Consider the following 55,302-nt stretch of genomic DNA (forward strand, 5'->3'; position numbering starts at 1 on the left):
GCGGCGGCCGGGTGCCTGGACGGCCGCCCCGCCGCCACGCACTGGGCCTCCGCCGAGCACTTCCAGCGGCTCTTTCCGGCCGTCGCGGTGGACCCGGAGGTCCTGTTCATCGACGACGGGGACGTACTGACCTCGGCCGGGGTGGCCGCCGGGATCGACCTCTGCCTGCACATCGTGCGCCGCGACCACGGGACGGCCGTCGCCAACGACGTGGCCCGGCGCACCGTCGTGCCGCCGCACCGCCCCGGCGGCCAGGCACAGTTCATCCAACGCCCGGTACCGGAGCCCCAGCTGGCCACCACCACGGCCGCCCGCGCCTGGGCCCTCGGCCGGCTGCACGAGCCGATCCAGCTGCGCGATCTGGCCGAGCAGGAGGCGATGTCGGTCCGCACCTTCACCCGCCGCTTCCGCGAGGAGGTCGGCCTGAGCCCCGGCCAGTGGCTGACCCAGCAACGCGTCGAGCACGCACGCCAGTTGCTCGAATCGAGCGACCTCTCGGTGGACGCGATAGCCCGCGCGGCGGGCTTCGGCACGCCGACCTCACTGCGCCAGCACCTCCAGGCGGCCCTGGGCGTCCCGCCGACCGCCTACCGCCGCGCGTTCCGGGCGGGAGCGTCAGGGTGAGACCGCGGCGACGGACGACGTCCGCACGAACACCGCCACCTCCAGGAACTCGTACAAAAGTTCGGCGCGGGACGGGCGATTCTGGAAGGATCTTCGGCAGACAGTTTCCGGAACCGGTCCGCCATGGGGCCGAAGAGCAGCAGGGAACGACGCCTTGAGACCCTTACGCCACTCCGCCGGGCGGCCCGCCGTCGCGCTGTCCGCCGCCGTACTCGCCCTCGGCGCGGGCCTGTTCGCCGCCCCTCCGGCCGCCGCCGCACCCGCCGGCCGAGCGGCCGTGACGGCACCTCGCACCGGGCCCGTCCTCCACGTCGCCTCGGCCGGCTCGCCCACGGCCGTCTTCGGTGACGTCGACGGGGACGCCGAGCCCGATGTCCTGCTGCCGGACAGCGCGGGCAACCTCCGCCAGGCCGGCCCGGGCGTGGACCCGTCCGTGCCGCAGAGCGCGGGGGCCGTGTCGGCGCCGGGCGGCCGGGGCTGGTCCGAGGTCCAGTACACGCATCGGGGGAGCCTCGGCTACTCCAACGTCGACGACCTGATCGCCCACGCCCCCGGAGGCCGGGGGCTCTCCGTACTTCGCAACGACGGCGGTGTCTTTGACCGGCAAAGCGGCATCAGCGTGACCAAGCCGTCCGCCTGCGTCCGGGCGGACTGGACCGAACTCACCTGCCCGGACGTCGGGTTCGGCGCGGACTGGTCCGCCGTCACCCAGGTCGTCGCCTTCGGCTCGCCGACCGGCGACAGCGGACAGACCACGGGCACCGGCTACTACGCTCTGCCCAGGACTTCACTGTTGTTCGTCGAGAACGGGCGGCTCTGGCTCGCTCTCGCCGGGGCCACGAACCAGGTCGACGACCCCGCGATCCTGCTGTCCGACAGCACTCGGTGGGGCGACTACGACCTGATCGCTCCCGGGCGGGCGAAGGGCACCGACTTCCCCACCCTGTGGGCACGGTCCCGGCAGGACGGCAGCCTGCACGCGTACGGCATCGGGGGCACCGCGGAGGCTCCCGACTTCAGCGCCTTCGCCGACCCCTCCCAGGGCCTGATCTCCGGCACCGTCGCCCCGGCGACGTACGCGCGCGTCGGCTCCGACGGGGACCTCACCGGTGACGGCATCCCCGATCTGTGGGCGGTCGACGCACAGCGGCAGCTCGTCGTGTGGAAGGGCACCGGCACGGCACCCGACCCGGCATCCGGCGTCCCGTACCCGACGGTCACCGGTGTGACCCCCACCGCCTGACACCGTCCGGCCCGCCACCTCGCGCAGGCGGCCGGCCGAGCGCCCTCGCCCCGCACGCACCTAGAAGGTCAACACCCCCCGGGCCACCCGCCCGTGGTGCAGGTCGTCCGCCGCCTTGGCGAAGTCCTCCACCGGGTAGGTCCGGGTGACCAGTTCGTCGAGGAGCAGGGTGCCCTTGCGGTACAGCTCGGCGTAGCGCGGAATGTCGTGCTGGGGGCGTGAACTGCCGTACCGGCAGCCCAGGATGGACTTGTCGAGGAACAGCGCGGCGGGCAGGAAGGACGCCTCCACGGTGGGCGCGGTCATGCCGAGGAGGATCGCCTGGCCGTGCCGGTCCAGGAGGTCGATGGCCGCGCGCACCAGGCCGGGGTGGCCCACGCACTCGAAGGCGTGGTCCGCGCCGGACGGCAGGATCTCGCGGACGCCGTCGGCCGAGGCCAGGAAGTGGGTCGCGCCGAACTGGCGGGCCAGCGGCTCCTTGGCCGGGTTGTTGTCGACGGCGACGATCACCGAGGCGCCCGCGATGCGCGCGCCCTGGATGACGTTGAGGCCGATGCCGCCGGTGCCGATGACCACGACCGTTTCGCCGATGTCCACCCTCGCCCGGTTGAGCACCGCGCCCACGCCGGTCAGGACCCCGCAGCCGATCAGCGCCGCCGAGGCCAACGGCACGTCCTGGGGGATCTTCACCGCTTGGACGGCCTTGACCAGGGTGCGTTCGGCGAACGCCGAGTTCGAGGCGAACTGGTACAGCGGGGACCCGTCCCGTGAGAACGGGCGGCCCGGCATCCCGATCGCCTTGCGGCACATCGTGGGCCGGCCCCGGTCGCACTCCGCGCAGGCCCCGCAGTTGGCGAGCGTGGACAGCGCGACGTGGTCACCCGGCACCACATGACCGACGCCCGCGCCCACCGCCTCCACCACGCCCGCGCCCTCGTGCCCGAGGACCACCGGCACGGGGAAGGGGATCGTGCCGTCGATGACGGACAGGTCGGAGTGGCACAGGCCCGCCGCCGCGACGGCCACGAGCACCTCCCCGGGGCCCGGGTCCCGTATCTCCAGATCGTCCACGACCTGGCTCTGCTTCCCGTCGAAAAGGACACCTCTCACGGAACACGGACCTCCCTCGGCAGGCCGAGCACGCGCTCGGCGATGATGGTGCGCTGGATCTCGTCCGAGCCGCCGTAGATCGTGTCGGCCCTGGCGAACAGGAACAGGTGCTGGAGCGGGTCGAGTTCGTACGGTCTCGACTCGTCCCAGTCGTACGGTCCGACGGCGGCGGCCGTGCCACGCACGGCCATCGCGAGCTCTCCGAGGCGCCGGTGCCACCCGCCCCACAGCAGCTTGGCCACGCTGGGCGCGCCCGCGTCCCCCGAACCGCCCAGCGTGCGCAGGGCGTTCCAGCGCATGACCTTCAGCTCGGCCCACTGCGCGACGAGGCGGGCGCGGAGGACCGGGTCGAGGGGATCGGCCCCGGCCCCGGGTGCCTGCCCGGACACTGCCTGGGCGACGACGTGCTCCAACTCAGCTGCGAATCCGACCTGTTGGGCCAGTGTGGATACCCCGCGCTCCAGGGCCAGCAGGCTCATCGCCACCTGCCATCCGTTGCCCTCTCCGCCGACGAGGTGCTCGGCACGGGCCTCGGCGCCGTCGAAGAACACCTCGTTGAACTCGCTGGTCCCCGTCATCTGCCGGATCGGGCGGACCTCGATCCTGCCGGGCTGGTCCATCGGCACGAGGAGGAACGAGAGCCCGTGGTGGCGCCGGGAGCCCTCCTCGGTGCGGGCGAGCACGAAGCACCACTGGGCCTCGTGGGCCAGCGAGGTCCAGATCTTCTGGCCCGTGATGCGGTACGTGTCGCCGTCGCGGCGGGCAACGGTACGGATGCCGGCCAGGTCGGAGCCGGCGCCGGGCTCGCTGTAGCCCTGGCACCACAGCTCCTCGCCACGGGCTATCGGGGGGAGGAAGCGGGCCTTCTGGGCGGGGGTGCCGTGGGCCAGGAGGGTCGGGGCGAGGAGGTTTTCGCCGATGTGGCCGGTGCGGGGCGGGGCCTTCGCGCGGGCGTATTCCTCGGCCCAGACGACCTGCTGGGTGAGGCCGGCGGACCGGTTCCCGTACGCCGTCTCCCCCCACCCGATGCCGATCCAGCCTCCTCGTCCCAACTCCCGCTCCCAGGTGCCCGGTTGCCCACCCCACGGAGTGTGCTGGGCGAGCCAGGCGCGGGCGTCCTCGCGGAACGCGGAGTCGGCGGGGCCGAAGCTGAAGTCCACGGTGACCCTCCGGGGGGTGAGGAATGCCGGGTGCGGTGCCGGTGCGGTGCGGTGCGGTGCGGTGCGGTGCGGTGCGGTGCGGTGTGCGGTGCGGTGCGGTGTGCGGTGCGGTGCGGTGCGGTGTGCGGTGTCGGGTGTGGACTGTGCGTGGCCGGTCGCGCAGTTCCCCGCGCCCCTAAAGGCTTCGGCGCTGGCCCGCATCAGGGCATTTCAGCCCGTCATGGGGGTCCCCCCTGGCCCTTGAGGCCTTGGGGGAGTTTGAGGACGAGCGCCCTCAAGGCGCGAACGGGGCCCGGGGCGGAGCCCCGGGGGGCGAGGAATGCGGTGTGCGGTGTGCGGTGTGCGGTGTGCCGTGTCGGGTGCGGACCGTGCGTGGCCGGTCGCGCAGTTCCCCGCGCCCCCAAGGGCCTTGGTGCCGGCCCGCATCGGCACTTCAGCCCGTCCGGGGGCCGGCCCTACGCGTTCGGGCGGGACGCGTCCGCGGCGGCCGCCGCCATCGCCTCCAGCTGGGCCAGGAGCGGCATGGGGTCCACCCCCACCGTCCCCGGCAGGAAGTCCGCGATCCTTTCCGGGGTCCAGGCCCCCTCCGCGTACCCCGCCCGGAGCTCCCGCGGTTGCGCCCACACCGCGATCTTCGGCCCCGCGATCGTGTACACCTGCCCGGTGATCCCCTCGTCCCGCGCCCGCGCGGACAGCAGGTACACCACGAGCGCCGCCACGTCCTCCGGCGAGCCGATCTCCTTCAGCTCCATGGGCACGTTCGCCGACATCCGGGTGCGGGCGACCGGCGCGACCGCGTTCGCCGTGACCCCGTACTTGTGCAGGCCGAGCGCCGCGCTGCGAACCAGCGAGATGATCCCCCCTTTGGCCGCGCTGTAGTTGGCCTGCGCCACGCTGCCCTGGTGGTTGCCGCTGGTGAAGCCGATCAGCGTGCCGGAGCCCTGCTTGCGCATGACCGCCGATGCCGCCCGGAACACGGTGAACGTGCCCTTCAGATGCGTGGCGACCACCGGGTCCCACTCCTCCTCGGACATGTTGAACAGCATCCGCTCGCGCAGGATGCCCGCGACGCACACCACCCCGTCGATCCGCCCGTACCGCGCGAGCGCCGTGTCGACGATGCGCTGGCCGCCCGCCATCGTCGAGATGTCGTCGGCGACGGCCACCGCCTCGCCGCCGGCCGCGACGATCTCCTTCACCACCGCGTCGGCGATCTCGCTGCTCGGCTCGCCGCCCTCGATCGAGACGCCGTAGTCGTTGACGACGACCTTGGCTCCCTCGGCGGCCGCGGCGAGCGCGACGGCCCGGCCGATGCCCCGCCCGGCCCCCGTCACGGCGATGACCTTGCCTGCCAAGAAGTTCCCCACGTCCGGCCCCTTCCCGCGGTTTCTGACGGACCGTTAGATTCTATGACCCGTCGGATGCTTCACCACAAGACCCCGGGAGGAACGGGTATGCCACTGCCGCCCGAGTTCCATGAAATCGCCAAACGCGTGAACAACTGGGGGCGTTGGGGGGCCGACGACGAGCGCGGCACGCTCAACCACATCAGCGACGAGGTCGTCCGCGAGGCGGCCGGCGAGATACGGTCCGGGCTCCGCGTCCCGCTCGCGCTGCCCCTCCAGCAGGACGGGGTGCAGACCGGGGTCATACCCGGGCGGGTCAATCCGCTGCACACCATGGTGCAGATCAACCAGGAGATCTTCGGCCCCGGCACCATCGCGTGCAGCGACGACGCGGTGACCTTCGGGCTCCAGGCCGCCACGCACTGGGACGCGCTGACCCACGTCTCGCACTCCGGGAGGATCTACAACGGCCGCCCCGCCGCCACCATCACCGCGCACGGCGGCGCCGAGTTCAGCGGCATCGACAAGCCCGGACACGTCGTCTCGCGCGGGGTCCTGCTCGACGTGGCCCGCGCCAAGGGCCTCGACCGCCTCGCGGGCGGCCACGCGGTCACCCCGGAAGACCTGGCCGAGGCCGAGGAGTTCGCCGGCGTCACCGTGCGCGCCGGGGACATCGTCCTCGTACGCACCGGCCAGATCCAGGTCTACCTGGCCGGGGACAAGCACGGCTACGGCTACCCGTCGCCGGGCCTGTCCGTACGGGCGCCCGAGTGGTTCCACACCCGGGACGTCGCGGCGGTCGCCAACGACACCCTGACCTTCGAGATCTTCCCGCCCGAGATCGAGGACCTGTGGCTGCCGGTGCACGCCCTGGACCTGGTGGAGATGGGCATGCTTCAGGGCCAGAACTGGAATCTGGAAGCCCTGTCCACCGCCTGCGCCGAGGCGTCCCGGTACACGTTCCTGCTCAGCGCCATGCCGGAGCCGTTCGTCGGCGGCACCGGCACCCCCGTCGCCCCGGTGGCCGTCCTCTAGGACGGGCCCGGGACTCAGGGGTGGCGGCCACGCATGCGCGCCCCGAGCGCGGCACCGTCGCCGCCACCCCGGCACCGGCGTACCGGCCCTGCCCCCCGGGTGCCCTGAGAGGAGCAGCGCCCTGGTGCTGCTGACGCCGTGCCGCGACCCGCACTCGCCGAGGCGTGCAGTTCCTCGGCGTCCCCTCGCGACGAATCGCTCATCCCAGAGTGATCAGGCGGCCACCAGGCGTCAACACCGCGTTAACCGTTCGCGGCTTATGCCGTATTTGTGACAGCGCGTGGGGGCTCATAGGCCCCGTTCCCGTACGCCCCGGTCGTGCGCCCGGAACACTCCTTGAGCCCCGAGTGATCCGAACGCTCCGGTGCGGACGGCCCGACGGGCGCGTCGCGGTCCACCTCGCACCAGATGGACTTGCCCGCACCCTCGGCCCGCCAGCCCCAGCGGTCGGCGAGCCCGTCGACGAGCTCCAGGCCGCGCCCGTTGGTGTCGTCGCCCTGCGCGTGCCGGGGTTTGGGGGGACAACAGCTGCGGTCGGCCACCTCGACCCGGACGGTGCCGCCCTCGGCCGGGCCGAGCAGCATCCGCAGCACCGCCGGACAGCCCGTGTGCACCACGGCGTTGGTGACGAGCTCCGAGATCAACAGGATCAAGGTCTCGGCGAGTGGCTCATCGAGCCCTATGCCGCAGCCGACCAGCCGCGAACGTGCCCACTTGCGGGCCCGGCCCACCTCGGCGGGATCCGGCCCGACCTCCAACTGAACCTGAAGCACCTGCACCGTTCACACCATCCGAACCGGCGGACACATCGCCTCGCGCCTCACAGGGACCACCATCGGGGTCACAGAACGTGATTCCCGTGGGAGACAGCATGGTTGACGTACAGTCACCGCAACAAGCGCTTCGGGCATATTCCAGCGCGAAGGAGTATGCGTGGTGCATACTGTGCGGCTCACCTTGCGAGAAACCGAACGGGAGCGCGTACGACGCCTCCGTGCGGCGCGAACGGCGTGCGTCCCGGGGCCCGGAGCCACCGCACTGGCAACACCGGGAGAACCGCTCCACACCACCACTCGCATCCCACGGAGAGTACCCGAGAGCGCCCCCGACTCCGGCTCGTGGCGAGTACGCCGGGCCGTCGATATCGACGCATAGTGACCACTGCCCGGTCGGCCCAACTCCCCCGTGCCGACCGGAAGGCCGCTCAGAGTGCCGCCGCCAGGACCTCGCACGCCTCCTTCGCCGACTGCCACTGCTCGGCCCGCACCCAGGCCCGTTTGAGGTGCAGGTGCACATCGGCCTCCCAGGTGAACCCCATCCCGCCGTGCACCTGGAGGCAGTCCCGCGCACCCCGCACGGCCGCCTCGTCGGCGAGCAGCTTGGCCCCGGCGATCTCTTCGGCGTCCCCCGTCACGGCCGCCGCGTACACGGCGGCCCGCGCCACCTCGGTCCGTACGAGCATGTCGGCGCAGAGGTGCTTGACCGCCTGGAAGGACCCCACGGGCCGCCCGAACTGCTCCCGCTCCTGGGCGTGTTGGACCGCCAGTTCGGTGCTGCGGGCCGCACTGCCGAGCTGTTCCGCCGCGGCCAGGAGAACGGCTTCGGGGTCCCCGGTCGTACGGCGTCCGCCGGTGCGGTGGAGGGGCGTCAGGGGGTCGACCGAGCGCAGCGGCGTCGCGCCCGAGGCATCGCCCTGTACGTGGTCGGCCTCCGCGAGCCAGCCGACCAGCCCGCCGTCGACGCGGGTCACGACCGTCTCGCCGCCCGCCGCGCCCTTCACCGCACCGGCCGCCAGATGGCTGGCCACCAGCGGGCCCGGCAGCAGCGCCCGGCCCGCCTCCTCGAAGAGCAGCACCGCCTCGGGGAGCCCGAGCCCGACCCCGCCCTCGCTCTCCGGCAGCCGCAGCGCGAAGAACCCGGCCTCCCCCAGGGCCCGCCACAGCGTCCGGTCGAGCTCGGGCCGGTCGACCGCCGCCCGCAGCGCGTCCCGGCCGAACCGCGCCGCGAGCAGCTCGCGCATGCCGGCCTTCAAAGCCCGCTGGTCGGAGGTGAGTTGGAAGTCCATCAGCGCCCCTTGGGCAGGCCGAGGATGCGCTCGGCGACGATGTTCCGCTGGATCTGCGAGGTGCCGGCGGCGATGGTGTACGACAGGGACGAGAGGCGGTCGAGGGTCAGGTCCCGGCCGAGGTCGAGCGCATCGGGGCCGAGGACACGGGCGGCGGTGTCGAACAGCTCCTGACGTGCGTGCGAATAGCGCAACTTGAAGACGGAGCCGCCGACGCCGGGCACCCCGCCGCCGCGCTGCGCCGCACTCACGTTCCACTGGGTGAGCCGCCACAGCGCAGTGAACTCGGCGTTCAGACGACCGAGTTGGCGCCGCAGGGCGTCGTCGTCCCAGCTTCCGTTCGCCTGGGCGGTCTTCGCGAGTTCGGCGAGGGTGCGACGGCAGGCCACCACTTCTCCCACGAAAGCGGTACCCCGTTCGAAGGACAGCGTCACCATGGTGACCCGCCAGCCGTCGTTCTCCGCGCCCACCCGGTTGGCGACGGGCACCCGGACCTCGTCCAGGAACACCTCGGCGAACTCGGCGGACCCGGCCAGGGTGCGCAGCGGCCGGACGGTGATGCCGGGCGCGTCCATCGGCAGGGCCAGCCAGGTGATGCCGCGGTGCTTGGGCGCGTCCGGGTCGGTGCGCACCAACAGTTCGCACCAGTCGGCCACTTCGGCGTGCGAGGTCCAGATCTTCGAGCCGGACACGACGTAGTCGTCGCCGTCCCGGACCGCCCGGGTACGCAGCGCCGCGAGGTCGGAGCCGGCGTCCGGTTCACTGAAGCCCTGGCACCAGATCTCGTCGCCGCGCAGCACCGGAGGCAGCCAGCGGGCCCGCTGTCCGGGGGTGCCCTCGGCGGCGATGGTCGGTCCGGCGTGCAGCAGCCCGACGAAGTTGGCGCCCACATAGGGCGCGCCCGCCTTCTCGGTCTCCTCCAGGTAGATGAGGTGCTGGGTGGGCGTGGCACCCCGGCCGCCTGCCGCCTCGGGCCAGTGCAGGCCCGCGTATCCGGCGCCGTACAGCATCCGCTGCCAGGTGGTGTCGTAGGCGCGACGCGCCGGCCAGTCCAACGGGTCCGGCCGGGGCGGCAGTTGGGGAAGTGCGGTGGCGAGCCACCCGCGCAGCCCGGCCCGGAAGGCCTCTTCCTCCTCGGTGTACGTCAGGTCCATCGGCACTCCCCGAGGTACGCGGCACCCATCAGCGGGTCCGGTCGGGGCGGGGCCGGTCGAGGTCGAGGCCGAGCATGCGGATGGCGTTGCCGCGCATCAGCTTGTGGACGGTCTCGTCGTCGAGCCCCTTCACATGGTCGAGGGCGACCTCCTTGGTGTGCGGGAAGGTCGAGTCGACGTGCGGGTAGTCCGTCTCGAAGGTGGCGTTGTCGCGCCCGACCACGTCCAGGGACGCCACTCCGTGCTTGTCGCGGAAGAAGCAGCAGAAGATCTGCCGGTAGTAGTACGTGGACGGCGGTTCGGGGATCAGGTCGCGCACCCCGCCCCAGGCCCGGTGCTCCTCCCACACGTCGTCGGCGCGCTCCAGGGCGTACGGAATCCAGCCCATCTGGCCTTCGCTGTAGGCGAGTTTGAGGGTGGGGAACTTGACGAGGACGCCGCTGAAGAGGAAGTCCATCATCGACGCCATGGCGTTGTTGAAGCTGAGCGAGGCCTGCACGGCGGGCGGCGCGTCGGGGGACGCGGCGGGCATCTGGGAGCTGCTGCCGATGTGCATGTTGACGACGGTGCCGGTCTCCTGGCAGACCGCGAAGAACGGGTCCCAGTAGCCGGAGTGGATGGACGGCAGGCCGAGGTGCGTGGGGATCTCGGAGAACGTCACCGCGCGCACCCCGCGCGCCGCGTTGCGCCGGATCTCGGCGACCGCGAGGTCGATGTCCCACAGCGGGATGATGCACAGCGGGATGAGCCGGCCGCCGCTGTCGCCGCACCACTCCTCCACCATCCAGTCGTTGTAGGCCCGCACACAGGCGAGCGCGACCTCCTTGTCGTGGGCCTCGGCGAAGGTCTGGCCGCAGAAGCGCGGGAAGGTGGGGAAGCAGAGGGAGGCCTCGACGTGGTTGAGGTCCATGTCGTCCAGGCGCGCCTTGGGGTCCCAGCAGCCGCGCCGCATCTCGGCCCGGGTGATCCCTTCGAGCGTCATGTCGTCGCGGTCGAAGCCGACCGCCGCGATGTTGCGCTTGTACGGGAACTTCAGGTCCTCGTAGATCCACCAGTCGGTGGGCGGCCCGTCCGGGTCCATCGTGATCTGGTACTTCCCCGCCACGTAAGCCAGTTCGCCGATACCGGCGGTGAGCGGCCGCGGCCCGCGCTCGCGGTACTTGGCGGGCAGCCAGACGTCGAAGAGATGGGCCGGCTCGATCACATGGTCGTCGACGCTGACGATCCGCGGCAGTTCGGTCATGAGGTCCCCTCCGCACATCTGATGCTCCGTCAGATTGCAGGCTAGCCCCGCACCTCTGGACCAGCAAGGAGCGGGGGCCTACGCTCTGCGCCATATCTGACTGCCCGTCAGTTATGGCGCTCGGCGGAACCGTTGGGGGATCGGCATGACCGACACCGCACACGCACTGGACTCCTCGGGCACGCTCTGGGAGCTGATCGAGCGCCGCGCGGAGCTCACCCCGGACCGCCCGGTCCTGCTCCAGGGCGACCGCACCCTCACCTTCGGCGCCCTGCGCGAGCGCTGCGAGCGGGTGGCGGCGGGCCTGTACGGCATGGGGGTGCGGCCCGGCACGGTGGTGGCCTGGCAGCTGCCGACCCGGATCGAGACGGCCCTCCTGTCCTTCGCCCTCGCTCGGCTCGGCGCCGTCCAGTCCCCGGTGATCCCCTTCTACCGGGACCGCGAGGTGGGCTTCGCGCTGCGCGAGTCGAAGGCGGAGTTCTTCGGGGTACCCGGGGTGTGGCGCGGCTTCGACCACACCGCGATGGCCCGGCGGCTCGGAGCCCGGGGCGTCTTCGAGGCGTACGACGAACTTCCGGACGGCGCACCGGAGTTGCTGCCGCCACCGCCGACGGACGGCACGTCCGTCCGCTGGATCTACTGGACGTCGGGCACCACCTCCGACCCCAAGGGCGTGCTGCACACCGACCGTTCACTGATCGCGGGCGGCTCGTGCCTGGCGCACGCCCTGCACCTGTCGGACGCCGACGTCGGCTCGATGGCCTTCCCGTTCGCCCACATAGCGGGGCCCGACTACACGGTGATGCTGCTGCTCTACGGCTTCCCCGCGGTGATGTTCGAGCACTTCGCGCTGCCGGACGCACTGGCGGAGTACCGGCGCCACGGCGTGACGGTGGCCGGCGGCTCGACCGCGTTCTACTCGATGTTCCTGGCCGAGCAGCGCAAGCGGCCCGGCGAGAAGGTCGTCCCCACCCTGCGGCTGCTCGCGGGCGGCGGGGCCCCGAAGCCGCCCGAGGTCTACCACGCGGTCGTCCGGGAGATGGGCGTGCAGCTCACCCACGGGTACGGCATGACCGAGGTCCCGATGATCACGATGGGCGCCCCCGACGACACCGCCGAGCATCTGGCCACCACCGAGGGGTGCCCCCCGCCCGGCATGGAGATCCGGATCACCGACGAGTCGGGCGCCCCGCTCCCGTACGGGGTGGACGGCGAGGTGCGGCTGCGCGGCGAGGCGGTGTGCCAGGGCTATCTCGACCCGGCCCAGTCGAAGACCGTCTTCGACGCGGACGGGTTCCTGATCACCGGCGACGTGGGGCACGTGCGGGAGACCGGGCACCTCGTCCTGACCGGACGCATCAAGGACATCATCATCCGCAAGGGCGAGAACATCTCCGCGAAGGAGATCGAGGACCTGCTCCACACCCATCCGGCGGTGGGCGACGCGGCCGTCGTCGGCCTGCCCGACGCCGAGCGCGGCGAACTGGTCTGCGCGGTCGTCGAACAGCCGCCCGGCGCACCCGAGTTGACGCTGGCAGAGCTCACCTCGTATCTGCGCTCCCAGGGACTCTCGGTGCACAAGCTGCCCGAGCGTCTTGAGGTGGTGGAGGCGCTGCCGAGGAACGAGGCACTGCGGAAGGTCCTGAAATACAAGTTGCGGGAGCGGTTCGGCGGGGCATGACCCCCAGCGCCCCGCCACACCCCCACGAGGACCACGAGGACGTGACCGATGGAACTCTCCCGCCGCCACCTCATACTCGGCGCCGCCGCCCTCTCCACGACGGCACTCCTGCCCACGACCGCCCGGGCCGCCGTGCGCCCACGGGCGAGCGCGGACCCCGCGAACTGGATGGCCGCACTGCCCGACAGCCGCTCCCTGCTGCGCATGACGATCCCCGGCACCCACGACTCCTGCTGTACGAACCCGAACAACGGCACCGAGTGGTCGCACACCCAGAACTGGGGCCTGACCCAGCAGTTGCAGCAGGGCGTCCGCTTCTTCGACATCCGCGCCAACGGACTCCAAGGCCATCTCGACGACGCCTTCGGCATCTACCACGCCGCCTTCTACCAGGGCATGACGTTCGGCGACGTGCTCACCCAGAGCGCCGCCTTCCTCGACAGCCATCCCGGCGAAGTCCTCCTGATGCGGCTGAAGAAGGAGAACGGCACGAACAACGACGTCGGCGCGAACTTCAAGAACGTGCTCAACGTCTACCTCGACCAGAAGGGCTGGCGCTCGCGCTTCCTGCTGACCGACCGGGTGCCCACCCTCGGCGAGGCGCGCGGCAAGATCGTGCTCATCGCCCAGTTCGACAACGACTGGCCGGTGCTCCAATGGCCCGGCGGCGACAACGACTTCCTCGCCAACCAGTACATCCGGCTCCAGGACATCTACCAGGGCCTGTCCTGGCCGTCGAAGAAGACGGCCAAGGTGACCCAGCAGTTCGACAACGCCTTCTACGACCAGAACTCGGCACAGCTCTACATCAACTTCACCAGCTACGCGGGCGGCGGCTGGCCCAAGGTCAACGCGGACGCGATCATGCCCGGCGTCCAGAGCTACCTGAACGCGCGGCTGGGCGAGCAGACCCATCTGGGCGTGGTGCCCATGGACTTCCCGGACTTCCACTCGGACACCCTGCGCACCCTGATCGACTGGAACTGGCACTGAGCGCCGGGCGGGCCCCGGCTACGGCATCGTCGTGAAGTAGGCGGCGAAGGCGGCGACCGCGTCCGGTTCCGTGATGCGGCCGTCGCCGTCCTGGTCCAGGGTCACGGCCACATCGGCCGCGGCCCGGGGCGAGACGCCGAGGGCCCGCAGCGCGCGCTCGCAGTCGGGCACCGCCACCGTGCCGACGCCTGCCGTGTCGGCGACGGCGAAGGCGGCGTGCAGGAACGGGCGGGCGATCTCGGTGAACCCGGTGGTGCGGTCCCGCAGGCGCTTGAGGGCGCCGCCCACGAACTCCTGCCGGGTCACCCGCTGGTCCCCGTCCACGTCCGCGATCCCGGCGAGGCCCTGCCACATCGCCTCAGCGCCGCCGTACAGCGCCTGCCCCCGGTCGCAGCGGGCGGTGGTGCCGAACTCGGCGAGCAACGCCTTGGCCGCCATCGAGAAGTCCTCGCGGTCGATCCAGCCGTTGCCGTCCTGGTCGAAGGAGGCGAACCGGGCGGCCACCCTGCGTTCGTATTCCGCACTCTCGGGACTGTCCATACTGTCCATGTCCGGAGCGTACGACTCGCAGCGCCGGTACGAGGGGCTTACGGCCAGGCGTGCCCCCGGGCGCGCGGTCAGGCGGAGATCGGTTCGGCCAGGTCGTCGGCGGCCGACCCCACATCTCCGTACACCTCGAAGAGGCGGCGTACGCCGAGTGCGGCGAGCACCTTGTTCACATGGCTGCCGTCCAGGGCTCCGCGGGCGGGCAGTATGAGCCGCAGCCGGCCCTGGCAGGAGCGCATCAGGCGGCGCGACGCGATCAGCACGCCCACCCCGATGGAGTCGCAGAACAGCACTCCGGACAGGTCGAGGACCAGATCGCGGCGGCCGTCGGCGACCACGGCGTGCACCTGGCGGCGCAGGCCGGGCGAGGTCACCAGGTCCAGCTCGCCGCTGACCCGCAGCACCGTCCACGTGCCCTGCTCGGACTCGTCCACTCTCAGCGTCACGCCACCGGTCCCTCTCTGTGCTGCCGTGCCCCCATCCTGCGCGGCTGCCCATGCCCACCCTCGCGAAACACCGCCTTTATCATCTGGCGGCGCTGTGAGGGCGCACTTGGTGCAAACCTCCGTGCATTGTCAGCCCGTCGCATTACATTCGTAGGTACGCAGAGACGGGCGCACAGGGGCACACGCGAGGAACGACAGGGCACGGGGAACGACAGGGTTGGGGAGCCTATGCCGAAGGACGCACCACCTCGGTGGGACCGCCGGATGCAGCAGCGACTCGCGCGCGGCGAGGCCGCCGCCCTCGGCGAGCTGTACGACCGGTTCGCCTCCCTGGTGCACAGCCTCGCCCACCGCGTGCTGAGCGACGAGGGCGCGGCGGACGCGATCACCCGCGAGGTCTTCGGCTACGTCTGGGAGAACCCGGACGCCTACGACCCCAAGCAGGGCTCGATGCGCTCCTGGGTGGCCAAGCTGACCCAGCGCCAGGCCGTGCAGCGGCTGCGCCAGGACGAGACGTCCTCGTACGAGGAGAGCGGCGTGGGCTCGACCGAGGAGCTGGAGCAGAAGGTGCGGCGGGCCTCGGCGGCCGCCCGCGCCGACTACATCGTGACGTCGATGCCCGCCCCGCTGCGCGCCGCCCTGGAGCTGGCCTACTTCCAGCGCCGGGACTACCGCCAGGCCGCGGCCGACCTCAGCATCACCGAGGACGAGGCGCGCCGGCGTCTGCGGCTCGGCCTGCAACTTCTCTCCTCGGCCAACACCCGGCCGCCGGAGGGAGCCGCGCCGCCCGGATACGGGCGGGCCTGGTGACCGGGCCCATGGAGCAGGGCGAGCCGGCGCCCGACGACGAGAGCACGCCGCGCATACCTTCGCCGCGCGCCGCGGGCGACGACCTCACGGCCGGCCGCGGCAACTCCGGCACCTTCGTGCCGGCGCCGCGCGAGGGCAATCGTTTCGGCCCGCCGGGCCCCGACCGCCGGGCCGAGCCGACCGCCGAGCCGGACCCCGAGCCGGAGACCCCGCCCCCGCCGGACCCAGAACCGCCGTCGTCGTCAGAGCCGGAAGCATCGGTGCCCGAACCCGTTCCACCAGAGACCGCGCCCGTCGCGGGGCCGCCTTCGCACACCGTGCTGAAGTCGCTGCTCGGCGCCTGGGCGCTGGCCGCGTGCTCCACCGAGGAGACCGACGCCGTCGAGGCGCACCTCACCGAGTGCGCGCCCTGTGCCGACGAGGCGCTGCGGCTGCGGGACGCGGTGGGCCTGCTGCACACCGAGCGCAGCCTCGACCTCGATCCGATGCTGCGCGCCCGCGTCCTGGAGAACTGCCTCGGCCGGCGTCCGGCCCGTATCCCGGTGCCCGCGTGGGCGGCCCCGTACGACGCCGAGGCCGCCCGGCTCGACGCCCTGCTCAATGACTTCGGGGACGCGGAGTGGCACGCGCCGGTGCGTCTCAAGTGGTTCGAGGAGGAGCGGCGGGCCAGTCGCCGCACCACGGTCGCCGGGGTGATCGGGCATCTGATGGCCGTCGACGCGCTGGTGGCGACCGCGCTCGGCCTCGACGAACCGGTGCCGCTCGACCCGGAGGAGGCGGCGGGCGGACCCACCGCGCGCACCGAGGCCCTGTGGCGGGCCGGGCGTTTCCCGCTGACGCGTACGGTCCGCGAGCCGTGGCGCGAGCAGTCCCACACCCTGATCCGCACGGTGTCGTTCGCGGGCCGCGGAGTGTCCGAACTCGCCGTTTCCTACGGGGAGTTCGCGCTGTCGTTGCAGGACGCGATGCTCGACCGGGCCTTCGAGTGCTGGATCCACGCGGGCGACATCGCCGAGGCGGTGGACTATCCGTACGACCCGCCGTCCGGCGCGCATCTGCACCGCATGATCGACCTGGCCGCCCGCATCCTGCCCGCCACCCTGGCCGGCCGCCGCCGGGCGGGGCTCGCATCGCCGCCGCGCGGCCTGGTCACGGCGGGCTCCCCCGGCCGCTCGCTGCGCCTGGAGATCGAGGGCGTGGGCGGCGGGGACTGGCTCATCGCGCTGGACTCGCCGGCCGCCCTCCCCTCGCCCGACCACGAGGTGGCCCATGTGGCCCTGGACGGCGTGGAGTTCTGCAAGCTGGCCGCGGGCCATGTGTCACCGCAGGAGGCGGCCGCAGGCCAGCTCGGCGACCGCGAGGCCATCAGCGACGTCCTGTTCGCGGCCGCGTCACTGAGCAGGCTGTGACACCGAAGGGCGTACGGACTAGGCGAACACGACCGTGCGGCGCCCGTTGAGCAGGATGCGGTGCTCCGCGTGCCACTTGACGGCCCGCGCGAGCGCCTGGCACTCGACGTCCCGGCCGATGGCGACGAGCTGGGCCGGAGTGACGTCGTGGCCGACGCGCTCCACCTCCTGCTCGATGATCGGCCCCTCGTCGAGGTCGGCCGTCACGTAGTGGGCGGTCGCGCCGATCAGCTTCACGCCGCGCGCGTGCGCCTGGTGGTAGGGCTTGGCGCCCTTGAAGCTCGGCAGGAACGAGTGGTGGATGTTGATGATCCGCCCGCTGAGCTCCTTGCACAGGTCGTCCGAGAGGACCTGCATGTACCGGGCGAGCACCACCAGCTCGACGCGCTCCTCGCGCACCAGCTCCACCAGGCGCGCCTCGGCCTCGGCCTTGGTGTCCTTGGTGACCGGGATGTGGTGGAAGGGCACGTCGTAGGAGCCGACGAGCTCGGCGAAGTCGGTGTGGTTGGAGACGACCGCGGCGATCTCCACCGGCAGCGCGCCGGACTGGGAGCGGAACAACAGGTCGTTGAGGCAGTGCCCGAACTTCGACACCATCAGGACGATCCGCATCCGCTCCTCGGGGCGGTGGATCTGCCAGTCCATCTGGAAGGAGTCGCCGACGGCCGCGAAGCTGGCGCGCAGCTTGTCGACGGTCACCGGGGCCTCGGCCGAGAAGTGGACCCGCATGAAGAAGAGACCGGTGTCGCGGTCGCCGAACTGCTGACTGTCCTCGATGTTGCAGCCCGTGATGAACAGATAGCTCGACACGGCATGCACGATGCCCTGTTTGTCCGGGCAGGAGAGCGTGAGGACGTACTGGTCAGTCATCCAGGCAGGATGCCACAACCGGGCGCCCCGGCGGCTCCCGGCCCAGCATCCGGGACCTTCAGGCCGAGCGCGTCATGATACTCAGCACTTCGAGGGAGCGCGGCGGCGTGTCCGGGTCCTCGCCGTCACTCTGCGCGAGCCGCACATGCGCCTCGCGCGCCGCTCGCACCGCCTCGGGCCAGGCGTGATGGGCGAGGTACGCGGAGACGGGGGCATCGGCGCCGACCTGGTGCATGATGCGCAGCACCCGCAGCACCGCGAGGTCGACGACGGCGGCCTCGCCGGAGTCCCGGAAGATCGTGCCGACGTACTTCTCGGCCGACCAGTTGTCCAGCCAGGTGTCCTCGACCAGCCGGTAGACGGCGTCGGTGACGTCCCCGTACCCCTCGCGCCCGGCCGCCCAGGTCTCCTCGTGGAAGACGGGGTCGGAGAGCATGTGCAGCGCGGACCGTACGTTCGTACGCCAGCGCCACCACGGCATGTCATTCAACGGCATGCCGCCCATGGTGGAGGAGCGACGGCCGCGACGGGAAGGGCTTGCTGAACCTTGCTGCACGTTTTCGATCGTACGTTCCCCATCGCGCCCGCCCGACCGGCCCCCGCAATTCACCTGGGTGTCACCCTCGGTTGACGCGCGCTCACTTCTCCGTTACCCGTGAGGCGGAAGTGTGTGGGCACATGACCGGTTACGGAGGGCAGCGTCCCCGGGGCTCCACCCGGCCCCGCCGCTCGATCAGTTCGATCAGCACGACGGCCACCGTGTTCGCCGCGTGTTCGGCGGTCGGAGCGAGCCTGTTGACCGGCTGCGGGGTCCTGCCCGGCGTCGCGGGGGGCTCCAGGGAGCCCATCACCGTCATGACCTGGGCGCCCGACGGCACCTCCGCCACCAATGCCCCCGGCATGCCCGCCATGGCGAAGGCGTTCGCCCGCTGGGTCAACGCCAACGGCGGCATCGACGGCCATGAGCTCAACGTCTCGACCTGCAACGAGCACAACACCCCGGCCGGCGCCTCGGACTGCGCGCGGCGGGCCGTGAAGGAGAAGGCGGTCGCCGTCGTCGGCTCCTACAGCCAGTACGGCAGCGCCTTCCTGCCCCCGCTCGAAGTGGCCGGCATCCCCTACCTCGGCGGATACGGCATATCCGACCAGGAGTTCACCAGCGCCCTGTCCTACCCGGTCAACGGCGGCCAGGCCGCCCTGATCGCGGGCAGCGGCCGCCAGCTGGCCCAGGACTGCGAACAGGTCTCCCTGGTACGGCCCGACACCATCGCCGGCGATGTGCTGCCGACGGTCCTGGACGCCGGGCTGCTCGCCGCGCACCGCGAGCCCGTCGCCGACATCCGTACGACCGAGGACGCCGGCGACTACACCGCCGAGGCCCGGCGGGCGCTCGCCGGGGCGGGGGCGGATCCCGCGCTCGTGGGCCGGATCGGGCGCAAGGCCGCGGCGCAGAAGGCCGGCAAGGGCTGTGTGACGGCCGTGCTCGGCGACCGCACCGAGACGTTCTTCGATTCCTTCCGGCGGGTCGAGAGCGACGAGCAGAAGGTGCGGGTCGCCTCCGTGATCGGCTCGATCGGCCAGCCGCTGATCGACCGCACCGGCGGCAAGGACGGCCCCTTCGAGGGGGCGTACGTCACCGGCTGGTACCCGGAGAGCGACGACCCGCGCTGGGACCCGATGAAGAAGGTCATCCGCGAGCAGGCCTTCGGGGACAACGACATCGACGCGGCCGACGCGACCGTCCAGACCACCTGGATCGCGTACACGGTCCTGAAGAAGCTCGTCGAGTCGCTGGGGCAGGACTCCGTCCGCGCGGTGGACGTGGTGCGCACCCTCAACAAGGGCGTGATCGTCGACACCGGCGGGCTCACGCCCGATCTGCGCTGGCGGTTCGAGGACATGCTGGCGGCACCGGACTTCCCGCGCATCGTGAACCGCCAGGTCACCTTCCAGGTGGTGCGCGAGGGCCGCCTCGTCTCCCTCAAGAAGGGCTTCACGGACGTCGGTTCGACCCTGGAGACGTCCGCGGCCAACGGCTGACCCCGGGGCTCCTCAGAGTGGCCCGCCCCTCGAAACCGGGTGCCCGCTCGGAGCCCGGGCGGCCGCTCAGAGCTGGGTGGCTGCCCGCCTGGTCAGGCCGTACTTCGTCGCGATCGCGTTCCACAGGCCCGACGCCTCCTGCTTGGACTTGGTCGCATCGCCGCTGGCCCTGTCCCCCGCGCCCGCGTCCTTGGTGCGCTTGGCGTGCCCGTCCTTGCAGTTCTTGCCCTTGTCCCCGGCCAGCGCGTCCGACCAGGCCGCGTAGTGGTTGTCGGCCGATGCCGAGGACTGCCAGGCCTTGGTGAGGGCGCCGGCGAGCCGGTCGTGGTCGGGCAGCTTGTCGATGCTGAGGCCGCCGAGCCGGGTCACCAGGTCCGCGCGCTGCTTGGCGGCGCCGCGCAGGGACGCGGAGGCCTGGTCGAGCTTGTCGCAGCGGCGTATGTCGGCGACCGCGCCGATCACCGTGTCCCGGCTGCTGCCGCTGTCGGCGAGCAGCTTGTCGAGCGCGTCGGCCTGCGCCTTGGCGGGGTCCGCCTCGGCGTCCTTCTTGCCACCGCCGTCGGCGGCGGGCGAGCTGGCGGCCGCGGGCTGCTTGTCGTCCTTCTTGTCGTCACCGCCGCCGCTGAGCAGCGCCCCCGCGCCGAGCCCGATCGCCGCGCAGCCCACCACCACGGCCGCGATGAGCCCGACCGGCGACTTGCGCCGCCGCGGCTCCGGCTCGTACCCGGACTGCTGCGCGGGCGGCTCCTGATGGGGCGGCGGCGCCTGGAACTGCCCGGCCCGGCCCTGGCCCGCCTGTGTCTGCTGGTACGGCTGCTGCGGGGACCGGTTCAGCGGTACGGACGGCTGGAAGCGGGGCAACTGCGCGCTGCCGGTGCCCTGTTGGGGCCCGCCGTCGGCGCGGAAGAGGCTGTCGAACTCGGCGGGCGGCGGACGGTCCCCCGGCGCTCCCGGGCGTATCCCGTACGGGGAATCCTGCGGGGCCGGCGGCACCGGCGGCAGCACCTGGGTGGGGTCGGCGTTCTGACCGGCGCCCTGGGCGCCGAAGCGGCCCGGCTCCCCGGCGTGCTCGGGCGGCAGCGCGCCCGGGCCGCCCGGCACGGGCGCGATGTACTGGGTGGCCTCGCTGCCGGAGCTCCCGGCGCCGCCCGGCACCGGGGCGATGTACTGCGTGGCCTCGCTGCCGAAACCCCCGGTACCGCCCGGCACCGGGGCGATGTACTGGGTCGCGTCGGAGTCCCCGTTCCCGGGCGGCACCGGGGCGAGGTACTGGGTGGCCTCGCTGCCCGAGTGGCCCGGCGCGGGCGCGATGTACTGGGTCGCCTCCGCGTCCCGGCCGTCGCTCTCGGGCGGCAGCGGCTGCCCGAAGGTGGCCGGACCCTGCGGCGGCGCGGTGTGGCCCTGCGGGCCCCAGGGCTGCCCCCAGGGCTGGGCTCCGGCGGGGGTCGGCTGCGGCTCCCCGGCGCGGGGGCCGCTTCCTTCGGCGGGCAGCACGACGCCCTCGTGCGCGGGCCGTACAGCCGGAAGCTGCGGCTCGTCACCCTGTCGGCTCTGCTGCGTCACCGGAACTCCTGTACGTGGACCTACGGAATCGTCGGTTCACGCTACCGGGTCCCCCCACGCCCTTGCCAAGCCCTCCCTCAACCCTCCACGTTCAGGCCGCCTGGACCTCCAGGCGCTCCCCGAACTCCCGGACCGCGGGCTCGTCCCCGTACGGCTCCAGGCGCACCTGGAGGTCCTCCAGGTAGTCCGCGCCCCGGTTGGAGCGCAGGGTGCCCAGGAGTTCCACCGCGCGGGTGCCCGTCGCGCAGGCCTCCTCGACCTCGCGCTGCTGGACCTGCGCGGAGGCCAGCAGGATGAGTCCGATGGCGCGGCGCCTGGCCCGGGTCTCGGGGTGCCCCGCCAACGACTCCTCGGCCCGCCTCGCGGCGGCCTCCGACTGGCCCAAGTCCCGGTGGCAGTGGGCGAGTTCGTCCGCGAGGTAGGCGTGGTCGAAGTGCGCGATCCAGCTGGGGTCATCGCCGGATTCGGGGTCCGCGGCCTCCAGCGCGGTCAGCGCGCGGCCCGCCACCGCCTGGCAGGTCCTGGCGTCGCCGAGCAGGGCGTGGCCGCGCGCCTCGGCCGCGTAGAACATGGCCTCGGCGCGCGGGGTGACCCGGCCGCGGGCGCCTTCCTGTGCGGCGCGCGCCAGTTGGGCGATCTCGCGCGGGTTGCCGAGCTGGGCGGCGAGGTGGCTCATGGACGCGGCCAGCACATAGCCGCCGTATCCCCGGTCGTCGGCGGCCTGGGCGAGCCGCAGGGCCTGGATGTAGTAGCGCTGGGCCAGGCCCGGCTGGCCGGTGTCGACGGCCATGTATCCGGCGAGCTCGGTGAGCCGGGCCACCGCCGCGAACAACTGCCGCCCCACGGACTCCCGGTAGGACCCGGCGAGCAGCCCGGACACCACGCTGTTGAGGTAGTGCACGACGACCGGCCGCACATGGCCCGCCCCGAATTGGTGATCGAGCCGCACCAGCGCGTCCGTCATCGCCTTGACGGCCTCGACGTCGGCGGCGCCGACCCGCTGCCCGGCGTTGCGCGCGACCTGCGCGTCGGCCCCGGTGATCAGCCAGTCCCGGCTGGGCTCGACGAGGGCGGAGGCCGCCACGGTGGACCCGGAAAGGAAGTCACGGCGGCCCACATCGCTGCGCCACAGCTCGCAGACCTGCTCGATCGCGCCGAGCACGGTGGGCGAGAACTGCAGGCCCACGCCCGACGCCAGGTTCTTGCCGTTGGCCATGCCGATCTCGTCGATCGTGACCGTGCGGCCCAGTTTTCGGCCAAGGGCCTCGGCGATGATGCCGGGCGCCCGCCCCCGCGGCTGCTGACCGCGCAGCCAGCGTGCGACGGACGTCTTGTCATAGCGGAGGTCGAGGCCCCGCTCCGCGCCGACCATGTTCACTCGACGGGCGAGCCCGGCGTTGGAACACCCGGCTTCCTGGATGAGCGCCTGCAGCCTTTCATTGGGCTGGCGGGCGACGAGAGGCCTGGCTGCCATGTGAACCCCCTGGAGCGGCAGTGATCAGCACCCTGATCATTGCCCTGCGAATATGCAGAGAAACGAGCTTTATCCGGAATATGGCGGCATTGCCAGCATTCCTGTGTGCTTCCCCCGCATATGGCTACCCTGCCTCCGTGGCACAGCCGCACGCGCGCCCCCGCCCATGCACCCATGCGCCCCATATGCAGGACCGATACCGCTGATCCCGCGGACGCCACGCCCGTAACCGTCGGTGGTGGGCACAGTTGAGTCCGTCGTGGAAGAAACCATCACAGGCACGGGCACGGACACGGAATCCGCACAGATCCCCAAGCAGCGCGGCGAACAACTCCTGGACAGCGCCGTCCGGTACGCGGAGGAGCGGCACTGGGACGTCTTCCCGGGCACGTCCCTGGAGGCCGACGAGGGGGTCGAGCGCTGCTCGTGCGGTGACACGGCGTGTCCGAAACCGGGTGCGCACCCCGCCCGGCCGGACTGGGCGACCCAGGCCACCGGCAGTGCGGTCGCGGCCCGCCGGCTGTGGTCCAAGAGCCCCCGGGCCTCGATCCTGCTTCCCACCGGGCGCACCTTCGACGCCATCGACGTACCCGAGTCGGCCGGATTCCTCGCGCTGGCCCGCATGGAGCGGATGGAGCTCACGCTCGGCCCGGTCACCTGCACCCCCGACCGCCGGATGCTGTTCTTCGTGCTGCCGGGCGCGGGCGCCAAAGTCCCGGACCTGGTCCGGAAGTTGGGGTGGGTGCCCGCCTCGGTGGACCTGATCACCCGCGGCGAGGGCGACTACGTCGCCGCCCCGCCGACCCGGATCGGCGGCTCGGGCGCGGTGCAGTGGGCGCGCCGCCCCACCCCCGCCAACCGCTGGCTGCCCGACGCGGAGGAACTGATCAGCCCCCTCGCCTACGCCTGCGGCCGCGAGGCAGCCGATGCCAGGGCACGCCGCCCCTAGGGGTCTGCCTCCTTCGACTCCTATGGTGTCCGGGTAGGCACCATCACGGGGATGAGAGGCACGGCCATGCCGGACCAGGCATTCGAAGGAACCGCGGACACGGCGGGCGGAGCGCGTACGGCGCCGCCCGCCGTCCGCGTACAGGGGCTGTGGAAGCGGTTCGGCGAGCAGATCGCCGTCGCGGGGATCGATCTGGAGCTGCCCGCGGGCAAGTTCATCGGTCTGGTCGGCCCGAACGGGGCGGGCAAGACGACCACCCTGTCCATGGTCACCGGGCTGCTCAGGCCCGACCAGGGCACGGTCGAGGTGGCCGGGCACGACGTGTGGCGCGACCCCGTCGCGGTGAAGTCCCGCATCGGTGTACTCCCGGAGGGGCTGCGCCTGTTCGAGCGCCTGTCGGGGCGCGAACTGCTCGGCTACTCGGGCCGGCTGCGGGGACTGCCCGGCGCCGAGGTCGACAAGCGGGCCGCCCAGCTCCTGGACGTACTCGACCTCGCCGGCTCCCAGCACAAGCTGGTCGTCGACTACTCGACCGGCATGCGCAAGAAGATCGGGCTCGCCGCGGCCCTGCTGCACAATCCCGAAGTCCTGTTCCTGGACGAGCCGTTCGAAGGTGTCGACCCGGTGTCGGCCCAGACCATTCGCGGCGTCCTGGAGCGCTACACCGCCTCCGGCGCGACCGTGGTCTTCTCCAGCCACGTCATGGAGCTCGTCGAGTCGCTGTGCGACTGGGTCGCCGTGATGGCCGCGGGCCGCATCCGCGCCCAGGGCACCCTGGCCGAGGTGCGCGGCGGGGCCACCTCACTGCAGAACGCCTTCCTCGAACTCGTCGGCGCCGGCGGGCGCAGCGCCGGGGACTCCCTGGACTGGCTCGGCGGCGGCACCCGGTGACCGCGACCTCCCCGAAGGCCTCCGCGGCTTCCCCGAGCGCCTCCGCCCTGACGCCCGTCTTCGTCCGCCTCAAGCTGTCGCTGCTGCGGAACGGGCTGCGGCAGTCCGGCGGCCGGCGGGCCGCCTACATCACCTCCGCGGTCCTCGTGCTGCTCTTCGCGGCGCTGCAACTGCTGGGCCTGATCCTGCTGCACGGCACGGAGCACGCGGCCACCCTGGCCGTGCTCGTCGTGGCGCTGATGGCGGTCGGCTGGACCGTGATGCCGCTGTTCTTCCCCAGCGGCGACGAGACCCTCGACCCGACCCGCCTCGTCATGCTGCCGCTGCGGCCGCAGCCGCTGGTCGGCGCGCTGCTCGTGGCCTCCCTCGTGGGCATCGGGCCGCTGTTCACGCTGTGCCTGATCGTCGGCTCGGCGATCGCCGTGGCCCGGGGGACCGGCGCGGCCCTGACAGCCGTCGCCGCCGTGCCGCTCGCGCTGCTCGTGTGCCTGGCGCTGGCCCGCGCGGTCGCCGCCGCCAACACCCGTCTGCTGACCTCCCGCAAGGGCCGCGACCTCGCGGTGCTGAGCGGACTGGTCATCGCGGTCGGCATCCAGTTCGTGAACTTCGGCGCCCAGCGGCTCGGCAGCTCCGGCGGCCTGTCCGCGCTCGACCCGGCCGCGAACGTGGTGCGCTGGCTGCCGCCGGCCTCCGCGATCGGGGCGGTGGCGTCGGTGGGCGAGGGCGCGTACGGGCGCGCGGCCGTCCAACTCCTGCTCAGCGCAGGGGCGTTGGGGCTGTTGCTGTACGCCTGGCAGCGCTCCCTCGTGAAGCTGATGACCACGCCGGACGGATCGACGCTCGCCGCGTCCGACGCCTCCCGCAAGGAATCCACCGGCAAGGGCCTGGCCGCGCTGCTTCCCGAGGGCCGCACCGGCACGGTGATGCTGCGTACGCTGCGTTACGCCTGGCGGGATCCCAAGACCAAGGCCGCGTGGATCACCTCGCTGGCGATCGGCCTGATCGTGCCGGTCTTCAACGCCCTCCAGGGCAACGGCACCGTGTACTTCGCCTGTTTTGCCACCGGCATGCTCGGCGTGCAGATGTACAACCAGTTCGGGCAGGACACCTCGGCGTTCTGGATGGTGCTCCAGACCATCTCCTCGACCCGGGACGCCTATCTGGAGCTGCGCGCCCGGGCGTTGGCGCTGCTGCTCGTGACGCTTCCGTACACGCTGCTCGTGGCCGCCGTGACGGCCGGGATGCTGGGCGACTGGGCGAAGCTGCCCGAGGTGATCGGGCTCGCGCTTTCGCTGCTCGGCGCGATGCTGGCGACGGGCTCGGTGGCGTCGGCGACGCTGGCGTACTCCATCCCGCAGGACAGCCGCAAGAACGTGGCGCCGGGGCAGGGCGGCATCGCGGCCCTGTCGATCTTCGGCGGGATGGTGTCGGGTGCGGTGCTCTGCGCGCCGATGATCGCCCTGGCGATCTGGCTGCACGTCTCCGGCCACCACGGCAGCCTGTGGCTCCTGTTGCCGCTGGGGGCGGCGTACGGGGCGCTCCTGTGCTGGGCCGGTCTGAAGGTGGCCGCGCCGCGCACGGCTGCCCGTCTGCCGGAAATCCTGACGGCGGTCAGCTCGGGCTGACCCCGGCCCCCCGGGGGCTCGCCCGGTTCGGCGGTGACGCCCGGACTCTCCGTCGCCCCCGTCCCGGGACGGGCCGAGGACACCGGTGCGGGCGACGGGGTCAGGGGGTGAGCACCCCGTCGAGGAACGGCTCGATCGCGGTGCGCCAGCCCTCGGGCTGGTCGTAGTGGACGAGGTGCCCGGCGTCGGCCACCTCCGCGTACTGGCCGCGCGGCAGCACCCGGACCATCTCCTGGGCCTCCGCGCGGCCGAGCTCGCCGTCCAGACCCCGCACCACGAGCGCGGGGCACTCGACCAGGGCGAGTTCCTCCCAGTGCGCGTCGTACACCCAGGTCTCGCGGGAGGTCAGCATCTGGCGGCGGGAGAACACCGGCCGCCAGCCGTCGGCCCGCTCGGCCATGACCTCGGCGAAGAACTCGCCCCGGGCAGGGCTGGGCCGCTCGACCCAGGGGTCGTCCTCGCCGAACCACTTGCGCACGTCGGCGAGCGTGGCGAAGGGCAGCGGCCAGGACTTGAACCAGTCCTGCCACTCCCGCTGGGAGGCCGCGCCGAGCGGGGAGGCCCGCATGTCGCAGATGACGAGTGCGCGGACCAGGTCGGGCCGCTTCGCGGCGAGCTGCCAGGCGGTGAGCGCGCCCATGGAGTGGCCGATGAGGGTGACCGGGGCCAGGCCCAACTGCTCGACGGCCGCCTCCGCGTCCGCCACGTAGACCTCGCGGGTGAAGGGGCCGTCGGCCGGCTTGTCGCTGCGGCCGTGGCCGCGCTGGTCCAGGGCGACCGCCCGGTGCTTCTCGGTGAGCCAGCGGGCGGTGGAGGCCCAGTGCGAGGCCCGGCCCATCAGCCCGTGCAGCAGTAGGACCCCCGGAGCCGGTTCGACTTCCGTGCGGGCCTTGGGCTGCTCCGCGAACTCCCAGGCGGCGAGACGAGTCCCGCCGGTCCCCGTCACATCGATGCGTCGCACCATGCGCCCTGGCACCCCCTTCAGCCCCCGAGTGGTCAGTTCACGGCAGAGTATCGAACCCCTATTCGAAAACTCACGTCTCTCGCGCAACACCCCTCGTTCGAGTGACCACGCTCAAGGATTGACGGAACGTGCCGAGGGGAGATCTCCTCCGGGAGGCGGGCCGCTCGGGGATGAGGGTCCGCGGGGGTCGACCCTGGGAGCTCGGGGCTCCGGGTCGACACCGGGGAGGACAGGCCCCGGCGCCGCGAGGCGCCGGGGCCCTGGTCTTCCCGAAGCTCTTGCCGAGACTCTTGCCCAAAGGGCGAGCCGGGCATGAAGGCCCAGGCAGGCCGGGGTGCCGATGATGGTGCGAGTGGTTCGAACGGCATCATGCTGCCGCCCCCTCCCGTGCCGCACGCCTCTGCGGTCATATGCCTCAAGCCACAGCCTCGCACGCGATCCGCCCGGCCGCTGCTATTCCACCCGGAAACCGGCCTTCCCCGCAAGCTTCCCGCACCCTTCACGAAGTGCGCCCAACTGCCTTACGGGGGAAGGGCGATGACGTTCCGTCACCGCCCTTCCCATCCCCGCTCCCGGCCCTGCGCCGGCCTGCTCAGCGCTTGGCGACGAAGACGTGCGAGGCGACGTCCGCCCCGAGCTCGGCGGCCTCGCCACTGCTGCCCACCAGAACCCCGCCGGGCGACTGCGTCACGCTCACCACGGCGCCGGGCTGCACGCCCGCCCGTCGCAACGTGTACATCAGCTGGGCGTCCGTCTGGATCGGCTCGCCGATCCGGCGCACGATCACGGTCTTGCCCTCGGGGCCCGGGTCGAGCTCACCGAGGCTGATGATGCCGTCCTCCAGGAAGGCATCCGCCTCGGCCTTCTCGCCGAGCTCCTCAAGGCCCGGGATCGGGTTGCCGTACGGCGACTCGGTCGGGTGGCGCAGGAGCTCCAGGACGCGGCGCTCCACCGCCTCGCTCATGACGTGCTCCCACCGGCAGGCCTCCGCGTGCACCTGCTCCCACTCCAGGCCGATCACGTCGACGAGCAGGCACTCGGCGAGCCGGTGCTTGCGCATGACGCGCGTCGCCAGGCGGCGGCCCTCGTCGGTCAGCTCCAGATGGCGGTCGCCCGCCACCTGGACCAGGCCGTCGCGCTCCATGCGTGCGACCGTCTGGCTCACCGTCGGGCCGCTCTGGTCCAGGCGCTCGGCGATGCGGGCCCGCATGGGGACCACACCCTCCTCTTCGAGCTCGAGGATGGTGCGGAGATACATCTCCGTGGTGTCGATCAGTCCGGACATACGTGCCCCTCGATGCTGTGACATAAAACGTCGTACCGCTGGCCCTGAATCCAATTCTGACGCATAGCACTGACAACCGTGCCGCGACGGCCGTCCCCCATCTTGACCGGATGCCCGCGCGCCCCGTATTGACAGGGGAAAGGTCCAGACCGCACCGTGATCGGCGCACGGTCGTTACCCCACCCCGGAAAGGGTCCTCGGCGATGAGCGAGAGCAAGCTGGCCGGTCGGTTCTTCGACGCCGCGATCGGACTCCTGGGGCGGGTGCGGGACGAGGAGTCGCTGAACGTCGCGGCCGCCGGGACCCTGATCGCCGACACCGTGGAGGCGGGCGGCCGGCTCTTCGCCTTCGGCGCCGGGCACTCCTCCCTGGCCGCCCAGGACGTGGTCTACCGGGCGGGCGGGTTCGCCCTGATGAATCTGCTCGCGGTGCCCGGGGTGGTCGGCGTCGACGTCATGCCCGCCACGCTCGGCTCCGCCCTGGAGCGGGTCGACGGACTCGCGGGCGCGGTCCTCGACTCCAGCCCCGCCAAGGCCGGTGACGTCCTCGTGATCATCTCGCTCTCCGGGCGCAACGCGCTGCCGGTGGAGATGGCCATGAACGCGCGGGCCCTCGGGCTCAAGGTCATCGGGGTCACCTCGGTGGCGTACGCCGAGGGCACCAGGTCCCGGCACGTCTCGGGGACCTTCCTGCGCGACCACTGCGACATCGTGCTCGACAGCAAGATCGCGGTGGGCGACGCCGAGCTGACCCACGACGGCATCGAGGCCCCCTTCGCGCCCGCCTCCACGGTGGTCACCAGCGCGTTGATGCAGGCCACGATGGCCGCGGCCGCCGAGTCCCTGGTCGCCCGGGGGATCGAGCCGCCGCTCCTTCGTTCGGGGAACGTCGACGGGGGCCACGAGTGGAACGGGCGGGTCATGGCGGAGTACGGCGACCGCATCTTCTTCCGGCACTGAGCCCCGGGCCCTCCTGGGGGCTCCGCCCCCAGACCCCCGTTCGCGCCTGAACGGGGCTCGTCCTCAACCGCCGGACGGGCTGAAGGTGCCCCCGCACCGAGGCTTTCAGGGGCGCGGGGCTGTGACATCGCGCGGCTTCCGCCGCGGTGGGCACGACCGGGGCTTCCGATTCCCCTACAGGGGCGCGGGGAACTGCGCGAGCAGCCACGCACGGTGGACGGACGACAACGGGGACGCGGCAGCCCCGCACCTCGCACCCCGCACCCCCGGCGGAGCCGCACCGCGACGGGTCAGGCGTTCAGGACCCCGGCGAGGTCCAGCACGCCGGCCACCCGCACCGCCACGCTCTCCGCGTACGTCGCGTCCGGACGCTCGAAGGCCGGGCGGGACGGGCCGCGCAGGAAGGTGAGGACACCCAGGGTGCGGCCGCGGCTGCGCAGCACCGCGCACAGCGCGTGGGCCGCGTCCGGCGGCCACTGGCGCTCGACCGCCCACCCCTCGGCCCCGGCGCCCGCGCTGGCCCGCACCGAGCCGATCCGGTCCACCGCCTGGAGCGCCGGGTGGCCCGCCTGATAGCGCACCGGGATGCCGCCGCCCGCCACCGTCCCGGCCGGGCCCGGGGTGCCGGACGGGGTGGCCGCGACCCGGACGAGGCGCTCGCCCACCGCCAGGTCGACCAAGGCGTGGTCGGCGAAACCGGCCAGCGCGAAGTCCAGGTGCGAGGCCACCGCCTCCATCGGGTCCTCGCACTCGGCGGCGATCCGCGAGGCCCGGTGCAGCTGGTTGAAGCGGAAGCGGAGCCGGTCGGCGTCCTGCTCGGCGAGCCGGGCGTCGGTCACGTCCTGGAAGAGCCAGCCGACCCCGAGCGGAACGGGTTCTTCCGTCAGCGGTGACGAGAGCCGCAGGAAGCCGCTGCGCCAGCAGCGCCGCCGCTCGCCCTCCGCCGTGCGCAGCGTCACCCACACCTCGGCGGGGGTCGCGGGGGCGCCCTCGGCGAGGACGTGCTGCAGGGCGCCCTCCAGTTCCTCGACGCCCTGCACGATGAGCTCGCCGAGCGGGCGGCCGAGCAGGGTGGCGCGCCCGGTGCCGAGGGCGCGGGCCGCGTAGGCGTTGACGACGGTGGGCCGCAGGTCGACGTCGACCAGGACGACGCCCCAGGTCCCGTCCTCGGAGAGGGCCTCGCTCAGCGCGATGGACCGCTCCAGGTCGATCTGCGCGTGCACCTCGCTGAACGCGCAGTACACCCCGGCGGGGTTGCCGTCCGCGCCCCGCACCCCCGCCGACTGCGTACGCACCAGGACGCGGCTGCCGTCCTTGCGCAGCAGGGCGAACTCGTGGACCTGGCGGCCCGGCGCGTCCATGACCGCCATGATCCGGCCACGCACCTCGTCCGCGTCGGCGGCCCGCACCGCCCAGCCCGCGAATCCGTGGCGCCCGACGGCCTCGTCGGCCGGCCAGCCGAGAATCCGCTCGGCCTCGCGGTTCCAGTGGGTGACCACGCCGTCCGCGTCGAACGCGCAGAGCGCCGCGTCCATCCCGTCGAGGAGGGCGGCGAGGAGGTCCCCGCCGGGTTCCGGTACGGCCGTACCGGCGGCACCACCGCCAGGTCCGTCCGGAACCGGAGCACTGGTGGTCTCACTCCGGGAAACACTCATCCTGGCACCCCCTGCAGGACGTGGTCGCCGCGTTCACACGGCTGACGCGCGGGACTGACGCACGTCGGATCATTCAACTCGAACGTGACGCACCCCACACCGACTTCGCGGAAATCCCTTCCGGCCAACGTCGGTTACCGGCCGCGCCTGGACGCCGGTACCGGGCGTCCGCATAGTGACGGCCATGACTTCTCTCGTACGCCACGTGACCTTCGACTGCGCCGACGCCCACAAGCTCGCCTCCTTCTGGGCCGAGGCGCTCGGCGGCACCCTGAGCGACGACGACTTCCCCGGCGACCCCGAGGCCCTCGTCAGCGCCGACGGCATCGGGCTCCTGTTCGTCACGGTGGCGGAGCCCAAGTCGGTCAAGAACCGCGTCCACCTCGACCTCCAGCCCCAGGACCGCACCCGCGACGAGGAGGCCGACCGGCTCGTCGCCCTGGGCGCCACGCTGGTCGCCGACCACCGCCGTCCGGACGGCACGGGCTGGCTCCTGCTGGCCGACATCGAGGGCAACGAGTTCTGCGTGGAGCGCAGCGCCGACGAGCGGGCCCGCACCGAGAAATAAATGGGTTGAGGGGTGCCGCACCGGTGCCTAATGTGTGGTGCACACGAGAAGGGAGGTGGTTTGACAGATGTATGCAAACCGGACGCGTGAGGTGACTGCGGGCTGACGCCTGCCAGTCGCACTCTTTGTGCGGTGCCGACATGCGTCGGCCGAATTCCCAGCAGTCACCGACCCGCGGGCTCGCCGGTACGTCCGGCCGGCTCCTCTCCGGAGGACCCGAGCCCGCGGGTTTCTGCGTGTCCGGGCCCGCTTCCGTGCGCCCGCCCGCACCGGTTCGTACGGGCCCGTTTACGTGTCGCCGGGCCCGCCGCCCCAGCGGCTCGGCCCGCCCGCGTCAGGGCGCGAGCCGCTCCACGCGCCAGGCCCCGCCCGCCGACACGTACCGCAGCCGGTCGTGCAGCCGGTTCTCGTGGCCCTGCCAGTACTCGACGGTCTCGGGCACGACCCGGAATCCGCCCCAGCCCTCGGGCACCGGGACCTCGCTGCCCTCGGGGTAGCGGGCCGCCAACTCCTCGTAGCGGACGGTCAGTTCGTCCCGTGAGGCGATCACCGAGGACTGGGCGCTGGCCCACGCGCCGAGCCGCGAGCCGTGCGGGCGGCTGCGGAAGTAGCGCTCGGTCTCGGCCCGCGGAATCCGGGAGGCGGTGCCCGTGACGATGACCTGGCGGGCCAGCTGGTGCCAGGGGAAGAGCAGCGAGGCGTACGGGTTCGCGGTGAGCTCGGCGGCCTTGCGCGAGGCGTAGTTGGTGAAGAAGACGAAGCCGTGCTCGTCGTAGGACTTCAGGAGCACGGTGCGGGTGGAGGGGCGGCCGTCCGGGGTGGCGGTGGCGACGACCATCGCGTTGGGCTCGTGCAGACCGCCGGCCACGGCCTCCTTGAACCAGCGGGCGAACTGCCCCATGGGCGTGGGGGCCAGCTCCTCCTCGGCGAGGAGGGTGGTGCGGTACTGCTCGCGCATCGCTGCGGGGTCCAGGTCGGTCACCCCACCCATCCTGCCGCACCGGCGCCCGGGGCCCGGCGGCGGTGCAGTTTGCCCGCGACGGCGGGGCGTTAACCCTGCGCCGCCGAATTGGGGCAGTGTGCCGGATGTCACGCTTCCCCGCATCGGCGGAACCCGCCAAACTCTCGGCTGGGCCACTGTGGCCTCCATACACGCGTGAGCCCCCGGCGGGATTCCTGACCGCCGTACGGGGCATGACCGAGGGACCCGGGGCGGCACGGCCCGCCCGCAGCCCGTCGCACACATCCTGAGGAGCCGCCAGATGTCCGACTTCGTACCCGGACTTGAGGGAGTCGTCGCGTTCGAGACGGAGATCGCCGAGCCGGACAAGGAGGGCGGCGCCCTTCGCTACCGGGGCGTCGACATCGAGGACCTGGTCGGACACGTCTCGTTCGGGAACGTGTGGGGCCTCCTGGTGGACGGGGCGTTCAACCCCGGCCTGCCGCCCGCCGAGCCGTTCCCGATCCCGGTCCACTCCGGGGACATCCGGGTGGACGTGCAGTCCGCCCTCGCCATGCTGGCTCCGGTGTGGGGCCTCAAGCCGCTGCTCGACATCGACGAGGCCACCGCCCGCGACAACCTGGCGCGGGCCGCCGTCATGGCGCTCTCCTACGTCGCCCAGTCGGCGCGCGGGCAGGGCCTGCCGATGGTGCCGCAGGGGGAGATCGACAAGGCCGAGTCCGTCGTCGAGCGCTTCATGATCCGCTGGCGCGGCGAGCCGGACCCCAAGCACGTCAAGGCGGTGGACGCGTACTGGACGAGCGCCGCCGAGCACGGCATGAACGCCTCGACGTTCACCGCCCGGGTGATCGCCTCGACCGGCGCCGACGTCGCGGCCGCGCTGTCCGGCGCGGTCGGCGCGATGTCGGGCCCGCTGCACGGCGGAGCGCCCTCGCGGGTGCTCGGCATGATCGAGGAGATCGAGCGGACCGGGGACGCGACGGCGTACGTGAAGCAGGCCCTCGACAAGGGCGAGCGCCTGATGGGCTTCGGCCACCGCGTCTACCGCGCCGAGGACCCGCGCGCCCGCGTGCTGCGCCGCACCGCCAAGGAGCTGGCCGCGCCGCGCTTCGAGGTGGCGGAGGCGCTGGAGAAGGCCGCCCTTGAGGAGCTGCACGCACGGCGGCCCGACCGGGTGCTCGCGACGAACGTGGAGTTCTGGGCGGCGATCGTCCTGGACTTCGCGGAGGTTCCGGCGCACATGTTCACGTCGATGTTCACCTGCGCGCGTACCGCCGGCTGGTCGGCGCACATCCTGGAACAGAAGCGGACGGGCCGTCTGGTGCGGCCCTCCGCCCGCTATGTGGGCCCGGGTTCGCGTGAGCCCCGCGCCATCGAGGGGTACGAGGACATCGCCCACTGAGCGGAAGGCGCAGGGCACGGCCCCTCGCGTGGAGTAGCCGCACGGTCACTCGGCGCGACAGCGCCCGGTGGCCGACCTAGCGTTCGGGATGTCAGGTTTGTCCACCGAACGTGGAGTTCATCGTGAGCATCATCCGCCGCGCCGCCGTTGTGGCCGCGCTTTCGGCCGCCGTCATAGTCCCCGCAGCCGCGACCGCCCAGGCCGCCCCGCAGGCCGCCCCGCGCGTCGCGGCGCACGACCGTGACGACGACGGTGGCCGCGAGCATCACCACCACCATCACCACTGGCACGACCACAGTCTGCTCGGCCTCGGTCTGCATCTGCTCTGACCGGAGCCCAACCGCACGGGCACGCGCCCGGAACACCTCGTTCCGGGCGCGTGCCCGTGTCGCGTCGGGTCCGGCGTCGCCCGTTCATTCCACCGAGGGCACGAGGCCCATCAGCGGGGCGAGCGGGTCGGTGAGCTGGGAGAGCTGGCCCAGGTCGTTGAGGTGGCTGAGCCCGGCCAGCTGGTTCTTGACCTTGGGCAGCTGGGCCGCGTACGGGGCCGGGATGTTGCTCGTCGCGATGGTGTCCAGCTCGCTGACCGGGTTGATCGGCTTGACCAGGGTGTCGAGGGGGCCCGCGGCGCTCGCGGTCGTCGCGGCGATGCCCGAGACACCGGCGGCGACGGCAAGGACTGTGGCGATTCGTCGTGTTGAGATCACGCCTGCACAACGGGCCGCGACAGCACCGGACACGGCCGACCCCCGGTCTCACCCGACAGGCCTACCTACTCGAACGGGCCCTCCGGACGCCGGTGCCGAAGACAGCAGCTCCTGTCCGGGGGGAGTAGAGCCCCGGACAGGAGCTGCTGGCGCACTGTCCGCGCCGCGACACGGATCCTGTTCCGCGCGGTCCAACGAACCGTGCGGAGAAACGTTCTGTCGGACGGCCGCCGCCCGTCGGCGGCGGCCCGGCCGTACTAGAGGCCGTTCGACCAGGCATAGCCCTTGGGGACCGGGTGCCGGTCACCGTCCCGGGCGAAGACCAGGGCGATCTCGTCGTGCTCGCGCAGCACGAGCGCGGCCGGGTTCCCGGCGGCCCTGCGCCCGTTGACGTACGCCGCGAGATGGCGGCCACCGCCCTCGTGCAGACCCCCGATGCGCTTCGCGTCGAGCGGGACCCGCCACTCGGCCATGAACTGGCCGAGCGTGAACTCGGCCCGCCGGGGCGACTCGACGTGGATCACGCCGCTGGTGTCGTGGGTGTGCAGCGGGCTGATCCGGCGGCGCGGCTCGTCGATGCCGATGGCGGCGGGGACGGTGACGGGCCTGCCGTCGACGAGGACGTCCAGATGCGTGTGGGTGTGCTGCACCACGCCCTCGGCCGGGAGCATCTCAAGACCCGCCGCGGCGACCGCGGCCGACGCGTCCGCCGGCGCGGGCCACGGCGGCAGCGCGTCCCGACCCGCATCCACGCCGTGCGGGTCGGGTCGTACGGGCGCGGCCTTGGCACCGCCGGCCGCGAGGGCCGTGACGGCCGCTACGGCGAGCAGCGCGGTGAGCGCCCGGCCGAGCGGGGCCACGGCGAGGACGTTCCTGGGCGGACGGGGCATTGCCAACTCCTGGGCGTGAGGGACGGATCGGGCCGGCCGGTGCTCAGAACGTCGCGGTCGCGGCGGGCGCACCCTGGACGGCGGGGGCGGTCAGGCCGGCCTCCGGCAGGACGACGGCGGGCAGCCCGAGCAGCGCGGCGCGCGGCTCGCTGAGCGGGGCGCCGAGGTCCGCGCCCGGCGTAACGGTGTGCAGCGCGGTGCCCGGGCTGACCAGGGCGGGGGTGCCGAGGTTGCGGGAGCTCAGCGGGTCGGGCAGCGGCGTGTCGATCTGGGTGTTCGGCAGCGCGGACTCGACGGGGATCGCCGGGACCATGTTGTGCGGCAGCAGATTGCCCTTCACGTAGCGCGGGCCGTCCGGGGCGCCGGGGACGGGCAGCGGCATGCCGGTGTGCAGGGTGGGGGCGTCGAACGGCAGGACCGTGTTCAGGGTGCCGAGAGGGACGGTGACCGGAACGGCGGGTGCCGCGGCGGCCGGTGCCACGGCGGCCGCGGTCGCCATGCATGCCATGATGCCCGCCAGGCCCGCGCGTGAAGTGATTCCCATGGGTGTTCTCTTCCTTCCCTGGTGGCCTACTCGGCCGTGTCTTTCAGCAAGAACGATCCCGGCGGCGGTATCACTGCAAAGTTCCCCTGCTTGCAGCAACGCGGCCCCCGTGCGCGGCGCATGGAGGCACGGGGCGTGCCCTCCGCCCGGCTCGTGCGTTGTAGGCGGCATGAACGTACGTCGATACCTCGCGGCCGCCGCGGCCGGAACCGCCCTCGCCGCCGTCATCGCCCCCTCCGCGCACGCCTTCGACCTCGGCGGCACCCTCAGCGGTGCGGCGCGCACCACCAGCGCCGCCGGTGCCCAGATCAAGCCCGCCGCGAACAGCGTCGTCGGGGACAAGGTGGGCCAGAAGGTGACCGCCGTGAAGGACGGCGTGAAGGCCGGCGGCGAGGCGGTGAAGGCCGCCAACGACGCGGTCAAGGCCGGACACGCCCTGGTCGGCTGACTCTTCGGCCGCCATCAACTCCCCTGCCCGACAGTGTTGTTCGACAGCCGCTAGGCGGCCAGGACGGTGCGAGCGTGACTCACCCCCGGACGGTCCCGGCGCCCCGCGGCGCCACCGGCGATCTCGCCGACCCGGCGTTCTGGAAGCAGCCTCCTGCCCAACGCCTGGCGCGTTTCGCCGAGTTGAGACAGCAGCCGCGCCCGGCCTTCTTCACGGAACGCCGGGCCGGCCGGCGCCGCCCCGAGCAGGGCTTCTACGCCCTGGTCCGGCACGCCGACGTGCTGAAGGCGAGCCGCCTTCCGCGGGTCTTCGCGAGCGCGCCCGGCGTCACTTCGCCCGAGCCGGCCCGCTGGGTGCGGGCCGTGTTCGGCGACTCGATGGTCAACCTCGACGGCGCCGACCACACGCGCCTAAGGCGCATCGTGCAGCAGGCGTTCACCCCGCGCCTGCTCGCCGCCACCGAGGTCAGCATCCGCGAGCTCGCCGTGCGCATCGTGGACGACATGGTCGCCGAGCGCCCCGACGAGTTCGTCTCCGCGGTCGCCTCCCGGATGTCGTTCGAGGTCATCTGCGCCATGCTCGGCGTGCCCGACGCCTACCGCCGCCGGATCGCCCGCCAGATCGACCGGGCATCCGAGCACGCCGGGGTGCGGCGCAGCATCGGCGCCCGGCTGCTCAGCCCCGGCAAGGGACTGCGGGCGCTGGCCCGGATGCAGCTGACCGTGGCCCGTCTCGGGCGGGAGCGGCGCCGGAACCCGACCGGAGACCTCATCTCGGCGCTGGTGTGCGCGGACGTGGACGGGCAGCGCCTGACATACCGTCAACTGGGTTCGTTCTTCTCCCTGTTGCTCGTGGCGGGAGTCGAGACGACCCGCAACGCCATCGCCCACGCCCTGTCCTTGCTGACCGATCACCCGGATCAACTGGCTCTGCTGCGAGGGGACTTCGAGCGGTACGCGGACGGCGCGGTCGACGAGATCGTGCGGCACTCCACACCCATCATCCAGTTCCGCCGGACCGTCACCTCGCGCTACGTCCTGTCCGGCCACACCTTCCTGCCCGGCGACAAGGTGATGCTCCTGTACGCGTCGGCCAACCGGGACGCCGACGTCTTCACCGACCCGGACGCCTTCGACATCACCCGGGACCCCAACCCGCACCTCGGCTACGGGGGCGGCGGCCCGCACTACTGCCTGGGCGCGCATCTCGCCCGCCTGGAGATCAAGGCCGTACTGCGCGAGCTGCTGACCCGTCCGCTCGCCGTACGCACGCTCGGCGAACCGGAGTTGGGGACGTCCAACTTCGACCACCGGGTGCGCAGGCAGCCCTTCGCCTTCGACGCGCCCAGGACGTGACCGCCCGACCGCCGCGCACCCTCACCGGGCGAGCGGCGTTGTACCGGGCATGAACACTCACCACCGCCTCAAGGCCGCCACCGTCGCCGCATCCCTCCTGCTCCTGGCCGCGCCCGGCATCGCCGCGGCCGACGACGGGGTCGCCGGGCAGGGCAGTGTCAGCGAGTTCGGGCAGCCCAAGGTCCTCGGCGGGCGCGGCAAGATCGGCGAGACGCTGACCTCGGGTGTCTCCTCGCTGAGCGGGGCGCTCCAGCGCGGTGGCTCCTCGTCCGCGGGCCACTGACGCCCAGGACCCGCCGCAGCACCGCTCCCCGGGGCCCCGTGCAGCCGCCCCCCGTCGGCCCGGCCGCGTGGAAGTGCGCGCTGTGCGTGCTGGTCCTGCTGCTCTCGGCCCTCGTGCCGCTCGCGTCCGACAGCGGGCGACCGGGCCCGGCGCCTCCCCCGTCGGGCAACGCGGCGAGCATCTTCACGGGCTCGGACGGGGCCGGCGTCGGCAGGCTCGCGGCGGCCGAGAAATGGCGCGGACGGGGGCCGCTGCGCGTGGGCCACACCTATCTGCCGGGCGGCACCTGGAACGACATCGAGGGGCCGCCGGGGCTGCTCGCCCCCTGGGCGCGCTGGCGCGATCAGCGCACGGACCGCCTCCTCGTCCTCAATGTGCCGATGCTCGACCACAACGAGGAGGGCGTGCCCGACGCGCGGGTGGCGGCCCTGCTCGGCCAGGCCGCGCGGGGCGCCTTCGACGCCCACTTCCGGACCCTGGCCGAGCGTCTGGTCGCCCTTCGGCTCGCCGACACGATCGTGGTGTTGGGCTGGGAGATGAACGGCGTCACCTACACCCACCGGTGCGGCCCCGATCCCGCCGCGTGGCGGACGTACTGGCGCCGCGTCGTGACGGCGATGCGGTCGGTCACGGGGCAGCGCTTCCGCTTCGACTTCGCGCCGAGCCGGGGGCGGGACGCGGTGCCGTGGACCGCGTGCTATCCGGGCGACGCCTTCGTGGACGTCCTCGGCATGGACGCCTACGACCAGCCCGCGGGCATGTCGTTCGCCCAGCAGGTCGAGGAGCCGTACGGGCTGCGGGCCCAGGTCGACTTCGCCGCCCGGCACCACAAGCCGGTCTCGTACCCGGAGTGGGGCCTCTTCCGCAACGGGGACGACCCGGCGTACGTACGCGGGATGACCGCCTGGTTTCGACGGTACCGGCCGGTCTACCAGACCCTGACCGACTATTGCCCGCACGGCCTGTGGGAGTGCGGCACGAATCCGCGGGCGGCCCGGGCCTATCTCGGCGCCCGGTGAACGGCCCGGCGTCCGCCCTCGGGGACGGCCCGCGCACTGGGCCGTGCGGGGGGCCGGGGGCTGCGCCGGACGGGTTGTCTGTCGGCTGCGGCGCGCGTGGCCGGGGGACCGGGGCGGGGCCGATCCGACCCAATGAATTACGCGTATCAGCATCTGATGCGCCTCCCCCCTCCCCCGTCTTCCTGTCGAAGGGTCGCAGGCATGTCCAAGTTCTCGAGGTTCTCGGGTCCCGCGGCGCGCGCCGCCCTCGTCGCGGCTCTGGTCTCCGTGCTCGGCACGGGGTACGCGGCGCACGCCGTCGACCACCCCGCCCCGGCCCCGCCGCAACTCGCCCACGCCGGCGCCGACTCCCGGGCCTCGCTGCTCGGCGCCCTGAGCGTCGGCGCGGTCGTCACGGGCACGGCGGCGGTCGCCCTCTCGCGGCGCGTCTCCCGCAGCCGCTACGGCAAGTAGCGGCAGTCCTTGCGCCGGTCGGCCGTGCAGAACCGTTTTGGGCGCAGGTGTCCGTTACTTATGCCCGTTCGGCACGTTGAAGTGAAATGACGACTGCGTGTCTGCGGTCGCGTGTCCATATCAAGGAGAACTTTGATGTCTCGTATCGCGAAGACGGCCGCCGTCGTCGCCGGAGCAGGCGCCATGGCGCTGGCCGGTGCGGGTATCGCCTCGGCCGACGCCGGCGCCGAGGCCGTCGCTGCGAACTCCCCCGGCGTCCTGTCCGGCAACCTGCTCCAGGTGCCGGTGCACGTCCCGGTCAACCTCTGCGGCAACTCGGTCAACGTCATCGGGCTGCTGAACCCCGCGTTCGGCAACACCTGCGTCAACGCCGACAGCCACCACGAGGGCGGCTACGGGGAGTAAGTACCCCCCGCTTCGGCCGGGCTCCCTCACGGTGGCCCGGCCGGTCATGGCTCACAGCAGTACCGCGGCCTCCCGGACTTCTCCCCCCGGGAGGCCGTCGCCGTGTCAGGCGTACCGGTAGATCGCGGTGTGGTCGAGCAGTGCCGCCGGTGCCACGTTCCACGGCGGCATCGGGTCGTGGAGGGCCGCCACCCGGCCGTGCTGGGGGTCCCCGGACGGCGGTGGCGTGGCCGGCAGATAGCGCTGGGACTTGGGGTGCGCGGCCTGCCAGCGGGCCCACAGGCTGTCGATGTAGGCGTGGTGCAACCAGAACACCGGATCGTTGACGGAGGCGGCGCCCAGCATGACGCCGCTGACCCAGCGGTGCACCCGGTTGTGCATGCGGAAGCGGGCGCTGCCCGAAAGCCCGGTCGTCCAGCCCTCCATGCGGTTGCGGAGACCGGACCCGCTGGTGGAGTCCCAGGGCGCGGTGTCGTACACCGGGTCGGCGAGTGCCCGGTCGACGTCGGCGGCGACGGGCAGGGCGATGGGGTCGTTGGGGCGCCCCAGGTCCCGGGTCAGGAAGCGGGCCTCGGTGACCTCGACCGCGAGGTCCCAGTTGCCGTGCGCGTACGCGAACGGCCCGGTCATGACCTGCAGGTCGCCGCGGCGGCCGTTGCCGCCCATGAAGTCGTCGGACCAGAGGGAAGACGCGGGTGAACGGTCCCGCGTCCAGTCCCAATAAGGCACGGTCACACGGGAGTTGACCTTCTGCAGGGCCTGCTCGAATTCGAGCAGGAACTGGCGGTGCCAGGGCAGGAACGACGGCGTCATGTGCGCGACCCGCAGCCCGTCGTCGCCGTCCGGGACGTAGAACTCGATGTGGGTGCGCACGAACTCGTCGTAGACACCGCTGCGTTTGAGTTCGAGCACCGCGTTCACGAAGGCCTTGCGCTCGGCGCTCGTCAGGTTCCGCTGGTTCTTACGCGTGTACACCACGGCCGGCTCCCTCCTGGTGGCTGCCGTGCACGGGTACGGCGGCGAGGCGGGCGGTGCCCAGCTCGTTCGCGGCGGCCCGGGCGGCCGCGCGTGCGGTGGGGTACGACACGTAGTGGTCGACCGAACTGAGGTAGCTGCCGTCCGCCCGCCGCATCACGTCCAGCTGCCGGCCGTCCACGAACACGGCGAGCTCGCCCCGGCCCGCCCCGAGCGGCCAGCCCTGGATGCGGTGTCCGGCGTGCATCTCGTCGAAGGCGGCGCCCGCATCGGGTTCCGGCCCAAGGGCACCCGCGGGTCCGCCCGGCGTGGTGGCGCCCGGGATGCGGGAGAGGACGGCGGCGGTGAACGCGACGGTCGCGGAGACGAACGCGGCCCGCAACAGGCCCCGCCGGGCCGGCTGCCAGGCGGGGCGGGACGCGGGCCCGGCGGGTTCGGGGGCTCGCCCCCGTGGGCGGGTGCGGCCCGCCCGGCTGATGCGCCAGAAATGCGTCGCGTCGTTCATCGGCGTCTCCCTCGTGCTCGCCGGGGCGGACGCGTCCGGCACACACGTGGGCCCCGGAAACCGTGCTGGTTCCGGGGCCCGTCCAAACGTCCGCTCCTTGTCCGATGCCGGGTTCAACGAGGCCCGGCGTCCCAGGAAACGGCCACGGCCGTCGGCGCGCGGCAGCGGGCGCTCCCCGGGCCGGTACTGGATGCACGGCCCGGGGATGCCTCAACCATGCGACTGGTCAGTGGGTCAACGCCGCCGGGCGCCCGCCGTGGCGGCGGGGGCGGCCGAATCACGCGGTCGGACCAACGTTCCCACGGGGCTCAGCCCGTCCAGAAGTCCCACCAGCGGGTGAGGATCAGCATCCCGATGACCCCGATGTGCAGCACCGGCACCGCCCAGCCGAACTCGGCGAACAGGCTTCGGGCCCAACTCGGCGCGGGGAGCGCGCCCTTGACGATGTTGAGGCCGGTCACCCCCCAGAACAGGGCGATGGTGGCGACCCACGCCAGGCAGCACCACAGGCACAGCGCGTTGATCCGGTACAGCGACTCGAACTGCAGCCAGCCGACGAAGACGACCCCGGCCAGCGCCCCCGCGTTGAGCGTGCGCCAGTACCAGCGCCCGAACCGGCCGCCCCCGAGCAGGCTCATGCCCACGCAGCCGACGATCCCGTACGCGACCAGGCCGAGCATCGGGTTGGGGAAACCGAAGACGGAAGCCTGGGCGCTCTTCATGATGTTGCCGCAGGAGATCACCGGGTTGAGGCTGCACCCGGGGACGAAGTTGGGGTTCCGCAGCAGCTCGAACTCGTCGAGGGTGATGACCCACGACGCGAGCAGCCCCGCCGCGCCGGCAAGGACGACCAGCCAGGCGAAGCCCCGCCCGGCGCCGAACGCGGCGGTGGCCGCGGGTGGGGGGCCGGACGAGTCGGTGGCGGGAGCCTGCTGCGGGATCGTCCCGGGAAGGGGCATGGCCTTACGTCTCCGTTCTCGTCCGGCGGTGGGGTGCGGTCAGCCGCGCAGGCGGCGGACGGGGAGCACGCAGTGGCCGGCGGTGGAGATGGTGTCCTCGTCGCCGGCGAACGCCTTCAGCTGCTCGTCGGAGACGGCGACTCCGGGGACGCCCTCGGGCCAGGAGCGGGTGGCGAACATGAACTGGACGGTGCCCCGCGCCTCGGCGGCGGCCAGCCACTCGGGCGGCACCGGGCACTGGGCGTTGAGCGTCGGCATGGTGAGGACGGCCTGGCCGCCCTGGACGATGAGGGTCACCGGGAACGAGCCGCCCTGCGACTGGTCGACGACGCTGCCGGCCGGCATGCCGATCTCGTCGAGCAGCGACCGCGCCGCGGCCTCCGCACCCTCGGGGCCCTCGGCCCCGTCACCGAGGGAGTACGCCATGAGGAAGGGCACATCGCCGGACCCGTCGGGGGACTCACCGCTCCACGCGATGACGATGAGCGAGCCCAACAGGGCTGCCCTGGAAGGCTGTACGGCACTGGTGGCTGAAGTCATGCCGGGACTCTAGGACATTCCGGGCCGAGCCCTTCGCAGCTGTCACCCATCCGGATGAAAGGTCCTTCACCGGTCTTCTGGCACCCGTGTACGACTCTTCGGTCACCCGTGCGCGACTCGGCGCGTCCGGACGCGGCGAAGCGGCTCCGGGATCCCCAACTCCACGAAGCCGCTCACCACGCACTGAAGCCCGCCGGTCTCAACCGGCCCTACTTCAGTCCGAGTTGACGCAGGTGTTGCCGAAGGCCGGGTTCAGACCGCCGATGACGTCGACCGTGTTGCCGCAGAGGTTCACCGGGACGTGGACCGGGACCTGCGCCATGTTGCCGGACAGGACGCCGGGCGAGTTCGCGGCGACACCCTGCGCGCCCGCATCGGCGAAGGCGGCGCCGGAGGCGGCACCCGTGGCGAGCCCGGCGGCGGCGAGGGCGAGAGCCGTCTTCTTGGCAGTGTTCATGATGGAACCTTCCATTCGGGGGTTGCCTCAGCGTAGGCAAATGGCCGGGAGCCGCCGGAAGCGAACACGCCGGGTTTATTGTCTTTCCCTCGTACAGCGCAGGAGGCGGCCGGACGGCCCCTCAATTCACGCTGCGGAAGGACTCGTTCGCGCCTGCGCTAACCGCCCAGCGGCATTCCGCCGATGAGCTGTCCCGGATTGGGTGCCCCATTGGTCTTGTTCAGGTCGTGCGCGGTGGCGCCCACGGTGTGGAGCAGGGAGTCGTCCGACTTGGGGTCGAGCAGGTTGGTGCGCACCGGCGACGCGTCGATCATGTTGGGAGCGGACGACACGTTCTGGGCGATCGTGTCGAGGCCGCCGTTCAGGCTCATGGGCGGGAGGTCCCCGGCCGCGAAGGCCGGTGCCGCCGCACCCACGACCGCGAGGGATCCGGCGAGTGCCGCGGCAACCTTCATCGACTTCATCATCAATCCTTCCGCGGCGAGTTCCGTCGCCGAACCGTGCTTGTCCCTGAATGCATTGCGCTGCTTCGCCCTGGGTAACGACCCGCCGACGCCCGGGAAACCCTTCGGTTCCGGATTCATGGGCCGCCACCCAATTGCGGGGCCCGCCGATACGCACGTGGGATTTCATGAATTCTGCTGTGCGGTAAGGAGGTTGATGGGTCGGGACAGCCGAGAGCGCCGGTCCCGTCCGTGACGGGCCGGCGCTCTCGGGGTGCGGCTCAGACGGGCAGCTTCGGCACCGCGTCCGTGGGCGCCTTGGGCAGCCCCGGCAGGTTGGGCACCGGCAGGCCGCCGCCGGTCACGGTGGTCAGGACGAGCCCGACGAGGCCGGTGACCACCGAGGTCGCGGCGGGGACGATGGCCCCGACATTGACACTGGTGACCGCCTTGACGAGGTCGTCGATGCCCTTCTTGACCGCGGCGACGGCATCGTCCTTGGCGGCCGCCAGCACGGCGTCCTGCTCGGGGCCGCCCAGCGGCACGGCCGCCGGACCGGCGGCGGGCGGGGTGACCGGCGCGGCGGCCGGGGGCGTGACGGGGGCCGCCGGAGCCGCCTGCTTCAGCGCGTCGAGGGCGGACGTGGCCTTGCCGGCCAGCGCCGCGGTGTCGGCCGCCGAGCCTCCCTTGAGCACACCGGTCAGCAGGTCGGTCACGGGCGTGAGGACGCCGCCGAGACCGTTCAACTGCTGGGCCTGGCCCAGCAGGGCGTCGGCGCTCGGGACCGGCGCCTCGGCACGGACCGTACGCGGCGGCGGCGAGTCGGCGGCCATCGCGGTCCCGGCGGACCCGGCGACGATCACGGTGGAAAGGGCCGCTGCGACCAGGCGCCGCGGTGTTCGTACAAGCATGAAACGGTTCTCCTTGGGTGGGGCGAGCGAGCTCTCCTCACCGTGCGCACGCCCCCAAACCCTCGCAACCGGATGGTCGTCCTGAGTGATCATCAGTTGCCCGCCACGCCGCGCCGAGCTGGCACAACCCCGTACCGGAAGAGCCCGGCGGACTACCGCCATCCGGGGCAGCACGAAGCCCCGGCCCGCTCCCTGGAGAGGAGCGGACCGGGGCTTCGGCGAGGAACTACTTGTTGATGCAGGTGTTGCCGAACGCGGGGTTCAGCAGACCGATGACGTTCACGGTGTTGCCGCAGACGTTGACCGGGATGTGAACGGGGACCTGCGCCATGTTGCCGGACAGGACGCCGGGGGAGTTGGTGGCCGCGCCGTGCGCACCGGCGTCGGCGGCGGCGATGCCGGCCCCACCGGCGATGGCGGCAACGGCAGCGGTGGACAGGACCAGGGCCTTCGCGGTACGCGACATGGAGAAGCACTCCTAGATTGAGAAAGTCATTGACCGGGTGTTTGTCACTCGACCTACACCTCAACGCGAACCCGGCCGCCCGGTTTTGCCCCTAACGGGTGAACCAGGGTTTTGGGGGCCGCGAAAATGGCGAGGGGGCCCGTCCGGACCGAGGCCGCGAGCCGCGGCGCCGGTCCGGCGGCGTCACCCCTGGGGATTACTTGTTGATGCAGGTGTTGCCGAAGTTCGGGTTCAGCAGACCGATCACGTTCACGGTCAGGCCGCAGGCGTTGACCGGGACGTGCACGGGGACCTGGAGCAGGTTGCCCGACAGGACGCCGGGGGAGTTGGCGGCGACGCCCTGCGCACCCGCGTCGGCGCTGGCCATGCCCGCACCGAGCATCACGACCGCGGCACCTGCGCCCGCCGACACAACAGACTTTGCAATTCGATTCATCGCTTTTTCCTTTCGGGTGGAGATGGGGCCACCGATACAACGACCGTGTCGTCAAGGGGATACGCACGATCGCTCGAAGGGGACACTCCGTCTCCACATTCATGACCGGACCGGGTTGTAAATACGGTTACAGTTGCCCACCGCCGGGCCGCGCCACATACGGGATCTTCGGCGGCCGGAGCGCCGGCCCTGCGGAATTCGAGGGCGGCCGCACTGCGGGGAGAGCCCCGCAGCATTTTTGTTCAGCTTTCTTTTCGAGCGCCAGGACCGGAGTGACCGCGCATGCCGACGAGAGCGAACACCCCCGGCGGACCCGAGGGGCCGGGGTCCGCCGGGCAGTTGAGTGTCCTGCACCTGGTTCAGCCCGTTGAGGGGGGCGTAGCCCGAGTCGTCACGGACTTGGTGCGGGACCAGCTGCGCAGTGGATTCCGGGTCACCGTGGCATGCCCCGAGGGAGGCCCGTTGAGCACCGAACTGACGCGTCTGGGTGCCCGGGTGCACCCCTGGCGGGCCACCCGTTCACCTGGCCCCGCGCTCCTCGGGGAGACCCTGCGGGCGGCCCGCCTCGTCCGGCGGGTGCGCCCCGACGTGATCCACGCCCACAGCGCCAAGGCCGGGGTCGCCGCCCGGCTCGCCGTGCGCGGCAGGGTGCCCACCGTCTTCCAGCCGCACGCCTGGTCGTTCGAGGCCGTCGGCGGCATCACCGCGCGGCTCTCCCGAGGTTGGGAGCGTGCCGCGGTGCGCTGGACCGCGCGGATCGTGTGCGTCAGCGAGGGCGAGCGGGCCACCGGGGTGCGGGCCAAGGTCGTCGCGCCCTGCTCGGTGATCCCCAACGGGGTGGACCTCGACCACTACTCGGCGGCCGACGAGACCCCGGCCGCCCAGGGCGCGCCGTTGGTCGTGTGCGTGGGACGGCTGTGCCGCCAAAAGGGCCAGGACGTGCTGCTCGCCGCCTGGCAGCGGGTGCGCGAGGCCGTACCCGGCGCGCATCTCGTCCTGGTCGGCGACGGCCCGGACCTCGCGGCACTGCGCGCGGCGGCGCCCGGCTCGGTGTCCTTCGTCGGCCCGGTCGGCGACACCGCCTTCTGGTACCGGGCCGCCGACCTGGTCGTGCTGCCCTCCCGCTGGGAGGGCATGGCGCTCGCGCCACTGGAGGCGATGGCGTGCGGCCGCCCGGTGGTGGTCACCGACGTCGGGGGCTCCGCCGAGAGCCTCCCGCCCGGGCAGGCCCCGCTCTGTCTCGTACCGCCGGACGCACCGGAGGAGTTGGCGCACGCGATGACGCGGCTCCTGACCGACCCCGCGCTGCGCACCGATCTGGCCCGCCAGGGCCACGCCCACGTAACCACCACCCACGACGTGCGGCAGACGGCCCGAAGCATCGCGGAGGTGTACCGCGACGTGGCCGCTCTGCAGCGCTCCGAGGACAGGGAACCCATCAGCCAGTGACCGCGGAAAGCATCGTCCCTGCCGCCGGGGGGCCGCCCCACGGGACCGGGATGTCATCGGGAACCGTTTCGGTGGTCACGCCCCGCGAGGCGCCGGACCACTTCGCCTTCGTGGCCGGGCGGCCGCGCACCGTGCAGCCGTTCGTCGCCGTGCTGCTCGCCACGGACTGCGCGGCCGGGCTGCTCGGCCTGCTCGCGCTGCCGTACACCGGCCTTCCGCCGGGCCCCGCCGGGCTGCTGGTGGCCACTGTGCTCGCGCTCAACGCCCAGGCCGGGCTCTACCGGCCGACGATGGCACGGGGGGTGCTCGCCGATGTGCCCGCGCTGTTCGTGCGGACCCTGATCGGCTGGTGCCTGCTCGCCACCGTCCTCGCCCACGAAGGCACCCTGGTCCACGAGCCGAACGCCGCCCCCCTCACGGTGGCGGCGGTCGCGACGGGCTGCGCCCTGCACACCCTGGCCGGCTGCGCCGGGCGCGGCACAGCGCTGTGGCTGCGCCGCCGCCAGGGCGCCCGCAGGCCCCGGCCCGCGCTTGTGGTGGGTCCGGCTGCCAGCGCCGTACGCGTCACGGCGGCACTCGCGCGGCGCTCGGGCGGCGGCATCCGTCCGGTCGGGGTGGTCGTGCCGCCGGCCGAGGCCTCCGTCGAGGCCGGGGTGCCGGTGCTGCGCAGCCTGGAGGAGGTGCAGCGCGCCGTCATCCAGAACGGGGTGCAGGACTGCCTGTTCACCTACGCCCCCGAGACCACGGCCCCCGTTCCCCCGGCCTTCCTCGAAAGCATGGGCTGCACGCTGTGGCAGCTGGACACACGGGCGCCCGGACAGACCGTGCCCCACCAGCAGGCGGACGAACTCGCCGCCTTCCCCTGCCACCCCCTCACCAGCGCCCCCGCCTCGGTCCCCGGGCTGTTCTTCAAGCGGGTCGCCGACCTGGCCCTCACCCTGCCCGCGCTGCTTCTCGCCGCCCCCGTACTCGCGGTGTGCGCGCTGGTCCTGCGGCGCAGCGACGGGCCCGGGGTGCTGTTCCGGCAGGAGCGGATCGGGGCCGGCGGGCGGGCGTTCACCCTGCTCAAGTTCCGCACCCTGCGCCCCGACACCGCGCACGAGGCGGCGACCCGCTGGAACATCGCCGACGACCAGCGGATGAGCCGGGCCGGGAGCTTCATGCGGCGCACCTCCCTCGACGAGCTGCCCCAGCTGTGGAACGTGATCCGGGGCGACATGAGCCTGGTGGGGCCACGCCCCGAACGCCCTTATTTCGTCGCCCAGTTCAGCCAGGCCCACCCCGGTTACGCGGCCCGGCACCGGATGCCCGTCGGGCTCACCGGGCTCGCCCAGGTGCAGGGGCTGCGCGGGGACACCTCGATCGAGGACCGGGCGCGCTACGACAACTACTACATCGACCACTGGTCGCTCTGGCAGGACCTGTGCATCCTGCTGCGCACCGCCGTCTGCCTCGTCCGCCCGACGGGGAGCTGAGCGTGCACGCCGTCGCGGCCGCGCCGCCGCTGCCGATGCCCGCCCCGCCCCACCGGGCCCTGCGCCTGCTGCCGCTGCTCGCCGTGATCACCCTGCTCGCCACTCCCCCGTTGGGCGGCGACGGCTCGGCCACCGCAGCGGACGCGGCCTGCGGGGTGCTCGTGGTGTGGGCGTTCCTGCGGGTGCTGCGCTCCGGCGAGCGGCCGCTGAGCCGGCAGGCCGCGATCGTCATGGGGCTTCCGGTGACCGGGATCTGCGTGGCCGCGATGGGCGCCGTCGACCCCGGCACCGCGATCGCCGGACTCGGCCGCTACCTCCAGATCTTCGTCCTCGTACCGCTCGCCGTGCTGCTCCTGCTGCGCGACCGCGAGGACTTCCGGCTCGCGGCCTCGGCCGTGGTGGCACTGGCCCTGTTCGAGGGCGGCGTCGGCGTCCAGCAGTACCTGACCCGTACCGGCGCCTCCTACATGGGCGAGGACATCCGGGCGGTCGGCACCTTCGGCGCCTCCGACATCATGGGCATGGCGACCGTGGTGTCCTGCGGACTGCTGTGCGCGCTCGGCCTCGCCCTCGACCCCACGCCCGGCGCGAGCCGCACCCGCCGCAGGGTCGCGCTCGGCTGCGCGGCCCTGCTGCTCCTGCCCCTCGCCGTGTCGTTCAGCCGCGGCGCCTGGATCGCGACGGGCATCGCCTCCATCGCGCTGCTGCTGCTCTCCGGGGTGCGCCGCGCCCTCGCCGTCCTCGCGGTCACCGCGGCCGCCACCGTCGTCCTGGTCGGCGTGAGCGGGTCCGGCACGCAGATGCTCCAGGAGCGGCTCGCCAGCATCACCCAGGTCGAGAGCGCTCCCGACCAGTCCGTGACCGACCGGTACACCATGTGGGCGGCAGCCGAACTGATGTGGCGTCAAAGTCCGCTCACCGGCGTCGGGTTGAAGGGCTTCCCCGACCACCGCGACTCGAACTCCTCGCTCGCCCTGTCCTCCGGCAGCGACACCGCGGGCGCGGGCGCCGCCTTCAAGCGCCAGCCCCTGCTCTCCCCGCACAACATGTACCTCCTCGTCCTGAGCGAGCAGGGCCTCATCGGCGTCGTCACCCTCGTCGGCGGCTGGGCCGCCCTCCTGGTCACCGGAGTGCGCCGACTGCACCGGGCGCGCTCGGCGCGCACCGCGATGGACTGCGGCCTGGTCGCCACCGGCCTGCTGACCTGGCTGCTCGTCGACTTCTTCTACGGTGACATCGGCGGCCCGTCGACGGCCCTGACCGCACTGGTCCTGGGCCTCGCCGCCTGGTGGGGCCTGGCGCGAGGGGCGGCCCGCCCATGACGGAGACCGTCCCACCGCTGCTCCCGGCACCCGCCGCCGCACCCGAACACCCCACCTCCGGACGGCTGTTGGCGAGGGCCGCGTTCCTCACCGCCGTCCTCACGCTCGCGGGCGCCCTGCTCGGGCTGCTGCGCGACCAGGCCTTCGCGCACGTCTTCGGCGCCGACACCGACACCGATGCCTTCCTGGTCGCCTGGACGGTCCCCGAGGTCGCCGCGACCCTGCTGATCGAGGACGGCCTGGCCTTCGTCCTGGTGCCCGCGTTCAGCCTCGCCCTGGTCGGCCGGGGCCGGCAGCCCGGCCCCGATCCGGTACGTGCCCTGGTCGCGGCCACCTTGCCCCGGCTGATGCTCGCCCTCGCCGCGGGCGCCGCCGTGCTGATCGCGGCGGCCCCGGCCGTGGTCGCCGTCCTCGCGCCCGGGCTGCCCGCCACCGGCCTGGCCGTCGACTGCACCCGCCTCACCGCGACCTGCGTCTTCAGCTTCGGGCTGACCGGCTACTGCAGCGCCGCGCTGCGCGGACACGGCCGCTTCCTCGCACCCGCCTCGATCTACGTGGCGTACAACGTGGGCATCATCGGCCTGCTCCTGCTGCTCGGCGGGGCGTGGGGGGTGCGGGCAGCCGCCGCCGGGGTCGCGTTCGGCGGCGTCCTCATGGTGGTGATCCAGGTGCCTGCGCTGTGGCGCAGCTGGCGGCAGCGGGAGGCGGCCCTCGCGGTGCCCGAGCCGCGACGCGCGCCCGCCGGCCAGGCACCACGGGCGCTGCGGCTCGCGCTGGTCGCCCCGGTGGTGGTGTTCGCGCTGAGCCGCCAGACGCAGGTCCTCATCGAACGCTTCCTCGCCGCGCCGCTGCCCGCCGGGGCCATCTCGCATCTGAACTACGCCCAGAAGGTGGCGCAGATGCCGATGGTGCTCTCCCTGATGCTGTGCACGGTCACCTTCCCCGTCATCGCGCGCGCCCTGGCCGCGGGCGACACCGAACGGGCCCGGCGGCGGGTGGAGAGCGACCTCATCGTGGCCGGCACCATCGTGCTGCTCGGCGCCTCGGTGGTGGTGGCCTGCGCCCCCGAAATCATCCAAGTCCTATTCCAGCGCGGCGCGTTCACCCTGCACGACACCGACGCGACCGCCGACGTCATGCGGGTGTACGCGCTCGGGCTGCTCGGCCAGACCCTGGTCGGAGTGCTGGCCCGCTCCTACTTCTCCGAGGCCCGCCCCCTGTGGTACCCGGCCTGCGCCATGCTGGCCGGCCTCGCCGCGACCGCCGTCGCGGGCGCGCTCGCCGTGCCGGTGTGGGGCGCGCCCGGCATCGCCGCCGCCAACGCGCTCGGCATCACGCTGACCGCCCTGGCCCTGCTCTGGGGCAGCGGCCGTCGCCGTACCGCCCTCTCCGTGCGCTGGGTGGGCGGACAGCTCGCCCGGCTCGTCGTGGCGGGCTGTGCCGCCACCGCCGCCTGCCGATGGGGAGCCGGCCTCACCTCAAGTCCGTTGCCCGCACTGATCGTTGGGTCCGTCCTCGCCGTCGTGGCCTTCACCGTCACGGCCCGGCTGCTGCGGGTCCGGGAGTTCTGTCTGCTGTTCCGTCCCGTCACACGAAAGCTCTGGCATGCCCGTTGACACGGCAGTCGGCGACCCGAGGGGTCCACTGACTGGTTCGAGACCGCGCCCCGCCGCACCGCTGTGGGTGGCCATGTACCACTCGGTGACCCACACCACGGACGACCCGTACCACATCACCGTCTCGCCGCCCCGCTTCGAACGCCAGCTGCGCTGGCTGCGCGGGCACGGCCTGAAGGGGGTGAGCATGGCCGAACTCCTGCGCGCCCGCGCGTCCGGCACCGCCCGCGGCCTGGTCGGCCTCACCTTCGACGACGGCTACGCCGACTTCACCGCCGAGGCCATCGCCCTGCTGCGCCGCTACGACTGCACGGCCACCGTGTTCGTCCTGCCCGGCCTCCTCGACGGCACCAACGAGTGGGACCCGCTGGGACCGCGCAAGCCGCTGCTCGACGAGCGCGGCATCCAGCAGGCCGCGACCTGGGGCATGGAGGTCGCCTCGCACGGCCTGCGCCACCTCGATCTGACCCTCACCGACGAGGACGCCCTGCACCGCGAGGTGCGGGACAGCCGCAAGCTGCTCCACGACCTGACCGGCCACGAGGTGGCCGGCTTCTGCTACCCGTACGGGGCCGTCGACGTGCGGGCCGTCGACGCGGTTCGCGCGGCCGGCTACGCGTACGCCTGCGCGATCGACCCGGGCCCGCTGACCGGCCGCTACGCGCTGCCCCGCGTCCATGTGGGCGAGCGCGACAACGGCTGGCGCCTGCACCTCAAGCGCAGTCTGCACCGCTGGCGCCGCGACGAGCCGGCCGACCTCCCGGAGGGCACGTGAAGGTCCTGCACGTCATCACCGGCCTCGGCGTGGGCGGCGCCGAGCAGCAACTCAGGCTGCTGCTGCGGCACTTGCCGTACGAGGCCGACGTGGTGACCCTCACCAACCCCGGCACCGTGGCCCGCGCCATCGTCCGCGAGGGCGGCCGGGTGCGCAACCTCGACATGGCGGGCAACCGCGACCTGGCCGCGCTGCCCCGGCTCACCAAGCTGATCGCGCGCGGCCGCTACGACGTGGTCCACACCCATCTGTACCGGGCCTGCCTGTACGGCCGCCTCGCGGCGAGGCTCGCCCGGGTCCGTACGATCGTGGCCACCGAGCACTCCCTGGGCGAGGCCCGCATGGAGGGGCGCCCGCTCGGCCCCGGGGTGCGCGGCCTCTACCTGGCCAGCGAGCGGCTCGGCACCACGACCGTCGCCGTGTCCCCGACCATCGCGCACCGGCTGGCCCGCTGGGGCGTGCCCGAGCGTCGCATCCAGGTGGTGCCGAACGGCGTGGACGCGGCCCAGTTCGCCTTCAGCGCCGCCGCCCGCACCTCCGTGCGCCGCCAACTCGGCCTGCCCGAGCGCGCGTTCGTGGTCGGCGCGGTCGGCAGGCTCGCCGCGGGCAAGCGGTTCCACACGCTCATTGACGCCCTGGCCGAACTCCCCGACGCCTGGCTGGTGTTCGCGGGCGGCGGCGAACAGGAGCAGCCGCTGCGGGCCCGCGCCGAACGGCTCGGGGTGGGCGCCCGGGTGGTGTTCGCGGGCGAATGCGTCCAGGACAACACCTCCCCGGCGGGCCACCGCCCCAGCCTCGCCGGGGTGCTCTCGGCCGTGGACTGCCTGGCCTCGCCGTCCGGCGAGGAGGCGTTCGGCCTGGCCGTGGTGGAAGGCCTCGCGGCCGGGCTCCCGGTGGCGTACGTGACGTGCCCGGCCATCGACGACCTGCCGGCCGGCTCGGCGCCCGGCGCGCTGCGCACGGGCCGTACCACCGCCGCCTTCGCCACCACCCTGGACGAACTCCGACGCGCGGGCCGCCCCCGGCTCCCCGTCCCCGACGCGGTGCGCCGCTACTGCGTGACCGCGACCTCGGCCCAACTGGTCCGGGTGTACGAGGCGGCTGCGGCCCGCGCGCCGCTGCCGCATCCCGCGTACGACCCGGCGCCGGCCCCTGGGGCACCCGCCCCGGCGGGCCCCTCGCCGGCCGGTTCACCGGCCGGGTCGGCGCACACCTCCCCGACGAATCCCCGATGAACTCCTCGGAGAAAGAAGAGTCCAGATGAGCAGATTCTCCGGCCCGCGGCAGCGCCAGAACGCCCGCGGCCCGCGCGCCAGGTCGCTGCCCCGCTGGTGGCCGCTGCCCGTGTGCGCACTGCTCGGCGCGACCGCCGGCGGCCTGTACGGCGCGGTCAAGACACCGGAATTCAGCGCCACCAGCTACGTGGTGGTCACCCCCGGCGAGAAGTCGGACCCCTCGGTCGCCCTCGGCTTCGCCCAGGCCTACGGCCGGGTCGCGACCGAGGTCGCCGTCATCGGGGACGCCCAGATCTGGGCGGGGGTCAGCGCGACGACGCTCCGCAACAGCGTGCAGACGGCGACCTCCCCCGACGCCCCGATGATCGCGATCACCGCCACCTCGGGCCGGGCCGCGGACGCTGCGGGCATGGCGAACGCGGTGGCCCGCGCACTGACCCTGAACGGCACCCACACCCAGGCCGACACCGGGGTGCGCGTCGTGCAGTTCTCGCGCGCCGTCAAGCCGCTCGCCCCCTCCTCCCCCTCGGCCGGACTGACCGCCCTGGTGGGCGGCTGCGCGGGCGGCCTGCTCGGCGGCCTCGGGCTGCTCGCCCGGCCGCGCCGCCGCCCCGAGGACGCACCGGAGTCCGAACGTGCGGCCTCGGTGCCGAGCCCGGCCGGCGCGGCGTCCGTGCCGCAGGAGGTCGGCTAGTGTCCGGCCTCCGCGTGGAGCTGTGCACCGACGACCTGCGCTTCGCGGATCTCGCCGCCAACTGGCTCCAACTGCACCGCAGTTGCAGCGCCGCGACCCCCTTCCAGAGCCACGCCTGGCTGCACTCGTGGTGGCTCTCGTACGGGGTGCGGGGGCGGCTGCGGGTCCATCTCGCCTACCAGGACGGCCGGTTGGTCGGGGCGGCCCCGCTGATGCGGGTGCTGCGCCCGCTCCCGGCGCTCGTGCCACTGGGCGGCCCCATCTCCGACTTCACCGACGTGCTCCTGGCCGACGACTGCGCCGAGGAGGCCGCAGCCGCCCTCACCGGCGCGCTGATGCGCTCGGCACGCGGCGCCCTGATCGACCTCGGCGAAGTGCGCCAGGGCGCCGGGGCCGAACGACTGCACGCCAACTGGACAGCACCCAAGCACCAGTTGACGGACTCCCACTGCCTTGAGCTACCGGTCGCCGGCATGGACGGCCTGCTGTCCCGGCTCCCCAACAACCGCGCCCAGCGCGCCCGCGCCAAGCTCCGCAAGATCGACGCGCTGGGCATCGAGCAGCGCGACGTACCGCCCGACGAGGTGCCCGGCGCGCTGCACACGCTGCTCGAACTGCACGGGCTCCAGTGGCAGGGGCGCGGGGTGACCCGCGAGCATCTGCGGCCCCGCTTCGAGGAGCATCTGGCGCGCGCGGTCGGCGAGATGACCCGGCAGGGCGACGCGGTGGTCACCGAGTTCCGCCTCGATGGCGAGGTCGTCGCGGCCGATCTGACACTGCTGTCGCCGGCCCTCGCCGGTGGTTATCTGTACGGGGCGCACCCCGGGCTGCGCGGCCGCAAGGTGGACGTGGCCACGATGCTGCTCCGG

58 protein-coding genes (2 of these 58 running past the window's edge) are annotated in these 55,302 nt (G+C 72.8%); 29 read left to right on the forward strand and 29 right to left on the reverse strand.

Annotation, left to right across the window (positions count from 1 at the left end; all coding sequences use genetic code 11):
* Positions 1–624, forward strand: partial view of a GlxA family transcriptional regulator gene (locus IE267_RS15695; protein ID WP_189763640.1) — the 3' portion only. The gene continues 381 nt to the left of window position 1, outside the view; 624 of the gene's 1,005 nt are visible here — the last part of the coding sequence; its start codon lies off the left edge, out of view; the stop codon is at positions 622–624.
* Positions 625–778: 154 nt separating this feature from the next.
* Positions 779–1,867: a hypothetical protein gene (locus IE267_RS15700; protein WP_189763641.1), complete on the forward strand. Its 1,089-nt coding sequence runs from the start codon at positions 779–781 to the stop codon at positions 1,865–1,867.
* A 60-nt stretch (positions 1,868–1,927) separates the two neighbouring features.
* On the opposite strand, the gene IE267_RS15705 is transcribed toward IE267_RS15700, so the two are convergent.
* From IE267_RS15705 to IE267_RS15715, 3 genes are all read right to left on the reverse strand, one after another.
* Positions 1,928–2,977 carry a Zn-dependent alcohol dehydrogenase gene (locus IE267_RS15705; protein ID WP_189763642.1) on the reverse strand — a complete coding sequence of 350 codons (1,050 nt, stop codon included), beginning with the start codon at positions 2,975–2,977 and terminating at the stop codon, positions 1,928–1,930.
* Positions 2,974–4,137, reverse strand: a complete 1,164-nt coding sequence (locus tag IE267_RS15710; RefSeq protein ID WP_189763769.1) for an acyl-CoA dehydrogenase family protein — start codon at positions 4,135–4,137, stop codon at positions 2,974–2,976. Before IE267_RS15710 ends, IE267_RS15705 begins: the two co-directional genes overlap by 4 nt.
* Before the next feature lie 455 nt (positions 4,138–4,592).
* A complete protein-coding gene (locus IE267_RS15715) occupies positions 4,593–5,504 on the reverse strand; it encodes an SDR family NAD(P)-dependent oxidoreductase (protein WP_161244809.1) in 912 nt (303 codons plus the stop codon).
* Positions 5,505–5,591: 87 nt separating this feature from the next.
* Between IE267_RS15715 and IE267_RS15720 the strand changes: the two genes are divergently transcribed.
* Positions 5,592–6,518 (forward strand): cyclase family protein, encoded by a 927-nt coding sequence (locus tag IE267_RS15720; RefSeq protein ID WP_189763643.1) that lies wholly within the window; start codon positions 5,592–5,594, stop codon positions 6,516–6,518.
* 257 nt (positions 6,519–6,775) lie between these two features.
* Here IE267_RS15720 and IE267_RS15725 read toward each other — a convergent pair whose 3' ends face one another.
* From IE267_RS15725 to IE267_RS15740, 4 genes are all read right to left on the reverse strand, one after another.
* Positions 6,776–7,297, reverse strand: a complete 522-nt coding sequence (locus tag IE267_RS15725; RefSeq protein WP_161244807.1) for an ATP-binding protein — start codon at positions 7,295–7,297, stop codon at positions 6,776–6,778.
* Between the two features lie 425 nt (positions 7,298–7,722).
* Positions 7,723–8,583, reverse strand: coding sequence for an acyl-CoA dehydrogenase family protein (locus tag IE267_RS15730; protein WP_189763644.1), 861 nt, complete (start codon positions 8,581–8,583; stop codon positions 7,723–7,725).
* Positions 8,583–9,737 (reverse strand): acyl-CoA dehydrogenase family protein, encoded by a 1,155-nt coding sequence (locus tag IE267_RS15735; RefSeq protein ID WP_189763645.1) that lies wholly within the window; start codon positions 9,735–9,737, stop codon positions 8,583–8,585. Before IE267_RS15735 ends, IE267_RS15730 begins: the two co-directional genes overlap by 1 nt.
* 28 nt (positions 9,738–9,765) lie before the next feature.
* Positions 9,766–10,980, reverse strand: a complete 1,215-nt coding sequence (locus IE267_RS15740; RefSeq protein WP_161244804.1) for an amidohydrolase family protein — start codon at positions 10,978–10,980, stop codon at positions 9,766–9,768.
* 145 nt (positions 10,981–11,125) lie between these two features.
* On the opposite strand from IE267_RS15740, the gene IE267_RS15745 reads away from it, so the two are divergent.
* Entirely contained in the window at positions 11,126–12,661 is a 1,536-nt protein-coding gene (locus IE267_RS15745) for a class I adenylate-forming enzyme family protein (protein WP_189763646.1), read from the forward strand.
* Positions 12,662–12,709: 48 nt separating this feature from the next.
* Positions 12,710–13,654: a phosphatidylinositol-specific phospholipase C gene (locus tag IE267_RS15750; RefSeq protein WP_189763647.1), complete on the forward strand. Its 945-nt coding sequence runs from the start codon at positions 12,710–12,712 to the stop codon at positions 13,652–13,654.
* 18 nt (positions 13,655–13,672) lie between these two features.
* Here the strand turns inward: IE267_RS15750 and IE267_RS15755 are convergent, their stop codons facing one another.
* Positions 13,673–14,203 (reverse strand): EF-hand domain-containing protein, encoded by a 531-nt coding sequence (locus IE267_RS15755; protein WP_275901398.1) that lies wholly within the window; start codon positions 14,201–14,203, stop codon positions 13,673–13,675.
* Between the two features lie 68 nt (positions 14,204–14,271).
* Positions 14,272–14,646 carry an STAS domain-containing protein gene (locus tag IE267_RS15760; protein ID WP_161244801.1) on the reverse strand — a complete coding sequence of 125 codons (375 nt, stop codon included), beginning with the start codon at positions 14,644–14,646 and terminating at the stop codon, positions 14,272–14,274.
* A 228-nt stretch (positions 14,647–14,874) separates the two neighbouring features.
* Between IE267_RS15760 and IE267_RS15765 the strand changes: the two genes are divergently transcribed.
* On the forward strand, positions 14,875–15,456 hold the full coding sequence (locus IE267_RS15765) for a sigma-70 family RNA polymerase sigma factor (protein WP_167159097.1): 582 nt from the start codon (positions 14,875–14,877) through the stop codon (positions 15,454–15,456).
* 8 nt (positions 15,457–15,464) lie between these two features.
* The gene (locus tag IE267_RS15770; RefSeq protein WP_167159095.1) at positions 15,465–16,865 is read left to right on the forward strand and encodes a zf-HC2 domain-containing protein; all 1,401 of its coding nucleotides are present in this window, start codon (positions 15,465–15,467) and stop codon (positions 16,863–16,865) included.
* Positions 16,866–16,883: 18 nt separating this feature from the next.
* On the opposite strand, the gene purU is transcribed toward IE267_RS15770, so the two are convergent.
* Positions 16,884–17,735 carry a formyltetrahydrofolate deformylase gene (purU, locus tag IE267_RS15775; RefSeq protein WP_161245403.1) on the reverse strand — a complete coding sequence of 284 codons (852 nt, stop codon included), beginning with the start codon at positions 17,733–17,735 and terminating at the stop codon, positions 16,884–16,886.
* 58 nt (positions 17,736–17,793) lie between these two features.
* A complete protein-coding gene (locus IE267_RS15780; protein WP_189763770.1) occupies positions 17,794–18,240 on the reverse strand; it encodes an SCO4402 family protein in 447 nt (148 codons plus the stop codon).
* Between the two features lie 173 nt (positions 18,241–18,413).
* Between IE267_RS15780 and IE267_RS15785 the strand changes: the two genes are divergently transcribed.
* A complete protein-coding gene (locus IE267_RS15785; protein ID WP_189763648.1) occupies positions 18,414–19,775 on the forward strand; it encodes an ABC transporter substrate-binding protein in 1,362 nt (453 codons plus the stop codon).
* A gap of 66 nt (positions 19,776–19,841) precedes the next feature.
* On the opposite strand, the gene IE267_RS15790 is transcribed toward IE267_RS15785, so the two are convergent.
* Together IE267_RS15790 and IE267_RS15795 are read right to left on the reverse strand one after the other, a co-directional pair.
* A complete protein-coding gene (locus IE267_RS15790; protein ID WP_189763649.1) occupies positions 19,842–21,338 on the reverse strand; it encodes a hypothetical protein in 1,497 nt (498 codons plus the stop codon).
* A 91-nt stretch (positions 21,339–21,429) separates the two neighbouring features.
* Positions 21,430–22,812: an NsdA family TPR-like regulatory protein gene (locus IE267_RS15795; protein WP_167159091.1), complete on the reverse strand. Its 1,383-nt coding sequence runs from the start codon at positions 22,810–22,812 to the stop codon at positions 21,430–21,432.
* Between the two features lie 259 nt (positions 22,813–23,071).
* Between IE267_RS15795 and IE267_RS15800 the strand changes: the two genes are divergently transcribed.
* From IE267_RS15800 to IE267_RS15810, 3 genes are all read left to right on the forward strand, one after another.
* Positions 23,072–23,761, forward strand: a complete 690-nt coding sequence (locus tag IE267_RS15800; RefSeq protein ID WP_167159089.1) for a bifunctional DNA primase/polymerase — start codon at positions 23,072–23,074, stop codon at positions 23,759–23,761.
* A 66-nt stretch (positions 23,762–23,827) separates the two neighbouring features.
* The gene (locus tag IE267_RS15805; RefSeq protein ID WP_189763650.1) at positions 23,828–24,652 is read left to right on the forward strand and encodes an ABC transporter ATP-binding protein; all 825 of its coding nucleotides are present in this window, start codon (positions 23,828–23,830) and stop codon (positions 24,650–24,652) included.
* The gene (locus IE267_RS15810; protein ID WP_189763651.1) at positions 24,649–26,277 is read left to right on the forward strand and encodes a transporter; all 1,629 of its coding nucleotides are present in this window, start codon (positions 24,649–24,651) and stop codon (positions 26,275–26,277) included. The genes IE267_RS15805 and IE267_RS15810 overlap by 4 nt, the downstream gene beginning before the upstream one ends.
* Before the next feature lie 100 nt (positions 26,278–26,377).
* Here IE267_RS15810 and IE267_RS15815 read toward each other — a convergent pair whose 3' ends face one another.
* Together IE267_RS15815 and IE267_RS15820 are read right to left on the reverse strand one after the other, a co-directional pair.
* Positions 26,378–27,241, reverse strand: coding sequence for an alpha/beta fold hydrolase (locus IE267_RS15815; RefSeq protein ID WP_189763652.1), 864 nt, complete (start codon positions 27,239–27,241; stop codon positions 26,378–26,380).
* A gap of 592 nt (positions 27,242–27,833) precedes the next feature.
* Entirely contained in the window at positions 27,834–28,526 is a 693-nt protein-coding gene (locus IE267_RS15820) for an iron-dependent transcriptional repressor DtxR (protein WP_161245409.1), read from the reverse strand.
* Between the two features lie 203 nt (positions 28,527–28,729).
* Here IE267_RS15820 and IE267_RS15825 point away from each other — a divergent pair, with 203 nt between their 5' ends.
* Complete coding sequence (locus IE267_RS15825) at positions 28,730–29,485, forward strand: SIS domain-containing protein (RefSeq protein ID WP_161245410.1); 756 nt, start codon at positions 28,730–28,732, stop codon at positions 29,483–29,485.
* Between the two features lie 290 nt (positions 29,486–29,775).
* On the opposite strand, the gene IE267_RS15830 is transcribed toward IE267_RS15825, so the two are convergent.
* Positions 29,776–31,140 (reverse strand): PAS domain-containing protein, encoded by a 1,365-nt coding sequence (locus tag IE267_RS15830; protein WP_189763653.1) that lies wholly within the window; start codon positions 31,138–31,140, stop codon positions 29,776–29,778.
* Positions 31,141–31,324: 184 nt separating this feature from the next.
* On the opposite strand from IE267_RS15830, the gene IE267_RS15835 reads away from it, so the two are divergent.
* Positions 31,325–31,708 (forward strand): VOC family protein, encoded by a 384-nt coding sequence (locus IE267_RS15835; protein WP_189763654.1) that lies wholly within the window; start codon positions 31,325–31,327, stop codon positions 31,706–31,708.
* Positions 31,709–32,042: 334 nt separating this feature from the next.
* Here the strand turns inward: IE267_RS15835 and pdxH are convergent, their stop codons facing one another.
* Positions 32,043–32,699, reverse strand: a complete 657-nt coding sequence (gene pdxH, locus IE267_RS15840; protein ID WP_229861202.1) for a pyridoxamine 5'-phosphate oxidase — start codon at positions 32,697–32,699, stop codon at positions 32,043–32,045.
* A 271-nt stretch (positions 32,700–32,970) separates the two neighbouring features.
* Here pdxH and IE267_RS15845 point away from each other — a divergent pair, with 271 nt between their 5' ends.
* Entirely contained in the window at positions 32,971–34,071 is a 1,101-nt protein-coding gene (locus IE267_RS15845) for a citrate synthase 2 (protein WP_161255531.1), read from the forward strand.
* Between the two features lie 122 nt (positions 34,072–34,193).
* On the forward strand, positions 34,194–34,400 hold the full coding sequence (locus IE267_RS15850) for a hypothetical protein (protein ID WP_161255528.1): 207 nt from the start codon (positions 34,194–34,196) through the stop codon (positions 34,398–34,400).
* A gap of 84 nt (positions 34,401–34,484) precedes the next feature.
* On the opposite strand, the gene IE267_RS15855 is transcribed toward IE267_RS15850, so the two are convergent.
* From IE267_RS15855 to IE267_RS15865, 3 genes are all read right to left on the reverse strand, one after another.
* Positions 34,485–34,778 (reverse strand): hypothetical protein, encoded by a 294-nt coding sequence (locus IE267_RS15855; RefSeq protein WP_100573952.1) that lies wholly within the window; start codon positions 34,776–34,778, stop codon positions 34,485–34,487.
* A 257-nt stretch (positions 34,779–35,035) separates the two neighbouring features.
* The gene (locus IE267_RS15860; protein WP_189763655.1) at positions 35,036–35,668 is read right to left on the reverse strand and encodes a hypothetical protein; all 633 of its coding nucleotides are present in this window, start codon (positions 35,666–35,668) and stop codon (positions 35,036–35,038) included.
* Positions 35,669–35,711: 43 nt separating this feature from the next.
* Positions 35,712–36,212: a hypothetical protein gene (locus IE267_RS15865; protein ID WP_161255525.1), complete on the reverse strand. Its 501-nt coding sequence runs from the start codon at positions 36,210–36,212 to the stop codon at positions 35,712–35,714.
* A gap of 169 nt (positions 36,213–36,381) precedes the next feature.
* On the opposite strand from IE267_RS15865, the gene IE267_RS39640 reads away from it, so the two are divergent.
* The 6 genes from IE267_RS39640 (at position 36,382) to IE267_RS15890 (ending at position 40,175) form a co-directional block, all read left to right on the forward strand.
* On the forward strand, positions 36,382–36,660 hold the full coding sequence (locus tag IE267_RS39640; protein WP_167159077.1) for a hypothetical protein: 279 nt from the start codon (positions 36,382–36,384) through the stop codon (positions 36,658–36,660).
* 74 nt (positions 36,661–36,734) lie between these two features.
* Positions 36,735–38,015 (forward strand): cytochrome P450, encoded by a 1,281-nt coding sequence (locus IE267_RS15870; protein WP_229861204.1) that lies wholly within the window; start codon positions 36,735–36,737, stop codon positions 38,013–38,015.
* Positions 38,016–38,064: 49 nt separating this feature from the next.
* Positions 38,065–38,298 (forward strand): hypothetical protein, encoded by a 234-nt coding sequence (locus IE267_RS15875; RefSeq protein ID WP_189763656.1) that lies wholly within the window; start codon positions 38,065–38,067, stop codon positions 38,296–38,298.
* 38 nt (positions 38,299–38,336) lie between these two features.
* A complete protein-coding gene (locus IE267_RS15880; RefSeq protein WP_189763657.1) occupies positions 38,337–39,317 on the forward strand; it encodes a glycoside hydrolase family 26 protein in 981 nt (326 codons plus the stop codon).
* A 201-nt stretch (positions 39,318–39,518) separates the two neighbouring features.
* Entirely contained in the window at positions 39,519–39,770 is a 252-nt protein-coding gene (locus IE267_RS15885) for a hypothetical protein (protein WP_167159071.1), read from the forward strand.
* 135 nt (positions 39,771–39,905) lie between these two features.
* Positions 39,906–40,175, forward strand: a complete 270-nt coding sequence (locus IE267_RS15890) for a chaplin (protein ID WP_100573945.1) — start codon at positions 39,906–39,908, stop codon at positions 40,173–40,175.
* Positions 40,176–40,280: 105 nt separating this feature from the next.
* On the opposite strand, the gene IE267_RS15895 is transcribed toward IE267_RS15890, so the two are convergent.
* From IE267_RS15895 to IE267_RS15935, 9 genes are all read right to left on the reverse strand, one after another.
* Entirely contained in the window at positions 40,281–41,153 is an 873-nt protein-coding gene (locus IE267_RS15895; protein WP_161255516.1) for a tyrosinase family protein, read from the reverse strand.
* Positions 41,137–41,655 carry a tyrosinase family oxidase copper chaperone gene (locus tag IE267_RS15900; protein ID WP_189763658.1) on the reverse strand — a complete coding sequence of 173 codons (519 nt, stop codon included), beginning with the start codon at positions 41,653–41,655 and terminating at the stop codon, positions 41,137–41,139. Before IE267_RS15900 ends, IE267_RS15895 begins: the two co-directional genes overlap by 17 nt.
* A 308-nt stretch (positions 41,656–41,963) precedes the next feature.
* A complete protein-coding gene (locus IE267_RS15905; RefSeq protein WP_167159065.1) occupies positions 41,964–42,614 on the reverse strand; it encodes a vitamin K epoxide reductase family protein in 651 nt (216 codons plus the stop codon).
* Between the two features lie 39 nt (positions 42,615–42,653).
* The gene (locus tag IE267_RS15910; RefSeq protein ID WP_161255507.1) at positions 42,654–43,154 is read right to left on the reverse strand and encodes a DUF5949 family protein; all 501 of its coding nucleotides are present in this window, start codon (positions 43,152–43,154) and stop codon (positions 42,654–42,656) included.
* Between the two features lie 214 nt (positions 43,155–43,368).
* On the reverse strand, positions 43,369–43,611 hold the full coding sequence (locus tag IE267_RS15915) for a chaplin (protein WP_167159063.1): 243 nt from the start codon (positions 43,609–43,611) through the stop codon (positions 43,369–43,371).
* 158 nt (positions 43,612–43,769) lie between these two features.
* Positions 43,770–44,075 (reverse strand): hypothetical protein, encoded by a 306-nt coding sequence (locus IE267_RS15920; RefSeq protein WP_167159061.1) that lies wholly within the window; start codon positions 44,073–44,075, stop codon positions 43,770–43,772.
* Between the two features lie 260 nt (positions 44,076–44,335).
* Entirely contained in the window at positions 44,336–44,965 is a 630-nt protein-coding gene (locus IE267_RS15925; protein WP_189763659.1) for a hypothetical protein, read from the reverse strand.
* Positions 44,966–45,191: 226 nt separating this feature from the next.
* Entirely contained in the window at positions 45,192–45,431 is a 240-nt protein-coding gene (locus IE267_RS15930; protein ID WP_100573938.1) for a chaplin, read from the reverse strand.
* Between the two features lie 196 nt (positions 45,432–45,627).
* Entirely contained in the window at positions 45,628–45,867 is a 240-nt protein-coding gene (locus tag IE267_RS15935; protein WP_167159057.1) for a chaplin, read from the reverse strand.
* 282 nt (positions 45,868–46,149) lie between these two features.
* Here IE267_RS15935 and IE267_RS15940 point away from each other — a divergent pair, with 282 nt between their 5' ends.
* From IE267_RS15940 to IE267_RS15975, 8 genes are all read left to right on the forward strand, one after another.
* Complete coding sequence (locus IE267_RS15940; RefSeq protein WP_167159055.1) at positions 46,150–47,316, forward strand: glycosyltransferase family 4 protein; 1,167 nt, start codon at positions 46,150–46,152, stop codon at positions 47,314–47,316.
* A 50-nt stretch (positions 47,317–47,366) separates the two neighbouring features.
* Complete coding sequence (locus IE267_RS15945; RefSeq protein ID WP_229861206.1) at positions 47,367–48,791, forward strand: exopolysaccharide biosynthesis polyprenyl glycosylphosphotransferase; 1,425 nt, start codon at positions 47,367–47,369, stop codon at positions 48,789–48,791.
* 35 nt (positions 48,792–48,826) lie between these two features.
* Positions 48,827–50,113, forward strand: coding sequence for an O-antigen ligase family protein (locus IE267_RS15950; RefSeq protein ID WP_189763772.1), 1,287 nt, complete (start codon positions 48,827–48,829; stop codon positions 50,111–50,113).
* Entirely contained in the window at positions 50,110–51,729 is a 1,620-nt protein-coding gene (murJ, locus tag IE267_RS15955) for a murein biosynthesis integral membrane protein MurJ (RefSeq protein WP_167159053.1), read from the forward strand. The genes IE267_RS15950 and murJ overlap by 4 nt, the downstream gene beginning before the upstream one ends.
* Before the next feature lie 85 nt (positions 51,730–51,814).
* A complete protein-coding gene (locus tag IE267_RS15960) occupies positions 51,815–52,504 on the forward strand; it encodes a polysaccharide deacetylase family protein (RefSeq protein ID WP_308428809.1) in 690 nt (229 codons plus the stop codon).
* Positions 52,501–53,739: a glycosyltransferase gene (locus IE267_RS15965; RefSeq protein WP_189763662.1), complete on the forward strand. Its 1,239-nt coding sequence runs from the start codon at positions 52,501–52,503 to the stop codon at positions 53,737–53,739. The genes IE267_RS15960 and IE267_RS15965 overlap by 4 nt, the downstream gene beginning before the upstream one ends.
* Before the next feature lie 25 nt (positions 53,740–53,764).
* Positions 53,765–54,433: a YveK family protein gene (locus IE267_RS15970; RefSeq protein ID WP_189763663.1), complete on the forward strand. Its 669-nt coding sequence runs from the start codon at positions 53,765–53,767 to the stop codon at positions 54,431–54,433.
* A protein-coding gene (locus IE267_RS15975; protein WP_189763664.1) for a GNAT family N-acetyltransferase crosses the window boundary here: on the forward strand, positions 54,433–55,302 show its 5' portion. 270 nt of this gene lie beyond the right edge of the window; only the first 870 of its 1,140 coding nucleotides appear in the window; the start codon lies at positions 54,433–54,435; its stop codon lies off the right edge, out of view. Before IE267_RS15970 ends, IE267_RS15975 begins: the two co-directional genes overlap by 1 nt.

This window comes from Streptomyces xanthochromogenes (assembly GCF_014650455.1).
In the GTDB taxonomy this organism is placed as follows: Bacteria; Actinomycetota; Actinomycetes; order Streptomycetales; family Streptomycetaceae; genus Streptomyces; species Streptomyces xanthochromogenes.

What these genes read in the sequence shown, in the direction of transcription:
- purU (WP_161245403.1), bottom strand. Translation starts at nt 17,735, where the DNA reads ATGACTGACCAGTACGTCCTCACGCTCTCCTGCCCGGACAAACAGGGC.
- IE267_RS15755 (WP_275901398.1), bottom strand. Translation starts at nt 14,203, where the DNA reads ATGGACAGTATGGACAGTCCCGAGAGTGCGGAATACGAACGCAGGGTG.
- IE267_RS15735 (WP_189763645.1), bottom strand. Translation starts at nt 9,737, where the DNA reads ATGGACCTGACGTACACCGAGGAGGAAGAGGCCTTCCGGGCCGGGCTG.
- IE267_RS15935 (WP_167159057.1), bottom strand. Translation starts at nt 45,867, where the DNA reads ATGAATCGAATTGCAAAGTCTGTTGTGTCGGCGGGCGCAGGTGCCGCG.
- IE267_RS15750 (WP_189763647.1), top strand. Translation starts at nt 12,710, where the DNA reads ATGGAACTCTCCCGCCGCCACCTCATACTCGGCGCCGCCGCCCTCTCC.
- IE267_RS15905 (WP_167159065.1), bottom strand. Translation starts at nt 42,614, where the DNA reads ATGCCCCTTCCCGGGACGATCCCGCAGCAGGCTCCCGCCACCGACTCG.
- pdxH (WP_229861202.1), bottom strand. Translation starts at nt 32,699, where the DNA reads ATGGGTGGGGTGACCGACCTGGACCCCGCAGCGATGCGCGAGCAGTAC.
- IE267_RS15740 (WP_161244804.1), bottom strand. Translation starts at nt 10,980, where the DNA reads ATGACCGAACTGCCGCGGATCGTCAGCGTCGACGACCATGTGATCGAG.
- IE267_RS15885 (WP_167159071.1), top strand. Translation starts at nt 39,519, where the DNA reads ATGTCCAAGTTCTCGAGGTTCTCGGGTCCCGCGGCGCGCGCCGCCCTC.
- IE267_RS15845 (WP_161255531.1), top strand. Translation starts at nt 32,971, where the DNA reads ATGTCCGACTTCGTACCCGGACTTGAGGGAGTCGTCGCGTTCGAGACG.
- IE267_RS15940 (WP_167159055.1), top strand. Translation starts at nt 46,150, where the DNA reads ATGCCGACGAGAGCGAACACCCCCGGCGGACCCGAGGGGCCGGGGTCC.
- IE267_RS15765 (WP_167159097.1), top strand. Translation starts at nt 14,875, where the DNA reads ATGCCGAAGGACGCACCACCTCGGTGGGACCGCCGGATGCAGCAGCGA.
- IE267_RS15745 (WP_189763646.1), top strand. Translation starts at nt 11,126, where the DNA reads ATGACCGACACCGCACACGCACTGGACTCCTCGGGCACGCTCTGGGAG.
- IE267_RS15950 (WP_189763772.1), top strand. Translation starts at nt 48,827, where the DNA reads ATGCCCGCCCCGCCCCACCGGGCCCTGCGCCTGCTGCCGCTGCTCGCC.
- IE267_RS15890 (WP_100573945.1), top strand. Translation starts at nt 39,906, where the DNA reads ATGTCTCGTATCGCGAAGACGGCCGCCGTCGTCGCCGGAGCAGGCGCC.
- IE267_RS15925 (WP_189763659.1), bottom strand. Translation starts at nt 44,965, where the DNA reads ATGCTTGTACGAACACCGCGGCGCCTGGTCGCAGCGGCCCTTTCCACC.
- IE267_RS15920 (WP_167159061.1), bottom strand. Translation starts at nt 44,075, where the DNA reads ATGAAGTCGATGAAGGTTGCCGCGGCACTCGCCGGATCCCTCGCGGTC.
- IE267_RS15930 (WP_100573938.1), bottom strand. Translation starts at nt 45,431, where the DNA reads ATGTCGCGTACCGCGAAGGCCCTGGTCCTGTCCACCGCTGCCGTTGCC.
- IE267_RS15720 (WP_189763643.1), top strand. Translation starts at nt 5,592, where the DNA reads ATGCCACTGCCGCCCGAGTTCCATGAAATCGCCAAACGCGTGAACAAC.
- IE267_RS15795 (WP_167159091.1), bottom strand. Translation starts at nt 22,812, where the DNA reads ATGGCAGCCAGGCCTCTCGTCGCCCGCCAGCCCAATGAAAGGCTGCAG.
- IE267_RS15865 (WP_161255525.1), bottom strand. Translation starts at nt 36,212, where the DNA reads ATGGGAATCACTTCACGCGCGGGCCTGGCGGGCATCATGGCATGCATG.
- IE267_RS15825 (WP_161245410.1), top strand. Translation starts at nt 28,730, where the DNA reads ATGAGCGAGAGCAAGCTGGCCGGTCGGTTCTTCGACGCCGCGATCGGA.
- IE267_RS15780 (WP_189763770.1), bottom strand. Translation starts at nt 18,240, where the DNA reads ATGGGCGGCATGCCGTTGAATGACATGCCGTGGTGGCGCTGGCGTACG.
- IE267_RS15785 (WP_189763648.1), top strand. Translation starts at nt 18,414, where the DNA reads ATGACCGGTTACGGAGGGCAGCGTCCCCGGGGCTCCACCCGGCCCCGC.
- IE267_RS15875 (WP_189763656.1), top strand. Translation starts at nt 38,065, where the DNA reads ATGAACACTCACCACCGCCTCAAGGCCGCCACCGTCGCCGCATCCCTC.
- IE267_RS15900 (WP_189763658.1), bottom strand. Translation starts at nt 41,655, where the DNA reads ATGAACGACGCGACGCATTTCTGGCGCATCAGCCGGGCGGGCCGCACC.
- IE267_RS15835 (WP_189763654.1), top strand. Translation starts at nt 31,325, where the DNA reads ATGACTTCTCTCGTACGCCACGTGACCTTCGACTGCGCCGACGCCCAC.
- IE267_RS15910 (WP_161255507.1), bottom strand. Translation starts at nt 43,154, where the DNA reads ATGACTTCAGCCACCAGTGCCGTACAGCCTTCCAGGGCAGCCCTGTTG.
- IE267_RS15970 (WP_189763663.1), top strand. Translation starts at nt 53,765, where the DNA reads ATGAGCAGATTCTCCGGCCCGCGGCAGCGCCAGAACGCCCGCGGCCCG.
- IE267_RS39640 (WP_167159077.1), top strand. Translation starts at nt 36,382, where the DNA reads ATGAACGTACGTCGATACCTCGCGGCCGCCGCGGCCGGAACCGCCCTC.
- IE267_RS15830 (WP_189763653.1), bottom strand. Translation starts at nt 31,140, where the DNA reads ATGAGTGTTTCCCGGAGTGAGACCACCAGTGCTCCGGTTCCGGACGGA.
- IE267_RS15770 (WP_167159095.1), top strand. Translation starts at nt 15,465, where the DNA reads ATGGAGCAGGGCGAGCCGGCGCCCGACGACGAGAGCACGCCGCGCATA.
- IE267_RS15730 (WP_189763644.1), bottom strand. Translation starts at nt 8,583, where the DNA reads ATGGACTTCCAACTCACCTCCGACCAGCGGGCTTTGAAGGCCGGCATG.
- IE267_RS15805 (WP_189763650.1), top strand. Translation starts at nt 23,828, where the DNA reads ATGCCGGACCAGGCATTCGAAGGAACCGCGGACACGGCGGGCGGAGCG.
- IE267_RS15915 (WP_167159063.1), bottom strand. Translation starts at nt 43,611, where the DNA reads ATGAACACTGCCAAGAAGACGGCTCTCGCCCTCGCCGCCGCCGGGCTC.
- IE267_RS15815 (WP_189763652.1), bottom strand. Translation starts at nt 27,241, where the DNA reads ATGGTGCGACGCATCGATGTGACGGGGACCGGCGGGACTCGTCTCGCC.
- murJ (WP_167159053.1), top strand. Translation starts at nt 50,110, where the DNA reads ATGACGGAGACCGTCCCACCGCTGCTCCCGGCACCCGCCGCCGCACCC.
- IE267_RS15820 (WP_161245409.1), bottom strand. Translation starts at nt 28,526, where the DNA reads ATGTCCGGACTGATCGACACCACGGAGATGTATCTCCGCACCATCCTC.
- IE267_RS15945 (WP_229861206.1), top strand. Translation starts at nt 47,367, where the DNA reads ATGTCATCGGGAACCGTTTCGGTGGTCACGCCCCGCGAGGCGCCGGAC.
- IE267_RS15860 (WP_189763655.1), bottom strand. Translation starts at nt 35,668, where the DNA reads ATGCCCCGTCCGCCCAGGAACGTCCTCGCCGTGGCCCCGCTCGGCCGG.